Source organism: Holdemania massiliensis AP2, assembly GCF_000327285.1.
Lineage (GTDB): Bacteria > Bacillota_I > Bacilli_A > Erysipelotrichales > Erysipelotrichaceae > Holdemania > Holdemania massiliensis.
Window position 1 is genome coordinate 504,077 of sequence record NZ_HE998567.1, and the last position, 56,746, is coordinate 560,822.

58 protein-coding genes, 2 tRNA genes, 1 pseudogene and 2 other annotated features are annotated in these 56,746 nt (G+C 50.5%); of the genes and pseudogenes, 53 read left to right on the forward strand and 8 right to left on the reverse strand.

Translation table 11 applies throughout. The features are described 5' to 3' along the window. The first annotated feature begins 157 nt into the window (after positions 1 to 157). The 8 genes from BN162_RS18255 to BN162_RS02430 all read left to right on the forward strand — a co-directional run bounded on the left by BN162_RS18255 (position 158) and on the right by BN162_RS02430 (position 7,631). Positions 158 to 691 carry a BclA C-terminal domain-containing protein gene (locus BN162_RS18255; protein WP_280109966.1) on the forward strand — a complete coding sequence of 178 codons (534 nt, stop codon included), beginning with the start codon at positions 158 to 160 and terminating at the stop codon, positions 689 to 691. A 503-nt stretch (positions 692 to 1,194) separates the two neighbouring features. Next, positions 1,195 to 1,977, forward strand: a complete 783-nt coding sequence (locus tag BN162_RS19120; RefSeq protein ID WP_222704900.1) for a collagen-like protein — start codon at positions 1,195 to 1,197, stop codon at positions 1,975 to 1,977. Continuing rightward, complete coding sequence (locus BN162_RS02405; protein ID WP_020223466.1) at positions 1,974 to 3,053, forward strand: tetratricopeptide repeat-containing glycosyltransferase family 2 protein; 1,080 nt, start codon at positions 1,974 to 1,976, stop codon at positions 3,051 to 3,053. The genes BN162_RS19120 and BN162_RS02405 overlap by 4 nt, the downstream gene beginning before the upstream one ends. Before the next feature lie 213 nt (positions 3,054 to 3,266). Next, complete coding sequence (locus BN162_RS02410) at positions 3,267 to 4,193, forward strand: helix-turn-helix transcriptional regulator (RefSeq protein ID WP_020223467.1); 927 nt, start codon at positions 3,267 to 3,269, stop codon at positions 4,191 to 4,193. Positions 4,194 to 4,336: 143 nt separating this feature from the next. Beyond that, positions 4,337 to 5,230, forward strand: coding sequence for an SPL family radical SAM protein (locus tag BN162_RS02415; protein WP_020223468.1), 894 nt, complete (start codon positions 4,337 to 4,339; stop codon positions 5,228 to 5,230). 117 nt (positions 5,231 to 5,347) lie between these two features. Next, the gene (locus BN162_RS02420) at positions 5,348 to 6,037 is read left to right on the forward strand and encodes a hypothetical protein (RefSeq protein WP_020223469.1); all 690 of its coding nucleotides are present in this window, start codon (positions 5,348 to 5,350) and stop codon (positions 6,035 to 6,037) included. Positions 6,038 to 6,044: 7 nt separating this feature from the next. Next, positions 6,045 to 6,695, forward strand: a complete 651-nt coding sequence (locus BN162_RS02425; protein ID WP_020223470.1) for a hypothetical protein — start codon at positions 6,045 to 6,047, stop codon at positions 6,693 to 6,695. Between the two features lie 69 nt (positions 6,696 to 6,764). Next, complete coding sequence (locus BN162_RS02430; RefSeq protein WP_020223471.1) at positions 6,765 to 7,631, forward strand: AraC family transcriptional regulator; 867 nt, start codon at positions 6,765 to 6,767, stop codon at positions 7,629 to 7,631. A gap of 63 nt (positions 7,632 to 7,694) precedes the next feature. On the opposite strand, the gene BN162_RS02435 is transcribed toward BN162_RS02430, so the two are convergent. Together BN162_RS02435 and gltX are read right to left on the reverse strand one after the other, a co-directional pair. Further along, the gene (locus BN162_RS02435; RefSeq protein ID WP_020223472.1) at positions 7,695 to 8,981 is read right to left on the reverse strand and encodes an adenylosuccinate synthase; all 1,287 of its coding nucleotides are present in this window, start codon (positions 8,979 to 8,981) and stop codon (positions 7,695 to 7,697) included. 64 nt (positions 8,982 to 9,045) lie between these two features. Next, a pseudogene (gene gltX, locus BN162_RS02440) lies at positions 9,046 to 10,507 on the reverse strand (glutamate--tRNA ligase). A 388-nt stretch (positions 10,508 to 10,895) separates the two neighbouring features. Between gltX and BN162_RS02445 the strand changes: the two are divergent. After that, positions 10,896 to 10,970: transfer RNA gene (locus BN162_RS02445), tRNA-Gln, on the forward strand. Positions 10,971 to 11,264: 294 nt separating this feature from the next. Here the strand turns inward: BN162_RS02445 and BN162_RS02450 are convergent. Beyond that, on the reverse strand, positions 11,265 to 11,642 hold the full coding sequence (locus BN162_RS02450; protein WP_040451363.1) for a YkvA family protein: 378 nt from the start codon (positions 11,640 to 11,642) through the stop codon (positions 11,265 to 11,267). A 148-nt stretch (positions 11,643 to 11,790) separates the two neighbouring features. After that, a tRNA-Gln gene (locus BN162_RS02455) sits at positions 11,791 to 11,865 on the reverse strand. Positions 11,866 to 12,006: 141 nt separating this feature from the next. Between BN162_RS02455 and BN162_RS02460 the strand changes: the two genes are divergently transcribed. The 8 genes from BN162_RS02460 to BN162_RS02490 all read left to right on the forward strand — a co-directional run bounded on the left by BN162_RS02460 (position 12,007) and on the right by BN162_RS02490 (position 18,199). Next, complete coding sequence (locus BN162_RS02460) at positions 12,007 to 13,083, forward strand: M42 family metallopeptidase (RefSeq protein ID WP_020223474.1); 1,077 nt, start codon at positions 12,007 to 12,009, stop codon at positions 13,081 to 13,083. After that, positions 13,083 to 14,063 carry a hypothetical protein gene (locus tag BN162_RS02465; protein ID WP_020223475.1) on the forward strand — a complete coding sequence of 327 codons (981 nt, stop codon included), beginning with the start codon at positions 13,083 to 13,085 and terminating at the stop codon, positions 14,061 to 14,063. The genes BN162_RS02460 and BN162_RS02465 overlap by 1 nt, the downstream gene beginning before the upstream one ends. A gap of 134 nt (positions 14,064 to 14,197) precedes the next feature. Next, a complete protein-coding gene (locus BN162_RS02470; RefSeq protein ID WP_020223476.1) occupies positions 14,198 to 15,838 on the forward strand; it encodes a B12-binding domain-containing radical SAM protein in 1,641 nt (546 codons plus the stop codon). Next, entirely contained in the window at positions 15,835 to 16,425 is a 591-nt protein-coding gene (locus BN162_RS02475) for an XTP/dITP diphosphatase (protein ID WP_020223477.1), read from the forward strand. The genes BN162_RS02470 and BN162_RS02475 overlap by 4 nt, the downstream gene beginning before the upstream one ends. Further along, positions 16,412 to 16,843, forward strand: coding sequence for a lipoprotein intramolecular transacylase Lit (locus BN162_RS19175; RefSeq protein ID WP_051032501.1), 432 nt, complete (start codon positions 16,412 to 16,414; stop codon positions 16,841 to 16,843). Before BN162_RS02475 ends, BN162_RS19175 begins: the two co-directional genes overlap by 14 nt. Further along, positions 16,834 to 17,109: a lipoprotein intramolecular transacylase Lit gene (locus tag BN162_RS19180; protein WP_051032502.1), complete on the forward strand. Its 276-nt coding sequence runs from the start codon at positions 16,834 to 16,836 to the stop codon at positions 17,107 to 17,109. Before BN162_RS19175 ends, BN162_RS19180 begins: the two co-directional genes overlap by 10 nt. Further along, positions 17,106 to 17,615, forward strand: coding sequence for a tRNA (cytidine(34)-2'-O)-methyltransferase (locus tag BN162_RS02485; protein WP_020223478.1), 510 nt, complete (start codon positions 17,106 to 17,108; stop codon positions 17,613 to 17,615). Before BN162_RS19180 ends, BN162_RS02485 begins: the two co-directional genes overlap by 4 nt. Further along, positions 17,600 to 18,199 carry a hypothetical protein gene (locus BN162_RS02490; protein WP_147612130.1) on the forward strand — a complete coding sequence of 200 codons (600 nt, stop codon included), beginning with the start codon at positions 17,600 to 17,602 and terminating at the stop codon, positions 18,197 to 18,199. The genes BN162_RS02485 and BN162_RS02490 overlap by 16 nt, the downstream gene beginning before the upstream one ends. Before the next feature lie 161 nt (positions 18,200 to 18,360). Here BN162_RS02490 and BN162_RS02495 read toward each other — a convergent pair whose 3' ends face one another. After that, positions 18,361 to 18,615, reverse strand: coding sequence for a DUF3892 domain-containing protein (locus tag BN162_RS02495; RefSeq protein WP_020223481.1), 255 nt, complete (start codon positions 18,613 to 18,615; stop codon positions 18,361 to 18,363). A gap of 61 nt (positions 18,616 to 18,676) precedes the next feature. On the opposite strand from BN162_RS02495, the gene BN162_RS02500 reads away from it, so the two are divergent. From BN162_RS02500 to BN162_RS02525, 7 genes are all read left to right on the forward strand, one after another. After that, positions 18,677 to 19,342: a hypothetical protein gene (locus tag BN162_RS02500; protein WP_020223482.1), complete on the forward strand. Its 666-nt coding sequence runs from the start codon at positions 18,677 to 18,679 to the stop codon at positions 19,340 to 19,342. Positions 19,343 to 19,381: 39 nt separating this feature from the next. Beyond that, entirely contained in the window at positions 19,382 to 19,543 is a 162-nt protein-coding gene (locus BN162_RS18530; RefSeq protein WP_020223483.1) for a hypothetical protein, read from the forward strand. Between the two features lie 51 nt (positions 19,544 to 19,594). Continuing rightward, positions 19,595 to 20,077, forward strand: a complete 483-nt coding sequence (locus tag BN162_RS02505; protein ID WP_020223484.1) for a RidA family protein — start codon at positions 19,595 to 19,597, stop codon at positions 20,075 to 20,077. A gap of 325 nt (positions 20,078 to 20,402) precedes the next feature. Beyond that, the gene (locus BN162_RS02510) at positions 20,403 to 20,831 is read left to right on the forward strand and encodes a competence protein ComK (RefSeq protein WP_020223485.1); all 429 of its coding nucleotides are present in this window, start codon (positions 20,403 to 20,405) and stop codon (positions 20,829 to 20,831) included. Positions 20,832 to 20,878: 47 nt separating this feature from the next. Further along, a complete protein-coding gene (locus BN162_RS02515; protein WP_020223486.1) occupies positions 20,879 to 22,648 on the forward strand; it encodes an asparagine synthetase B family protein in 1,770 nt (589 codons plus the stop codon). A 90-nt stretch (positions 22,649 to 22,738) separates the two neighbouring features. Then, the gene (locus tag BN162_RS02520) at positions 22,739 to 23,599 is read left to right on the forward strand and encodes a YitT family protein (protein WP_020223487.1); all 861 of its coding nucleotides are present in this window, start codon (positions 22,739 to 22,741) and stop codon (positions 23,597 to 23,599) included. A gap of 113 nt (positions 23,600 to 23,712) precedes the next feature. Next, positions 23,713 to 23,889, forward strand: a complete 177-nt coding sequence (locus BN162_RS02525) for a hypothetical protein (RefSeq protein ID WP_154239935.1) — start codon at positions 23,713 to 23,715, stop codon at positions 23,887 to 23,889. A gap of 10 nt (positions 23,890 to 23,899) precedes the next feature. Here BN162_RS02525 and trpS read toward each other — a convergent pair whose 3' ends face one another. Next, positions 23,900 to 24,910 (reverse strand): tryptophan--tRNA ligase, encoded by a 1,011-nt coding sequence (trpS, locus tag BN162_RS02530; protein ID WP_040451366.1) that lies wholly within the window; start codon positions 24,908 to 24,910, stop codon positions 23,900 to 23,902. Positions 24,911 to 24,946: 36 nt separating this feature from the next. Continuing rightward, positions 24,947 to 25,161, reverse strand: a binding site (T-box leader). 239 nt (positions 25,162 to 25,400) lie between these two features. On the opposite strand from trpS, the gene BN162_RS02535 reads away from it, so the two are divergent. From BN162_RS02535 to BN162_RS17640, 22 genes are all read left to right on the forward strand, one after another. Continuing rightward, complete coding sequence (locus BN162_RS02535; RefSeq protein ID WP_020223491.1) at positions 25,401 to 25,832, forward strand: Spx/MgsR family RNA polymerase-binding regulatory protein; 432 nt, start codon at positions 25,401 to 25,403, stop codon at positions 25,830 to 25,832. A 63-nt stretch (positions 25,833 to 25,895) separates the two neighbouring features. Further along, positions 25,896 to 27,038 carry a tRNA 2-thiouridine(34) synthase MnmA gene (gene mnmA / locus BN162_RS02540; protein ID WP_020223492.1) on the forward strand — a complete coding sequence of 381 codons (1,143 nt, stop codon included), beginning with the start codon at positions 25,896 to 25,898 and terminating at the stop codon, positions 27,036 to 27,038. Next, the gene (locus BN162_RS02545; protein WP_020223493.1) at positions 27,035 to 27,733 is read left to right on the forward strand and encodes a CPBP family intramembrane glutamic endopeptidase; all 699 of its coding nucleotides are present in this window, start codon (positions 27,035 to 27,037) and stop codon (positions 27,731 to 27,733) included. Before mnmA ends, BN162_RS02545 begins: the two co-directional genes overlap by 4 nt. A gap of 16 nt (positions 27,734 to 27,749) precedes the next feature. Continuing rightward, on the forward strand, positions 27,750 to 29,939 hold the full coding sequence (gene recD2 / locus BN162_RS02550; protein ID WP_020223494.1) for an SF1B family DNA helicase RecD2: 2,190 nt from the start codon (positions 27,750 to 27,752) through the stop codon (positions 29,937 to 29,939). 51 nt (positions 29,940 to 29,990) lie between these two features. After that, entirely contained in the window at positions 29,991 to 30,146 is a 156-nt protein-coding gene (locus BN162_RS18535) for a hypothetical protein (protein WP_020223495.1), read from the forward strand. 26 nt (positions 30,147 to 30,172) lie between these two features. Then, a complete protein-coding gene (locus BN162_RS17630) occupies positions 30,173 to 31,240 on the forward strand; it encodes an AI-2E family transporter (RefSeq protein WP_020223496.1) in 1,068 nt (355 codons plus the stop codon). Then, positions 31,215 to 31,416 (forward strand) — a binding site (T-box leader). It overlaps the preceding gene by 26 nt. Positions 31,417 to 31,476: 60 nt before the next feature. Continuing rightward, positions 31,477 to 34,098: an alanine--tRNA ligase gene (gene alaS, locus BN162_RS02560; RefSeq protein ID WP_020223497.1), complete on the forward strand. Its 2,622-nt coding sequence runs from the start codon at positions 31,477 to 31,479 to the stop codon at positions 34,096 to 34,098. Between the two features lie 56 nt (positions 34,099 to 34,154). Next, complete coding sequence (locus BN162_RS02565) at positions 34,155 to 34,412, forward strand: IreB family regulatory phosphoprotein (RefSeq protein ID WP_006060683.1); 258 nt, start codon at positions 34,155 to 34,157, stop codon at positions 34,410 to 34,412. Continuing rightward, positions 34,412 to 34,831 (forward strand): Holliday junction resolvase RuvX, encoded by a 420-nt coding sequence (gene ruvX, locus BN162_RS02570; protein ID WP_020223498.1) that lies wholly within the window; start codon positions 34,412 to 34,414, stop codon positions 34,829 to 34,831. Before BN162_RS02565 ends, ruvX begins: the two co-directional genes overlap by 1 nt. A 51-nt stretch (positions 34,832 to 34,882) precedes the next feature. Continuing rightward, entirely contained in the window at positions 34,883 to 35,149 is a 267-nt protein-coding gene (locus tag BN162_RS02575; protein WP_020223499.1) for a DUF1292 domain-containing protein, read from the forward strand. Further along, the gene (mltG, locus tag BN162_RS02580; protein ID WP_020223500.1) at positions 35,130 to 36,212 is read left to right on the forward strand and encodes an endolytic transglycosylase MltG; all 1,083 of its coding nucleotides are present in this window, start codon (positions 35,130 to 35,132) and stop codon (positions 36,210 to 36,212) included. The genes BN162_RS02575 and mltG overlap by 20 nt, the downstream gene beginning before the upstream one ends. Positions 36,213 to 36,242: 30 nt before the next feature. Then, positions 36,243 to 36,872 carry a uridine kinase gene (udk, locus tag BN162_RS02585; protein ID WP_020223501.1) on the forward strand — a complete coding sequence of 210 codons (630 nt, stop codon included), beginning with the start codon at positions 36,243 to 36,245 and terminating at the stop codon, positions 36,870 to 36,872. Positions 36,873 to 36,899: 27 nt separating this feature from the next. Further along, a complete protein-coding gene (greA, locus tag BN162_RS02590; RefSeq protein WP_020223502.1) occupies positions 36,900 to 37,370 on the forward strand; it encodes a transcription elongation factor GreA in 471 nt (156 codons plus the stop codon). Positions 37,371 to 37,420: 50 nt separating this feature from the next. Next, positions 37,421 to 37,894, forward strand: a complete 474-nt coding sequence (locus tag BN162_RS02595) for a ComEA family DNA-binding protein (RefSeq protein WP_020223503.1) — start codon at positions 37,421 to 37,423, stop codon at positions 37,892 to 37,894. Continuing rightward, positions 37,861 to 39,834: a ComEC/Rec2 family competence protein gene (locus BN162_RS02600; protein ID WP_040451128.1), complete on the forward strand. Its 1,974-nt coding sequence runs from the start codon at positions 37,861 to 37,863 to the stop codon at positions 39,832 to 39,834. The genes BN162_RS02595 and BN162_RS02600 overlap by 34 nt, the downstream gene beginning before the upstream one ends. After that, on the forward strand, positions 39,831 to 40,790 hold the full coding sequence (holA, locus tag BN162_RS02605) for a DNA polymerase III subunit delta (RefSeq protein ID WP_020223505.1): 960 nt from the start codon (positions 39,831 to 39,833) through the stop codon (positions 40,788 to 40,790). The genes BN162_RS02600 and holA overlap by 4 nt, the downstream gene beginning before the upstream one ends. 84 nt (positions 40,791 to 40,874) lie before the next feature. Continuing rightward, positions 40,875 to 42,179, forward strand: a complete 1,305-nt coding sequence (locus BN162_RS02610) for an L-serine ammonia-lyase, iron-sulfur-dependent, subunit alpha (protein WP_020223506.1) — start codon at positions 40,875 to 40,877, stop codon at positions 42,177 to 42,179. Continuing rightward, positions 42,176 to 42,679: a DNA-deoxyinosine glycosylase gene (locus BN162_RS02615; RefSeq protein WP_020223507.1), complete on the forward strand. Its 504-nt coding sequence runs from the start codon at positions 42,176 to 42,178 to the stop codon at positions 42,677 to 42,679. The genes BN162_RS02610 and BN162_RS02615 overlap by 4 nt, the downstream gene beginning before the upstream one ends. Before the next feature lie 37 nt (positions 42,680 to 42,716). Then, positions 42,717 to 42,923, forward strand: coding sequence for a hypothetical protein (locus tag BN162_RS18720; protein ID WP_020223508.1), 207 nt, complete (start codon positions 42,717 to 42,719; stop codon positions 42,921 to 42,923). Then, a complete protein-coding gene (locus BN162_RS02625) occupies positions 42,920 to 45,223 on the forward strand; it encodes a peptidase U32 family protein (RefSeq protein ID WP_020223509.1) in 2,304 nt (767 codons plus the stop codon). The genes BN162_RS18720 and BN162_RS02625 overlap by 4 nt, the downstream gene beginning before the upstream one ends. A 164-nt stretch (positions 45,224 to 45,387) precedes the next feature. Next, positions 45,388 to 46,215, forward strand: coding sequence for an amidase family protein (locus BN162_RS17635; protein WP_051032503.1), 828 nt, complete (start codon positions 45,388 to 45,390; stop codon positions 46,213 to 46,215). After that, positions 46,190 to 46,804: an amidase gene (locus BN162_RS17640; protein ID WP_051032504.1), complete on the forward strand. Its 615-nt coding sequence runs from the start codon at positions 46,190 to 46,192 to the stop codon at positions 46,802 to 46,804. The genes BN162_RS17635 and BN162_RS17640 overlap by 26 nt, the downstream gene beginning before the upstream one ends. A gap of 76 nt (positions 46,805 to 46,880) precedes the next feature. Here BN162_RS17640 and BN162_RS02635 read toward each other — a convergent pair whose 3' ends face one another. Further along, the gene (locus BN162_RS02635; protein WP_020223510.1) at positions 46,881 to 47,558 is read right to left on the reverse strand and encodes an LrgB family protein; all 678 of its coding nucleotides are present in this window, start codon (positions 47,556 to 47,558) and stop codon (positions 46,881 to 46,883) included. Then, positions 47,555 to 47,917, reverse strand: a complete 363-nt coding sequence (locus tag BN162_RS02640; protein ID WP_020223511.1) for a CidA/LrgA family protein — start codon at positions 47,915 to 47,917, stop codon at positions 47,555 to 47,557. Before BN162_RS02640 ends, BN162_RS02635 begins: the two co-directional genes overlap by 4 nt. 233 nt (positions 47,918 to 48,150) lie before the next feature. On the opposite strand from BN162_RS02640, the gene BN162_RS02645 reads away from it, so the two are divergent. The 7 genes from BN162_RS02645 to BN162_RS02675 all read left to right on the forward strand — a co-directional run bounded on the left by BN162_RS02645 (position 48,151) and on the right by BN162_RS02675 (position 56,592). Further along, positions 48,151 to 51,090 carry a chromosome segregation protein SMC gene (locus tag BN162_RS02645; RefSeq protein ID WP_020223512.1) on the forward strand — a complete coding sequence of 980 codons (2,940 nt, stop codon included), beginning with the start codon at positions 48,151 to 48,153 and terminating at the stop codon, positions 51,088 to 51,090. Beyond that, the gene (ftsY, locus tag BN162_RS02650) at positions 51,087 to 52,058 is read left to right on the forward strand and encodes a signal recognition particle-docking protein FtsY (RefSeq protein WP_020223513.1); all 972 of its coding nucleotides are present in this window, start codon (positions 51,087 to 51,089) and stop codon (positions 52,056 to 52,058) included. The genes BN162_RS02645 and ftsY overlap by 4 nt, the downstream gene beginning before the upstream one ends. Continuing rightward, a complete protein-coding gene (locus BN162_RS02655) occupies positions 52,048 to 52,374 on the forward strand; it encodes a putative DNA-binding protein (RefSeq protein ID WP_020223514.1) in 327 nt (108 codons plus the stop codon). Before ftsY ends, BN162_RS02655 begins: the two co-directional genes overlap by 11 nt. Positions 52,375 to 52,386: 12 nt before the next feature. Further along, entirely contained in the window at positions 52,387 to 53,583 is a 1,197-nt protein-coding gene (locus BN162_RS02660) for an acetate/propionate family kinase (protein ID WP_020223515.1), read from the forward strand. Between the two features lie 2 nt (positions 53,584 to 53,585). Then, the gene (locus BN162_RS02665) at positions 53,586 to 54,539 is read left to right on the forward strand and encodes a DHH family phosphoesterase (RefSeq protein ID WP_020223516.1); all 954 of its coding nucleotides are present in this window, start codon (positions 53,586 to 53,588) and stop codon (positions 54,537 to 54,539) included. After that, positions 54,536 to 56,212: a hypothetical protein gene (locus tag BN162_RS02670; protein ID WP_020223517.1), complete on the forward strand. Its 1,677-nt coding sequence runs from the start codon at positions 54,536 to 54,538 to the stop codon at positions 56,210 to 56,212. The genes BN162_RS02665 and BN162_RS02670 overlap by 4 nt, the downstream gene beginning before the upstream one ends. Before the next feature lie 95 nt (positions 56,213 to 56,307). Continuing rightward, the gene (locus BN162_RS02675) at positions 56,308 to 56,592 is read left to right on the forward strand and encodes an HU family DNA-binding protein (RefSeq protein ID WP_020223518.1); all 285 of its coding nucleotides are present in this window, start codon (positions 56,308 to 56,310) and stop codon (positions 56,590 to 56,592) included. The last annotated feature ends 154 nt before the right edge of the window (positions 56,593 to 56,746 follow it).

Below are 56,746 nucleotides of genomic sequence, written 5' to 3' on the forward strand. Positions count from 1 at the left end.
CGGTATAGCCGGTGCAACGGGAGTGATCGGCCCAACCGGTCCGACAGGTCCTGCTGGAGCTACTGGGGCTACAGGTGCTACGGGACCTACAGGTCCCACAGGTCCAATAGGTCCAACCGGAGAAACTGGAGAAACGGGTCCGCGCGGCATTCAGGGGTTGGAAGGGCCAACGGGGCCTACAGGAGCCACAGGTTTAGAGGGTCCAACCGGCCCAACCGGTCCGACGGGTCCGACAGGCGGAGCAGGAGGCGGTTTGATAAGCTACGGCGGCCGCTACAACACGATGGCGCAAACGCTGGATTTAGCGGTCAACTCGCCGCGTATGCTGCCGTTGCCGGATCTGATGCCGGCAGAGAATGTTACGTTTAACTTACCGGATAGTCTGACCATTGAAGAGCCTGGTATTTACGAGATTAACTATATGTTTAACGCTTCCTCCTCCTTGGGAGCGGCGGTTACCCTGTCTGTCAGAAATAATGGAGTGATAATTCCAAGCACTGAGGAAACGCATATTCTGGCAATTGGCGTTGAGTCTATTTATTCGGGAAGTGTATTGGAAACTTTGTCAGCAGGGGATGTGTTAACAGTTGAAGTCGAATCATCCCTAGAACTGACTTTGACGCTGAGTAGCGGAGTCACTGCAACGCTGAGTGTTAAAAAACTAGATACGATACCGACAGTTTCATCCTGAAAAAGCAAGCTTTCTGCTCTAAGCCGGCAGCCAGATGAAACCCAGGACAAGGTAATCAATTTAATTTCAGGTGTATTTTAACGGCCGGTTTGTTCAGCTTGAACATCCGGCTGTTTTTGCGTGCTGAAGCGATTAATTGAAGTCTTCTGGGCCTGTATCTGTCAATGATCGCTTATCGCGGCATAATCTGGGATGATCGAAAGCGGGTGACTCGATGAAGAATCAGGATTATGCTTTATCCTTGGATTGGTCTGAATCGGAAGCTGAGAATGAAAAGACTTGCTGCAGATGTCCGGGCCCTACAGGCCCACGGGGGCCTCGAGGATGTCCCGGACCTGCCGGTCCGCGGGGACCACGCGGCTGCAAAGGGCCTCAGGGGATACAAGGTCAAACTGGAGCTACCGGTCCAGCAGGCCCAGCGGGCATTCCGGGTGCAATGGGTGTCACAGGTCCAACAGGTGCAACCGGAGAAATGGGGCCTCGCGGCATGCAGGGCTTAACCGGTGCAATGGGGCCGACCGGACAGCAAGGTCCAACAGGATCGCAAGGACCTCAAGGTATCCCAGGGCCAACGGGACCGACTGGCCCAACGGGTGCTGCGGGGGAACCAGGCCCCCAAGGATTACAGGGACTGCAGGGGAATTCCTGGTCCCACTGGAGCAATCGGCCCAATCGGTCCGACTGGCATTCAGGGAATTCCTGGTCCCACAGGTCCAACAGGTGCAACCGGAGAAATGGGGCCTCGCGGCATGCAGGGCTTAACCGGTGCAATAGGGCCGACCGGACAGCAAGGTCCAACAGGAGCACAGGGAATTGCCGGAGTGACTGGACCCACCGGCCCAAGAGGACCGGAAGGGATCGTACCTGAAGATATTTTTGCTTCTTTTATTAACTTTGCTGCAGTATTTCAAGATGCGCAATTAATTCCTATGGGAATTCAGACAGCGGATTCTACTGGAAATATCGTACTGAATAATTCGACAAGGATTGAACTGAAGCCGGGTTTTTACTGGATTGACTATGAGGTATCCTGTTTAGTCAAAGGCGCTAATTTTATTCAGGTTACGCCCTTTTACAACGGGGCTGCTCATCTTGAATACGGAATTTATTATATGACGTCTTCTGAATCCCGATCCAGTGCTTTTGGCGCGGTGTCGATGATTCTTGAAGTTCCTTCCGATACGATGTTTTCTCTTACGTTTAATTCAAGCGGTGAAGTCACAGAATGTACGCTGACTTTGACGATCCTGAAACTGCGCAGAACTTTAACCGGAGAGCAGCGATGATCACGATCAGTTTGTGCATGATTGTTAAAAATGAAGAGGATGTTTTGGATCGCTGCTTAAGCAGCGTTGAAAAAGCCGTTGAGGAAATCGTGATTGTGGATACAGGATCTGTTGACAGGACTCGGGTGATTGCTGCTCGACATCATGCCAGGCTTGTCGATTTTCCATGGACGGACGATTTTGCGGCAGCCCGGAATTTCTCATTTGATCAAGCAACTCAGGATTTTATTCTCTGGTTAGATGCCGATGATGTTGTGCCCCCGGATCAGCTGGAAAAACTGCTTGCTTTAAAGCATACGCTGAACGACCAGTGTGATATGGTGATTATGCAGTATCGCACGGGCTTTGACAGGGCGGGGCGTCCGACATTCTGCTTTCCGCGGGAACGACTGATTCGCCGGGCTGCGCATCTGCGCTGGCAGGGGGCTGTGCATGAAACAATTCCGTTTTCCTCACGACGAATAATCAGTGATATCGCAATTGAGCACCATAAGCTTCACTGTGCAGATCCGCAGCGAAATCTGCGGATTCTGGAGAAATTGAAAAGCAAGGGTTCCCTAGATTGTCGGCAGCGGTATTATTACGCCCGGGAATTGGCCGATCACCAATCCTATGAAGCTGCATTGAAGGAATATGAAATCTTTCTAAATGATCCGGCAGGATGGAAAGAAAACAAAATTGACGCCTGTCTGGGCATGGCGCGATGCTGGCAGGCGTTGAAGGACAGGGAAAAAGTATTTTCCAGTTTGATTCATGCTTTTCGTTATGCTCCTGCGCGAGGAGAAATCTGCTGTGAACTGGGGTATTATTTCTATGTCGAAAAGAATTGGGAGTGCGCAGTTTTCTGGTATCGTTTAGCTACAACATTACCAATTCCATTGAACCAGGGGGGATTTGTCAACCTGGATTGTTATGGGTATATCCCCTGGATCGGGCTGTGCTGCTGCTATGATCAGATGCAGCAGTGGGATCAGGCTTGGCAGGCCAACGAGAAGGCCGGAAGTTTAAAGCCGCAGGATCCTTCTTATCTGCATAATCGGGCTTATCTGAAAAGTAAACTGGATTTGAAAAACTGAATACGGAGTGTTTGACAAGGAACGAGAACTGACTAAGAAAGCAAAATATCAAAAAAAACGGAAAGGATGGATTGCCGAAGATGCTTCCTCTTTTCCAAGAATTTTCAGATCTCAGTATGAACAATGTCCCAGCGGCATTGTTTTCTTTGCTCAAACAGGAAGTTCTGGTATAATCAGAAAGAAGAAAGAGCTTAGAAACGTGAGGATTGCACGATGCAGATGAATCGATGCTTTGAAATTGTTTATTTGCTTTTGGAGCGGAAAAAACTGACAGCGCAGGAACTGGCAGACCGTTTTGAAGTTTCGGTGCGGACAATTTATCGCGATATTGATTTTCTGTCGCAAGCAGGCATTCCCATTTATGCCCGCCGGGGAAAAGACGGGGGAATCGAACTGTGGGATACCTTCGTCTTGAATAAGACCGTTTTTTCAAAAGCGGAGAAACAGGAACTGACAGCGTTATTGGAAGGCCTGCGTTCTACCGGCGTCCCGGAAGAAACCCAGGTGCTGCAGAAAGTATCGGCTTTGTTGGGTGAATCGCAGCAGTCTTGGATAGAAGCGGATTTTTCGCTGTGGTCCAAGACAGCGGATCAGCCGGATTTGTTCAGTCTTCTCCGTCATGCGATCTTAAACCATAAGAAAATTCAGTTTCATTATTACGGACTCAATCGGGAAGCGACACACCGTGTTGTTGAGCCGCTGCGCCTGGTGTTTAAAGCTCAGGCCTGGTATGTCTACGGCTGGTGCACATGGCGGAAGGAAGAACGGTTTTTTAAGATTGTGCGGATGCGTGTGGTCGAAGAGCTGGATGAGAGCTTTGAGCCGCGAAGTCTGCCGGAAACGATTATCACGCCGCTGGCGGAAAGGGATGAGCGTGTGACCCTTACTTTGAAAGTTCAGCCTCAGGGGATAGCCCGGCTTATGGACGATTTTCAGCAAATTGAACTGAACTCCGGACCCGAGATGACGACGGTGCAGTTTTCCTGTCCTGCGGGTGACTGGCTGTTAAGCTATTTGTTGTCGATGGCGGATTGTACGGAGGTTTTAGCACCGGAAAAACTGCGTGAAGAAATGCGCAGATGCATCAATGCGCTGGCGCGGCAGTACAACGAGGAAGTCTATGATCATAAAAAGCCTTAAACTTGACATCCCGTTGTCAGGTAAGAAATGATATATTTTAATCAGATCCCAAAATAATAGAGTTCTGAGGATTTTATCTAGGTTTGGGTGTCCTCATGTTTGGGACTCCTCTAAGAATGCAAGTGAGAGCAGGGGTGAAGTGAATGAAGAGTGTGCCTGAGATCAGCGCCAAGACGCTGTTAGCCCCGATGAAAAACGGCCAGTGGTGGTTCGGCGGCGATTACAATATGAATTTATACCGCGGCTGCTGTCACGGCTGTATCTATTGTGATTCCCGCAGCGAATGTTACGGTAATGACCAATTTGATACGGTTATGGTAAAAAAAGACGCGCTGATCCTGCTGGAAAAAGAACTGAGAGGCAAGCGCCGTACGGGTGTAGTGATGAATGGGGCGATGACCGATCCCTATAATCCTTTTGAGAAACAACTGGAGGTGACGCGCGGAGCTCTGGCATTATTGGACCGTTATGGCTTCGGCGTTGGGTTTGCGACCAAAGGCGTTTTAGCGGTCCGGGATCTTGATTTATTAACGCAAATTCATCAGCATTCACCGGTGCTGTGTAAGTTTACGATCACTGCTGCCGAGGATGAATTGGCAAAGCAAATCGAACCCCACGCCCCATCCAGTTCACAGCGCTTTGAAGCGATGGCCAAACTGTCCCAGGCCGGTTTGTTTACCGGGGTTCTGCTGATGCCGGTGCTGCCGTTCATCACGGATAATCGAAAAAATATTCATCAGATTTTGCTTCAGGCCAAGGCGGCCGGCGCGCAGTTTGTTTACTGCAGCTATGGAATGACGCTGCGTGATCGCCAGCGGGATTATTATTACCAATGCTTGGACGTGCAGTATCCGGGGCTAAAAGAAAAGTATATGCGCCGTTATGGCAGCCGTTACAGTTGCGCTTGCCGCAATCCATATGAGCTGAAAGCCATGATTGAAACCGAATGCCGTCAGTTGGGGATGCTGACCCAGATGAAAGCAATTATCGAAGCCTATCGTTTCAGCCGGGCTCCGCAGCAGATTTCCCTTTTTTAAAACAGGATACTTCAAGCATCATTCTTACAAAAAGAAAACATCGACGAAGCAGGATTAGTATTTTTGCTTCGTTTCTTTTATAATAGAATTAGAAGATCAACAAAGGAGGGGAGGAAGATGAAACGCAGCGCTGTTCTGCTAGCCGGATTGGGAATGGTCCTGACCTTCAGTCTGCTTCATCCGCAGCCATTGACGACTGAGAATCCGATCAACCTGACGCCACAGCAGAAGCAGTATATTGAAGATCATCAGCTTGTTTATTTAACCAGTGATTCAAATCGCACAGCGGATCATTTTGTGCTGGCCCGGCTGTATAAGGATGCGGAGAATCAATATGTGATCTTTCTGAATTATGTTCAGAATGATGCTGAGTCTGCAGTCAGCCGGCGCCTGTATCTTGCGGAAGGCCGCACAACCAAGGATCTGGACTATCCGCTTTCAATGATAAACGCTGAGCTGGTTGCGCAGCATCATTATTATCAAAGCGGAAATGGTGTTGGGGAATATCCTTTGACGGAAACTTCACAGGCTTATATGAATAACAGTCTTGTGGATGAAACCAGTCTTTGGCGAGATTGTCAGTGGGTGAGAATTCCGTTAAGCCAAAGGTTAGGCAAAACGACGGTATTTGGCAGCTATATTCTCAAAACCAATTATCCGCTCAGCGAGGCTTTCCATCTTAATTTATCTTTCATTATGGAAAAACCGCAGACGAAGCTGAAACTGGGAATTGTGACGCTGATGCCGCGAAATTGGGAAAATTATAACTATCGGCTTTGGCTGGATATTTGGAAGGAAAGGGAGTGATGCAAGGATGCAGACAGCCATTCAACTGTTTCAGAGTGCCTGGGGAATACAGCTGATCTTGCTAATCGTATGGATTGGCGTGATCGCAGTCTATCGGCAAAAGACTTTGCCGCAGAGGTTTAAAATGTTGTCTCAGCTGTTAGTCGCAGTCACCGTTGCGATGATTCTCATCCAGCTCATCGCGATTTGCGGCATTGGATGGACCATGGTTCAGTATGATTTGAGCCAATCCAATTTGTTTGTCGTGAATGCGGCGGCAGTCTTGATCTGGGGTTTAACGGAGCTGGCTTTTGTCATCGGATTTGTGCTCTGTTACCGCAAAGTTATAAAGCGTTTGATGGAGTCGCAATCCAATGTTCAGGTTGTTCGTGACTGCCATCGGGGAAATTGTTTTCTCATCAGCTGTTCTCTGCTGGAAATCAGCATGCCGCTGATCCTGGCGGTGATTCAAAACTGGATTCCAAGAAAGGAATATGAAACGCTGATGTACGCTTCAATCAATTTCAGTTTCGAATTCCCGTCGCTGACGCTACTGGGGTGGGGATTTTTACTGATCGCAGGTCTGGTGCTGGAAAACTATCTTGAACTTCAGTTAAAAAAGGAAACCCAGAAGGAAGCGGAAATGTCAAAGCATCAAAGTAAGGAACGGACTATATAAAAAAGCGCAAGAATGGTGCCGTAAATGACAGCGGGATTAGATAAAATGATGTCAGGAGGGATTAAGAAAATGAATAAAAACCTGACACAAATCCGCTTAGCTGTAGATAAAATTGAAGCTCATCTGTTTGATGAGAATTTAGATTTGGATGCGATCACGGCCGCTCTTGGCTATTCAAAATATCATTGGCATCGGATGTTTACAGCGATGACCGGAATTTCAGTTCATCGTTATATTCAGCGTAGGCGAATCAGCGAAGCGGCGCGCCGGTTGATTGGAACGACGGATCCAATCCTGACGATTGCTTTAGACTGTGGCTATCAGACACAACGATCGTTTGCCCGGCAGTTTAAAGCTTTTTATCATTGCAGTCCACGGACTTATCGGCAGCGAAAAGTGTTTTTGCCATTGCAGGAAATCGTAGAGCTGAACGAGCAACAGCCGGAAGCGCTGCGGAATTTTGAAATCAATCTTATAGAGCGGCCGACGCTGCAGCTGATCGGGTATCGGACTCAGATTCGCCGCGATTTCAGCAAAATCGGCCAATGCTGGCAGCGGCTGCACCGTAACAAGCTGCGGATTGCAAATCGTAAGGATCCCGACTTTCTCGTCGGTGTCAACGATTATTCAGATTTTCAGCTCCGCTCTCATCGGCCTTCCTTCACGTATTGGGCTGCCGCGGAAGTAAGCGCTGAAACCGCCATCGTGATAGGCATGGAAAAGTTAGTGCTGCCGGCCAGCCGTTATGTTGTCTTTGAATACCGCGGACGATGTGAAGCGAGCATGCAACCGGTCATGGAATTAATTTATGGAAGCTGGCTTGCTTCGTCTGATTGTCAGCTGAATGATCAGGCTCGATATGACTTTGTTCAATATGGGGAGCAGGTCGACAGCCAGGGGCTGAGTACAATTCGGGTGTGGGTGCCAATACTTTAAGAAAATGAAAAAATGGAAAAACAAAAAAAAGCCCGATTTTTGACAATCGAGCTTTTTGCTTGCTTATTTTGTTAAATCATGAAGGATGATGTTGTTCTCACGATCAGGTCCTACCGAAACCAGGGAGATCCGGGTGCCGGTGATTTCTTCGATCAGTGCAAGGTATTTCCGGCAGTTTTCCGGCAGTTCTTCAAACTTGCGGATGCCGGTGATATCTTCCTCCCAGCCTTCCATCATGCGGTAGACCGGTTTGGCTTTCGCATACTCTTCTAAGGAAGCTGGAATCGAAGTGGTTACCTTGCCGTTGAGCTCATAGCCAATGCAGACCGGCAGCGTTTTGAATTGCGAGAGAACATCAATCTTAGTGACGACCAAATCAGTCAGACCGTTGATTCGGGCAGCCTGTTTAACAACGCAGAGATCAAGCCAGCCGCAGCGGCGCGGACGGCCGGTTGTCGCACCGTACTCATTACCGGCTTTGCGCAGTTCTTCGCCTGTTTCATCCAGCAACTCTGTGATAAACGGACCTTCGCCGACACGGGTAGAGTAGGCTTTAACCACGCCGATGACATGGTCCAGTTTAAACGGACTGACACCTGCACCTTCGCAGACACCCGCCGCAGTCGGACTGGACGAAGTGACATACGGATAGGTTCCGTAGTTGATATCCAGCATGTTAGCCTGAGCGCCTTCAAACAGAACATTCTGATTCTGATCCAGAGCGTCATTGACCGTCGTTACAGCATCGATAATGCGCGGAAGCAGACGTTCGCGGATTTCCTTGAATTGTTCAGCAAGGGCTTCATAATCAAACGGCTGTTCACCATATAACTTGACAATCTGTTCGTTTTTGATCGAAAGGGTCGTTGCCAGCTTGGATTTGAAGTTATCGAAATCAACAAGATCGCAGGCACGCAGACCGATACGAGTGTATTTGTCGGCGTAGCAAGGACCGATTCCGCGTTTGGTTGTACCGATTTTATTGCCGGCCAGCCGCGTTTCCTGCAGTTCATCCAGTTTAACATGATACGGCATGATCAGATGCGCACGGCCGCTGATTTTAACATGTTCGGTATTTACGCCGCGGGACTCCAGTTCATCGATTTCTTTCAGCAGTACAAACGGATCAACGACGACTCCCGGGCCGATGATGCACAGTGCATCCTGATGCAGAACGCCCGAGGGCAGTAAATGCAGAACCGTTTTTTCGCCTTCGACGACAACGGTGTGTCCGGCATTGTTGCCGCCCTGGAAGCGGACGACCATGTCCATTTGTTCTCCCAAAACGTCAACGATTTTTCCTTTTCCTTCATCACCCCATTGGGATCCGACGACGACATATCCAGCCATAATTGTATTCCAACCTTTCTTTAATATGGATTTGGTTTTGAAGCGGCAGGGGGAACAGGACGAATTACGCCTGTTCGCTTAATTTGGCGATGCCGATATCCATTCGGCGCAGGGCTTCAGCCTGTCCCAGAATATGAGCGATTTCAATCGCGCCGCCCGGGGTAAACTGCTTGCCGCTGAGAGCTGTACGGACCGGCCACAGCATCTGACCATTCTTGATGCCCAATTCCTGAATCAGATTCATCAATGAATCATGAATGGCTTCCTCGCTCCACTGCGGAAGATTCTGCAGCAGTGTGCGGGCCTGCTTTAAGGAAGACAGGGCAATTTCTGAATTGGTTTTCATCTTCTTGTGCGTATACATAGCGATGTCATATTCCGGCAGAACATCAAAGAAATCCACCATTTCATCAATTTCATTGAGCGTTGATACGCGCGGCTGCAGGATCTTGCTGATCTCAAGCAGATCGAAATCGCCTTTGACCGCATTATGCAGATGCGGCAGCGCCAGCTGATGGAACTGTTCCAATGCCATACTGCGGATATACATGCCGTTCATCCATGTCAGTTTTTCGATATCGAAGATCGCCGGCGACTTGCTGATGCGCTCCACAGAGAAGGCTTTTTTTCAGTTCGTCCAGCGAGTAGATTTCCTGCTCGGTTTCCGGTGACCAGCCTAACAAGGCAATGTAGTTGAGAATTGCCGCTGGAAGATAACCCTTAGCGACCAGATCCTGGAATGAAGCATCACCGTTACGCTTGCTTAACTTATGATGCTCATCTTTCATGACCGGCGGCAGATGGATGTACTTTGGAATGTTCCAGCCAAACGTCTGATAAACAAGATTGTATTTCGGCGTTGAGGAAAGATATTCGTTGCCGCGGACAACATGGGTGATGTTCATCATATGATCATCGATAATGTTGGCAAAATTGTAGGTCGGGAATCCATCCGATTTCAGCAGAATGCTTTCATCCAGGATGCTGTTTTCAACTTCAATATGGCCGTAAACTTCATCCTCAAACGATGTGGTTCCGGTCAGCGGGATGTTCTGCCGCACGACGTACTTCTCACCGTTGGCAATCCGCTGCCGGGCTTCTTCCAGCGTCATGTTGTGGCAGGGATCGTTGTACTTGAAGGATACGCCTTTCGCTTCTGCTTCTTCCTTCTGATGGTGGATGTCATCTTCACTGCAGAAGCAGTAATGCGCACCGCCCAGTTCGATCAGCTTTTCCGCATATTCTTTATAAATGCCGGAAGCCATGCGTTCCGACTGAACATAGGAGCCATAATCACCGCCGATGTCCGGTCCTTCATCATGCTCCAGGCCACATTCCTTTAATGTGGAGTAGATCAGATCTACAGCGCCTTCAACCAAACGTTCCTGGTCCGTATCTTCAATCCGCAGGATGAAGGTTCCGTCATCCTTTTTTGCGACCAGGTATTCGTAAAGGGCTGTGCGAAGATTTCCGATGTGCATGTAGCCTGTAGGGCTGGGTGCAAATCTAGTTCTAACTTTTTCCATTTTCACGCTTCCTTTTCTAAAACCTTTCTTATTGTACCTTAACTTAACCTTAAGTGCAATTTGATCTTTCCAGAAAACGGCGCTTTTTCACCTGGTTTTTTAGAGAAAGTTCAGCGCCTGGAAAAAGTAGCCTGAATTCAGCTTAATCTGAGCTGTATTCAGATTAAGCAAAGGCAAATTAACATCCTTTTTTAATGACCCCTAATGAAGAAGAAGGGAAGCTTCAAAGAGCCTTTATCTGTTTCTGGTGCGCAGTTTGTTTCATTCATGACGGCAGACAAAACTCTGAACCAGGAAGTTCGGTTTTTACGGCCCGGCGCAGCAGAATTTTTAAAATTTCTGATTGACATTTTAATAAAAAAGCGTAAAATATAAGAGCAAGCCAAATTGGGATGTAGCCAAGCGGTAAGGCTGTGGACTCTGAATCCACCATGCAAAGGTTCGAATCCTTTCATCCCAGCCATAAAATAAAACCCTCATCTGCGGATGAGTTTTTTTATGCTTTTATAATCAATATTGGCAGCTGGGATGAAAGCCATCCGGATTTAAGCGGGGATAAAATCAAGCAAATACACGACATCGCTTGGCGTAAAAGAACATAGTGAAATAATCAAGCTGTTTTTAACATACTTCGCATTTTGAAAAGCTGCGTGCAGTCATTCAAAGGAAATACTGATGAATCAGGAAGTGTTCTATATCATACTTTTTCCGGAAGTGATTCAATGCTCGACAGTGAGAATTGTGCCGGTTGGAGTCGTTAATGGAAAAACACTTTCAAAAGCAAAAGCAGAACGATTAGCCAAAACAGAGCGATTGGAACTGCATAACGCCGCTGCTTCGGAGGCAGTGCCTGCGCTTGTGCCTGACATTCCTGCCAAACTTCTGCGGGAATTAATTTGATCGCGGCTGTGATCATCAGCGGAAGCAGAAGCAGATCATCCAAAGCACCCAGAATCGGGATGAAATCAGGAATCAGATCAATCGGGGACAGGGCGTAGCCGACTGTCAGGAAGCATAAAAAACGAGCCAGATTCGGCGTCCGCGGATCTTTGAAAGCGCTGTATAATGCGGGCAGGGCTGCCTTGCAGGTTTTGATTTTTGCCCTGAATTGGTTTTTGATATCATTTTTTGGCATCGGGAAGTCCTTATTTGCTTTCTGCATACGAATATGGGTCATCAAGCATTCCTTTGTTTTTTCATTATAAGGAAAAGCGGGGCTGTGGGTCAATCCTTTCATCCGCAAAGACAAAAAAACCATCCGGCTGGATGGTTTCACTTTTCTATGGCTGGGATGAAAGGATTCGAACCTTTGCATGGTGGATTCAGAGTCCACAGCCTTACCGCTTGGCTACATCCCAATGACTTGGTGCTTTTATATTCTACCCTTTTTTCATAGAATGTCAACCCTGTAATTTTTTCTTTTGTCGGTAAAAGTTGGAATTGACGTTGACAAAAAATTCGCTTCCTGATTACAATGAAAGATGAAGTGAGGGGATTTTATGAATTCAGAACAACGGCTGACGATGATTCAAAGGCTCAGTGACGCCTATGGTGTATCTGGTTTTGAGGATCAGGCCATTGCGGAAGCCCGGCGATGGATTGACTCAGAGCGCTATGTTATCGCTGAGGATCACATGCGAAATTTAATCATCAAGCCGAAAGCTTTCGGCGGGGAAGTGAAAGTATTGCTGGACGCTCACAGCGATGAGCTGGGATTTATGGTTCAGGCGATTAAACCAAACGGTACGCTGACATTTCTGCCGTTAGGCGGCTGGGCTGCAAACAACGTTTCTGCACATAAAGTAAAAGTCAGAAACCGTCAGGGTGAGTATATCAGCGGCATTGTCGCCGCCAAACCTGTACATTTTATGACGGAAAGGGAACGTCATGCGGCTTCGGACATCAGCACGATGGTGATTGATGTCGGCTCGCGTTCCTTCGAAGAGACCCGCGATATTTTTCAAATTGATATCGGCGCTCCGGTGGTGCCGGATGTGGCCTGCGAAATTCAGCATGAGCGGGGACTTGTGGTCGGCAAAGCGCTGGATTGTCGGATCGGCGTTGCGGCGATGTTAGAAACGCTGGACCAGATTGATCCGGCCGGACACCGCAATGCGGTCTGCGCCTGTCTGTCCAGTCAGGAGGAAGTCGGCGACCGCGGAATACAAACGGCACTCCATCAGCTGGAAGCTGATGTTGCGATTGTTTTTGAGGGCTGTCCGGCTGACGATACCTTTACCGAGGATTGGCTGTGTCAGACTGCGATGGGAAAAGGACCGATGCTGCGGCATATGGATCGGTCGATCATTGCCAATCCGCGGTGGATGCGGCAGGTGCTGGACCTGGCACATCAACGTCAGATTCCAGTTCAGGAATCGGTGCGCAGCGGCGGCGGAAATAACGGTGCAATGATTCAGCTGAGCCAGCGTGGAATTCCAACGGTTGTCCTGGGCATTCCAGTTCGTTATATTCATTCCCATCACGGCATCGCTTCGCTGGCGGATGTAGAAGCGGCAGTGGCCTTGGCCAAAGCGGTGATCGATACCGTTACGGCTGCCGATGTGGCTGGGCTGTAATGGAATCCCCATGGAGAACGCTGGGACCGATTGACGCGGTCTTTAAGCGAAACCGCTGGCGGATGATCTTGGGCATTATCCTATTGGCAGGGTCGTTGTCCTCGCCATGGTTGCTTAACCGCATGTTCAAGCCGGCAGCGCCGATGCCTTTAACTGAGGTAAGGCTGCTCAACGAACGGGCAAAATATGAAATTCAGCTGTGTACTGAAGAATTTGCCAGCGGCAGCGACGGCTACAAAACCAATCATTATTATTTAGCTTCCGACGGACTGTCATGGCGAATTGTCATGCTGAGTGAGGAAACAGCGAAGCGTTGTCAGCCGATCATTGATTACAGCTATGGCGAAACACAGATCGCACCGCTGCCGATTGTGGTTGAAGGTCTGAGCGCGGCCATTCCTGAACAGCTGCAGGAATATGCGCTGGAAGTCGTGCAGCTGCTGATCGATGAAAATGTTGACATGACCTCGCTGCCGCAGGAAATCGGCGCGATGATGCTGGTGGAAGGGGCACGACATGCCTTTCCGCTGGCCAATGTCATGGTTCTGGTCGGGATTGGCATTGCCGGTCTGATTTTGATCCTCAGTGCCCGCGCAAACATAAAAAACGCCCGCATGCAGTTAATCGATGCCGAGGAAGGCGGGCTGTACGGACAGCTGGCTGAGGATTTTACGCAGGCGGCTTACTATCCTTCTTTTAAGCTGATTGTTCATCACGGTATCCTGCTGGAAACGGGAAAAACGCTGCGGATCGTGCCGTTGTCGTCGATTCTGCGGCTGCGCTGCCGCCGGCGCTTTGAGAGCTTCCAGATGCCGATGATGCTGCTGCAGGTTCAGCGAACGGAGGAACCCCAGACCTGGACGACGCTGCTCTCCGCCAGAAACAACAGCCGCAGCGTGGATGAAATGAACCGTCTGATCGATCAGCTTCTCAACGAAGTGCCTACAGCCGTGTGGATTGATGAAGAAACTGACGCTTAAATCCGATCTTTTCCCTTCAGTTCTGCAATGGACCGGGAGAAGATCTTTTATTATGCCTAAGGGAAGCCTTGTCTCTAAGCCGGCGGGATGGTCAAGCTGAAAGATTTCTGCTAGAATAGCAAAGGTGATAAAATATGAAAGTTGTGCTTACCACGCTCAACGCCAAATATATTCATAAAAATCTGGCGCTGCGCTGGCTGTATGTCAGCCGAATTCCCGAAGCGGACGTTGAACTGATGGAATTTGTGATTAAAGATGATCTGGAACAGATCAGTGATCAAATTGCGCTGCGGAAGCCGGAGGTGATCGGGATATCGGTGTATATCTGGAATGCCCGTCAGACCCGCGCGTGGATCGCCATCCTGAAGCGCAAGCTGCCGCAGGTTCGGATTTTGATCGGCGGGCCGGAAGTTTCCTATGAGTGCGCCGCCTGGCTGGATACGGGAATTGAAGCTGTGCTGCGGGGAGAAGGGGAAAAGACATTCTGGCAGGCTGTACGCGGGGATCAGGATATCGACGGCTATGTCAGCCATGATTACATCAGTCCGATGGCGTATGCCCGGGTTGACCTGAACTGGCTGGAAACGCTGGAGAGTCCGTATTGGCTGGCAATGGACGCCGATTCCATGGCGCATCGCTATCTGTATCTGGAAACATCCCGCGGCTGTCCGTATCATTGTGCTTATTGTCTGTCCTCAGCCGACAATCAAGTGCGGATGTTTTCCGAAGATTACGTATTGCGGCAGTTGGCGCCGTTAGCCAAGCATGCCGTCAAACAGGTTAAATTTCTCGATCGAACCTACAACGTCATGCCCCAGCGGGCACTGCGGATTGCGCGCTTTATCGAAACCCTGCCGCCGACAATTAATTTTCAGTTTGAAGTCGTCGCCGATACGATCAGTGAAGCGATGCTGGATTTCTTTGAGCGGGAAGCTCTGCCGTCCCGATATCGCTTTGAAATCGGCGTTCAGTCACTGAATGTCAAAACCCTGGAAGCCGTTTGTCGCAGACAGAATAACCCGCGGCTGATCGAAGTTACCCGCCGATTATTGAACCACGGCTACCTCTGTCATCTGGATCTGATCGCCGGGCTGCCCTATGAAGATTTGGCCAGCTTTGAGCGTTCTTACAACGGATTGTTTGCGATTGCCCCCAGTGAACTGCAGGTGGGCATTCTGAAACTGCTGAAAGGGACGTCGATGATGAATCTTGCGGAAGGATGGCAGATGAAATTTGAATTCCAGCCGCCTTATTCGGTGTGTGAAACCGCCTGGCTGAGTCCGGCTGATCTTGAGGTTGTAAAATGCGTGGATCTGGCAACTGAAAAGCTGCTCAACAGCGGACGCTGCCGAAAGTGTTTGCAGGAGGTGTTTCAAGATCATCCGGATTTAAGTCCTTTTGCGTTGATGGCGCGGGCCGGCGCTTTTCTGCAGCGGCTGCCGCATCCCTATCAGCTGAAAGATCTGTATGAACAGCTGATTGCGGCCTTGCTTGGGGATTTAGAGGCGCAGGAAGCCCAGGCTCGGGTGAATACCGATTATCTGATGCAGTCCGCACAGCGTCAAAAACCGCTGGCGATCACGCATGTGAATGCTCAGCAGCGGAAAGAAATCCGCAGAATTTTAGTTCAGCAGATGGATTTTGATGAACAGCAGGTTTATAATTATACCCAAATTGACTTTGGCTGGCATGCCGGTCAAAGACAGATCCAGATTGTTCTGGCCGACGGGGAGCTGCGGCGGATCTGGATGAATGAGGAGGTTTTAGAGAAATGAACAGAATTATTATCGCGTCGGGGAATCAGCATAAAATCGAGGAATTTCGGACTTTATTTACCCCGCTTGGGATTCAGGTGATCTCCATGCAGGAATGCGGCCAGTTTGAGGAGCCGCAGGAAACGGGGACGACCTTTGCGGCGAATGCCGTGATCAAGGCGGAAGCGTTATGCGCTCAGTTGGGCTGTGCGGTCATTTCCGATGATTCGGGATTGGAAATCGATGCGCTGAACAAAGAACCGGGTGTGTATTCCGCGCGGTATTTAGGCCATGATACTAGCTATGAGATTAAAAATCAAAATCTCATTGAGCGCGTTGCCGATCAGGCCGACCGGACCTGCCGCTTTGTCTGCGCGATTGCCTTAGCCCGTCCAGACAAGCCGACAGAGGTGTTTGAAGGGACCGTTGAGGGCACTGTTGCGTTTGCGCCTAGTGGGGATAAGGGGTTTGGCTACGATCCGATCTTTTTCTATCCGCCGCTGGGCAAAACGTTGGCTGAGGCCAGTGAAGAGGAAAAAAACGAAGTCAGCCACCGCGGCAAGGCGATGCGGCTGTTAATGGAGTATTTACATCATGAAGAAAACTAATTCCAGGCTGATCCAGATCGGGCAGGTTGTCTGGTCGGTTGCCCTGATCGCGTTGCTGATTCTGACTTCTGTTGATCTCAACTGTTTCAGCCGGCCGTTTTATGCGCAGCAGTACCGTGAGCTGAATACCGCCGAAACGATCGGCATGAGCCAGGAAGATCTGGATCTGACAACCAACGTGCTGCTGGATTATATCCAGGGCAAGCGTGATCATCTCGAAGTGCAGGCCGTGGTTGGCGGCGAAGTACAGGAAGTCTTCAATCAGCGGGAAAAGGATCACATGGTCGATGTCCAGGCGCTGTATCTCAATGCGATGACGGTGCGCAATCTGGCCTTGGTTATCGTCATTGCGGGCGTGGTTGTGCTGGCGGTCAAAAAAATAAAGCGCTGCGCAAGCCGACTGCGAAGATGTTTTTGAAAACTTCCGCGGTGCTGATGGGGCTGGCCGGCGCGCTGGCGTTCTATGCCTTTTTGGATTTTAATGAATTTTGGACGATGTTCCATCATATTTTTTTCCGCAATAATTTATGGCTGCTGGATCCCAATACGGATATTTTAATTATGATGGTTCCGGAAACCTTCTTCTTTCATCTGGTATTTCGGATTCTGGGCGGTTTTGCCTTAGGCTATCTGCTTTGTTTGGGATTAGCTTGGTATCAAAGCAAAGGAGGGGTTAAAGCATGATTCATGTTGTTTTATACGAACCGGAAATTCCGCAGAATACCGGCAATATCATGCGGACCTGCGTTGCAGCGGGCTGTCGGCTGCATTTGATTGAACCGCTGGGATTTTCACTGGACGAACAGAAAATCCGCCGGTCCGGCATGGATTATCGGGATAAGCTGGAGATGAGCGTATATCCAAACTGGGATGCTTTCTGCGAAGCGAATCCGCAAGGGGAGTTTTACTTTTTAACCCGGTATGGAAAACAGCCGCCGGCCGATTTTGACTATACTCAGGCGCAGACAGATATTTATCTGGTGTTTGGCAGGGAGAGCACGGGAATTCCCAAAGCGATTCTGCGTCCTCATCTCGACCGCTGTGCGCGGCTGCCGATGGTTGCCGATGCGCGCAGTCTGAACTTAAGCAACTGCGTCGCGATCTGCGTTTATGAGGTGCTGCGGCAGCTGGATTATCCCGGCTTAAGCAAGACTGAACAAATTAAGGGAGAGGATTGGCTGTTGGTATGATCACGCTGTTCAACCGTCTGCTGCAAACCGAAAAACGGCGGATCTGTGTCCTGTTCTGTATCGGCTGCGGGTGTGCCGCGGTGTTCAGCTTTGCCAATGCGCGCTTGGGATATTTATTAGTGCAGCTGCGCAGCGTTGAAGACATCATGGCGCTGACCACGCACGTCTGGGTCGAGCAGACCTGGCTGGGACGAATGATCTTAAATCTTTTGGCAACGCCGCTGAACGCTTCCGACTGGCTGAGCAGCGCCTTGCGGGCGCTGGCGGGGCCGCAGATTGGCTTTCTCATCGTTACGCTGATGTTTTCAGCGCAGCGCGGTAAGGATAAAAATATTCGGCGGAAACGCCGGGGTCTGCTGCTGTTGGTTTTCTGCGAGCTTTTGACGCTGGGCTTAGGCGGAATCTTTGTGGCGCAGAGCTATGCTTCGCTGACGACGCTGAAAGCGATTCAGAAATTTGCCTATGCCGGAATTGCGGTCGGCACATTGTCGACGCTGCAGCTGATGCTGGCGTTGATTCAGATTCCGCTGGCCTTGTACAATGATTTTCTAGCGCCGGAAAACAAGATGAAGCAGCTGGACTGAAAAGGTATAAAATGGATGAAAGAAACCGGTATTCTCTGACTGCCAAAAAAGAGAACCGGTTTCGGACATGTCAGAAAAACGAAAAAAGCAGGGATTTTGCCCTGCTTTTTCGGTACCGGAAGTGGTTGTCCGGCAACCCTGATTGAGTTAAGGAGGAAAACTTAGAACTCTTTCAGGTTAGAGAATTTCGTGTTCGGATCGCCATCGTTCTTAGAACGGATGTGCTGCTTTCCGTCACGGCCTGTAAACAGCATAGCGCCTTCGATCTTGCCCTGTTCGATAGCTTCGATAGCCATCTCATAGTCATAGACCTTGCCTGTGTTGGATTTGAATTCACACAGGTTTCCTTCGTTGTTCTTACGAACAGCGACGAAACGTTCTTTGCCGGATTCAGTTTTCTCGTTTTTTCTTGCCATATTTATCGCCTCCTGACATTATTCTGAACCCGGTCGTCATAAATATACTTGAGGTGATATTGTGAAATTTTGGAAATTCCAAGCTGCCGATCTTTCGACTGTTCTGATTGACGGTAAACCGCAGGCGCAAAGCGGAGCCCGGATCTTAAGCCCCAGACAGGGCATCGCCGGAGATCAGCTTGCCGGCATCCATGAGGGCGAGGGCGTTTTCGAGTATCCGATGGATGCAGAGGGCAATGACGGACCTTCGCTGCTGGCGGCGGTTCTGGCTCAGGCTGCCTGGCAGAAACGAACGTATGCTGAAACGCGGGGGACAATCCGAATACAGGATCGCTGGATCACGTGGTTTATAGAGAAAAACGGAATCGCCCTGTGCCTGCCCCGGCCGCAGGCTGTCTCTGATCTGATCGGCTATTACGGCGATCATGAATGCCGGGGAAAGGGGATTCTGCCCTGGGATCCGCCGGCCCATGCGGTGCATCGCTGGCGCGTTCTCGACGAACACACTTTTTATCTGGATTCCGCCGTACCCATTCAGGGACGGATCTGCAGCAGTCCTGAAGGTGTGGTATGCGTGTACGCCTGCCTGCAGAAAGAAGGACTAGTTCAGGGAACCGCTTTGGCAATCTGTGAAGGCGGACGGTTCTGGATCCGCCCGCAAGGAAAGGCTTTGATCTTAACTACACCGGTTTTTTTCATCGCTGAGGGCGCTCTATTTGAAAATTAGCTGAAAGTCCAGTATAATAGGCAGCAGAGGTGATAGAAAATGATCGAAAACATCAATGACTTTTTATCTGTTGCCTTTCTCGCCCTTCTTTTGATCATAGCAGTGTTCCAGATCGTCAAGCATTTCAGTTCGCGGCATGCGCGGCATATTATGGATTTGGAACGGGACTACTATATCCAGGATTTTGAAGAAGACGAATAGGAATCCGATCATAAAATCAGACTCAAAACGGCAAACGTACAGGAGGTAAACATGCTGATTCAGGAAATTACATCTGCCAATGCCCCGAAAGCCATTGGCCCTTACACACCCGCAGTCAAGCTGGGGGACTTTGTTTATATGTCCGGTCAGATTCCGGTAGATCCCGCAACCGGTGAAATTGTCGAGGGCGGAATTCAGGAACAGACCCATCAGGTTTTAAAGAACATTGAAGCGCTGTTAGCGGAAATGGATCTGGAAATGCGCCATATCGTCAAGACAACCGTTTTCATGACAGATTTAGGTGAATTCAATGCCATGAACGAAATTTATGCAACGTATTTCGATCGCCCGTATCCGGCACGTTCCACGGTTCAGGTCGGGGCTCTGCCAAAAGGGGCTAAAGTTGAAATCGAATGTTTGATCATCGATACGCTGGTTTATGAGCGGCAGATGCAGGGCGGCTGCGGCGGTTGCGGCGGCGGATGTTCTTCTGAAGAAGGCGGCTGCTGCGGCGGAGATTGCTGCGGCGAATAGTTCGGATTTTTCGATTCAGTGTAACGGTTTAAACTTGGAAACGGTTATTTTCGGTGTAAAATTACTGTTTTTACTCTCGCTCAGCGAGAGTTTTTTTATGCTTTTTTAACAGGTAAGAATAACAGAAAAGAATTGATATTGAAATTCAAGTTCTGAAATTGCTTGGTTCTGTTCGTTGTAAACATTTAATAAACAATAATATCGAGATCCGATTCTAAGATTTTTAAAAATATTTGCGAAGATCGAGAAAAAAACAGGTTTTTTAAAATTTTCTGCAATATTTATAGTGACGAATCATTCACCAATTGCGCTAAAAGGGGAACTTATGAAAGATTTATTACTACTTTATTATGATTCAAAAAAGCACTGTACGATTGCGATTGACAGCGACGGAACCATTTACACACTGCCCGACAAACCAATTAAGTGGCTGCGCCGCTGGTGCGTTGAAGCCGGCAGCAGTCTGGAAGGACGGCTAGAAGGTTATCGTAAAAAAATGGGGATCATTCAGAAGCCCGCTCTGTATGTTGGCGGATATCCGCCTTGGATTTTCATTCCGACGGTTTCCATGGATCGGGATGACTGTGTTTATGTGCGGGCGGACCGAATCCGCAAGATCGGCAATGATCATGGATTGGCTGTCGTTTATTTTGATACGGGTGTTGTGTATCGGCTGTTAGTCTGTGCCCGGAGTCTGCGTCAGCAGCGCAGCCGCAGTCTGCAGTATTTAAAAACATTGATTTGTCTGCGATGAATCAGATGTTTGCTTTCGTCATAGAATGAAACGATGAGGAGGAAATTATGACGAAGATCAATCTGATATTCAATGAAAATCGAAATATTCAAAAAGAACAGTCCCGCTTAGAACGAATGGGACTGAAAGACGAGCTGACAATCGTCAGTGACGAACATCTTCTGGCATCCGCCAGACCGGAACAGATGTATTATGACAGTCAGCGCAAATGCGGCTGTTTCTGGTCAGGAGTTCTGGACAATGAAGAAGAGCTGCGCCGAATATGGGAACAATACCGGCCGCAGAGTACAGGAAGCAGCGCGAAGATGCTGGCGCAGCTGTATGAAATTCTGAATGAAAAGCTGTTTGAAAAACTGGATGGAGGATTTGTCATCATCTTCATTCAGGGACATCAGCTGCATATCGTACGGGATCCGATGGGAGTTAAAACGTTGTATTATACCCGAAAACCGGATGGAGAGTGGCTGTTTTCGGATCAGATTAAAGGCTTGTTTGCGGAGGGCAGCCGGACGCCGGTGATCAATCGCAGCTCCTTGCTGGAATTGTTTGCATTAGGCCCATCGCATACGGAAGGACAGACTTTCTATAAAAATGTCGCGGAGCTGCCGATCGGACATGCGCTGTTAATCCGCGACCGCAAGGAAAGTCTGCATGAATACTTTGAGCTGAACGTTCATCGGCACAATGAGGATCTGGCAACCACAGCGGCGCATATCCGCCAGATGGTCCAGGATTCTCTGAACCGCCAGTGTGAAGCTTCGCAGGTGCACGCGGCCTTTCTTTCCGGCGGATTGGACAGCAGTATTCTATGTGCCCTGGCTGCTCAACGGGGACCGCTGAACACCTTTTCCCTCGATTATGAAGGCAACGAGCAGTATTTTAAAGGCTACGCGTATCAGACGACCCGCGATAACGACTATATTGACGCCATGGTTCAGCGGTATCAGTTTCATCACCAACCGCTGCTGATCACTCAGCGGGAGTGTGAAGAACTGCTGGAAACTGCGATGGTCGGCCGGGATGGACCGGGGATGGCGGATGTGGATTCGAGTCTGCTTTGGATGTACCGCAAGGTCAAAGAACAGACGGATTCGGTTCTGACAGGCGAATGTTCGGATGAACTGTTCGGCGGCTATCCTTGGTTTTACCGCAGTGATCTTGTCGATCTGAAATCATTCCCATGGCTGCAGTCACTGCCCCAGCGCGTGAAGCTGCTGCGGGCGCCGATCAACGAGCTGGATTATGAAGGCGCGATGCGGGCGGCCTATTGGGCGACGGTGCAGCGCGCACCAAAGGATCCGTTTGACAGCGAGCAGGATCAGCGGGCGAAGACGATGACGTATCTCACCGTTCATTGGTTTATGCAGACTTTGATTCAGCGCCAGGAAGCGATGGCCGAGCTGACCGGACTGACGGTGCGGGCGCCGTTCTGCGATGCGAAATTGTATCAGTATTTGTATAACGTACCGTGGTCAATGAAATTCTTAAAAGGGGAGGAAAAGGGTCTGCTGCGCATGGCGTTTGAGGATAAGCTGCCGGCTCAGGTTGCACACCGCAAGAAAAATCCATATCCGAAGACGTATCATCCGGAGTATACCCGGCGGGTAAAACAACGCCTTCAGAGCCTGCTCAATGATCCGGAATGCCGGATGTGCGAGCTGCTTGATCCCGCTGCTCTGCAGCAGTTAATTGATACCGACGGCGGCAGTTTTGCCAAGCCTTGGTTTGGACAGCTGATGATGGGACCGCAGCTTCTGGCCTATTTCATTCAGCTGGAACTGTGGTTAAGACGGTATCAGATCCGCATCGAATTCTAGAATTTCAATTCTCTGTCTGTTTGATTGTTTTTTGGCTTGAAAGACAAAATAAAGATGATAAAATGAGGAATGGAAAAAAGAGGAGAAGTTATGTCAAACCAAGCCAAAAAAGACTGCAGGACATTGATTGCGGTCATTATTTCCGCTTTTGTTTATGCGATCGCGATGAAAGCCTTTGTCGAAACCGGCAATCTGTTTCCGGGCGGCTTCGCCGGCCTGTCCCGGCTGTTCAGCATGTCGCTGAGCAAATTCGGCAACATTGAAATTCCGTTCAGCGTCTTCTATTTCCTGCTGAACATTCCGCCGACGCTGTTAGTTTACAAATACGTCGGTCATCGTTTTACGATCTTTTCTGTATTGCAGTATTCGCTGACCAGCTTGTTCACCGAACTGCTTCCGACCTTTCCGATCACCAGCGACATGCTTTTAATCGCGGTTTTCGGCGGAATCGTCGGCGGCCTGGCGATTTCGATCGCGCTGCGCTCCGATGCCAGCTCCGGGGGGACGGATTTTATCGCCATCTATGCCTCGACCAAGTACAACGCTCCAACCTGGTCCTATGTCATGTATTTCAATGCAGCGATGTTAATCGTGGCCGGGGTTTTGTTCGGTTGGGAACAGGCTTTGTATTCGATTATCTATCAGTTCTGCAGCACTCAGGTGGTGCAGGGAATGCATTTGCGCTACAAGCTGAATTCGCTGTTTATCATCACGGAGAAGCCGGAGGAGGTCTGCGACGCGGTGTTCCATTATTGCCGCCATGGGATTACAAAGCTGTGGGGAGAAGGCGGGTTCTCGCATACCCCGCGGTGCCTGTTGTTTATGACGGTCAACGCCTATCAGGTTCATGGTCTGATCGAAGCGATTCGCAAGGTGGATCCGAAGGTGTTTATCAATGTTTCCAAAACCGATAAGATCATCGGAAATTATTATCAGAAGCCGCTGGATTAGCCAGGGGTGAGACGTCCTCCAGTCGGGACGTCTTTTTTTGCGGATCAGACGGAAAACGACAGATTTTTTGCTTTTCAGCAGGTATGCTGGGGGCAAAGAAAGAGGCGAAGTTTGTGGAATATCGAGTGAACGATGCGAAGCTGCAGAAGATGCTGGACCTGGCGGACAATCTGATTCAGCCCAAGACCCGGCAGGAAAGCCGGCTGCAGCGCTACTGGCAAAGTGTGGCATGGAAACACGCCGATAAAAAAATCCTGGAATCCAAATCATCCCAGGATTCGGACAGCTGAGGCTGTCCGTTTATCGTTTGCGGAACTCGATGCCGATCTTCCGCTGCACTTTTTCCAGCTTGCGGCTGGCCAGCCGCTGGGCTTTAACCGCTCCTTCCGCTAAGGTTTTTTCAATCAGGTCCGATTGGATAATCGCTTGATAGCGCGCCTGAATCGTTTCCAGTTCACCGCAGACGACATCGGCCACAGCCCCTTTGAACTCACCATAACCCTTGCCGGCAAAGCGGTCAACAATCGCATCGATCGGCTCGCCCGACAAAGAGGACATGATCGTTAACAGGTTGGCAATGCCCGGCTGGTTCTGAGGGTCAAAGCGAACGCAGGCTTCGTTGTCCGTCACGGCAGACATAATCTTTTTGCGGGCTGATTTCAGATCTTCCAGCAAGTAGATGCAGCCCTTGTCGCCTTTGTCCGACTTGGACATTTTCTTCGTCGGATCGCTTAATGACATAATCCGCGCGCCGACCTTTGGCACCACTGGCTCCGGAATCCGGAAGGTCTGTCCATAACGGTTGTTGAAACGATTGGCAATATCGCGGGTCAGCTCGACGTGCTGCTTCTGATCCTCACCGACCGGAACGTAATCCGCATCATAAATCAGAATATCCGCCGCCATCAGGCAGGGATAAGTATACAGGCCGACAGTCAGATTCGTTTCGCCCTTCGCCACCTTGTCCTTATACTGCGTCATCCGGTTCAGCTCACCCTGGTAGCTGTTGCAGTTCATGATGAAGCCCAGCTGAGCATGTTCCTTTACATCCGACTGCAAGAAAATCGTTGCCTGATGGGGGTCCAGTCCGCAGGCCAGATACAGCGCCACTGCGTCTTTGAGATTCTTTTTCAGTTCCTGAGGATCCTGATAGACAGTAATGCAGTGCAGGTTGGCGATGAATACGAGCATTTCATATTCATCCTGATACTTGACGAAGTTGCGCAGGGCGCCGATATAGTTGCCCAGGGTCAGCTGTCCGCTCGGCTTGATGCCGCTGAGCATGACTTTTCTTTTTTCTGTGTTTTCCATGTTTTTCTCCTTTTCTGATAAAAAAAGCGCCCCGACAACCGGGACGCCTGACACGTGGTACCACCCAGCTTGTTTTTCCGTTGTTCTGAAAAACCGCTCATGCAGGATAACGGCCTGTTCCGTTGGAAAACTGATGCTTTCCAAAGCTCGGAAAACCCATTTCACTTAATTTCTGCGGATGAGTTGCACCAACCCTCATCTCTCTGGATGTCAACGAAATTACGCTACTGCTTTTTCTTCACTGCTTTCCTTCATTTAAGCACAAACGGAAGCAACATGCAAGTCTGCTTTTGGATAACCTGGATGAAAGTCGCAGAAGCGGAAAGCGGCGGGAAGATTGAAAAAAAACGACGATTTGCAAGAGAATCCGCGGACGCCGGATTGAATTTCCGGCAGTTTCATTGTATGATAAAAGCTCAAAAGGAACCATGATCGGATTGCGTTTAGGTTTTAGTCTGGTTGTGTTCAAATAGAAATGGCGGTGCAATTTATGATCGTAGTGTATACTTCACCTGGCTGTGCTTCCTGCCGTAAGGTCAAACAATGGCTGAAAGAGCGGAATCTGCCGTATCTTGAAAAAAATATTTTTACAACCCTGCTCAATGAAACGGAGATCCGGCATTTGTTGATGCGCAGTGAAAATGGATCGGAGGATATTATTTCCAAACGGTCCAAGATCATCCAGCAGAATGCGATTGATTTGGATGAGATGACCCTCAGCGAGCTGGTTCATTTTATTCAGGAAAATCCATCGGTTCTGAAACGGCCGATCATTCTGAATGAGCGCAACTTCCAGGTCGGCTATGATGAGGAAGAGATCGACGCCTTCGTTCCCCAGCAGCTGCGGTCGCTGGCACAGCTGTCCTGCAACGCCAGCTGTCCGAATTACGCCGGCTGCGGCAAGATCCGGGAAGAAGCCTGACAAGCATCTGCGGATGCTTGTTTTTTTCCTCAATCCAAAAGAAAGCATAAGGGAGGATCCACAATGAAAATATTGGTCGGTTTATCAGGCGGCGTCGATTCCGCCGTTGCAGCCTATCTTTTAAAACAACAGGGTTTGGACGTATCCTGTGCGTTTATGCGCAATTGGGATTCCATGGCCAACAACGACTTTTTAGGCAATCCCAATGCCGACGCCGATGTCTGCCCCCAGGAAAAGGACTGGATGGATGCCAAAAGTGTCGCTGACAGTCTGGGGTTAGAGCTTTTGCGCGTCGATTTTGTCAAGGAGTATTGGGATCATGTGTTTTCCAACTTCCTGCAGGAATATCAGAAGGGAAGAACGCCGAATCCGGATATTCTGTGCAACAAATACATTAAATTCTCCAGCTTTCTGGATTTTGCCAAAAGCCGGGGCTTTGATACGCTGGCAACGGGGCACTACGCGCGGGTTCAGCATGAAGAAGATTTCAGCGGGCTGTACAAAGCCAAGGATCTGAATAAGGATCAAAGCTATTTCTTATGTCAGGTGGCTTCGGAAGCTTTGGCGCATACGTGTTTTCCGTTGGGTGAGATCGAAAAGCCGGAGGTGCGGCGGATTGCGAAGGACTTGAAGCTGTCGATTGCTGAGAAAAAGGATTCGACCGGGATTTGTTTTATCGGCGAGCGCAACTTCCGGGAATTTCTGAAGAATTATCTGCCGGCCAAGTCCGGAACGATTGTCGATGTCAAGAGCCGGCGCGTTTTAGGCGAGCATGAGGGCGTGCTGTACTACACGATCGGCCAGCGCAAAGGTTTGGGCATCGGCGGCGAGGGCGGTCCATGGTTTGTCGTCGGCAAGGATGTCGTCCGCAATGAACTGTTGGTGGCCAGCGGCGAAAGCAACGATTGGCTGCTCAGCGATACATGTCTGGTCAGCGGCGTCAACTGGCTGGGCAAAGCCAAGCCGCAGGGAACATTGACCTGCTGCGCGAAATTCCGCTATCGCCAGAAAGACAATCCGGTAACGCTGGAGTTTTTGGATGAAACAACGGTGAAGCTGACCTATCCCCAGCAGGTGGCTTCGGTGACGCCGGGGCAGCAGGCGGTTTTCTATCTTGAAGATCAATGTCTGGGCGGCGGCGTGATCGAGGAAGTCTGGCACAAGGGCCAATCGCTGACGGATCGAGTCCGCAGCTTTGAGCAATGAAGCCTTTTACTCTCTCTCGTCGGCGCGTGCTGCTGATTCTGGCAAACTATTTTGCGGGTTATCTGTTTGTTTATCCGATGCTGATCGGCCTGCTTTATTCCCTGCTTGAGCCGCTGGGGGTTAAAAATCTGCAGGCGATTTTGGAAAACGCGGTATATCTGTGGGTGTTCGCCATCACGGTGACGGCAGCCTGGCCGTTGTTAAAAGAGCATCTCCAGCGGTTTCGGCGCAACCGCCGAACGATCATCAAATCTTCCCTGACGCGCTATGTCCAGATGTGGCTTGTCATGTACGGGCTGAATCTGGCGATCATTCTGATCACCGGCTTATCAAGCAGTCAGAATCAGGATACCGTGGTTCAGCAGCTGACCCAATCCCCGCTGCAGATTATGTTGGTGACTTGTGTGTTTGCGCCGATTGTGGAGGAAACGGTGTTTCGCGGAGCGGTTTTTACGACGCTGCGCAGCCGTACCTGCTTTCGCAATGCGGCGCTGATCAGCGGATTTCTGTTTGGGCTGTTACACGTTTTCACTTCGCTTTTAAGCGGAAATTTCAGCGACTGCATCTTTATCCTTGTCTATGGAACGATGGGTTATCTGTTGTGTGCGGCAGAAGAAGAAAATCAGACGCTGCTCAGTCCGCTGTTCATGCATGGACTGAACAATTTGATCAGCGTTGTGCTGATTCTGCTGTAGGAAAGGAATGAGGGAAATGAGTGAAGAACGCGACGTCATCCGCGGCAAGCTGAAACAGGTTGTTTTCCGCAACGATGACAATGGCTACACGGTCGCCCGGTTTATCGTCGATGATCTGCAGCAGCGGCAGGTGACGATTACCGGATATCTGCCGGTGTTCAACGACGATGTGCTGATGGAGCTCAGCGGGCTGTATATCGATCATCCCCGCTACGGCATGCAATTTCAGGTTGAAATGTTTCACCGCGTTATGCCGGATGATGAAGATTCCCTGATTCGGTTTTTATCGGGACCGCTGTTTGAGGGAATCGGCCGGAAATATGCTGAAACCTTGGTTGAAGCTCTGGGCAAGGACGCCATCCGTTTAATCAAGAACGATCCGGCTGTTTTAGACCGGGTGCCGAAGATGACGGCCAAGCGCCGGACGGCAATTCTGGAAGGCTTAAAGGAAAACGACGACGATCTGGAAAATCTGATCCAGTTTTTTGTCGCGCATGGTTTGGGAATGCGCCATGTCATGAAGCTGGAACGGATCTACGGTAAAGACGCCGTCGAAAAAATCCAGCAGAATCCATATCGGATGGTGGATGAGGTGGATGGAATTGGTTTTGCGACGGCCGATAAGGTGGCGATGTCGCTGGGGTTTGAGCTGGAAGATCCGCGGCGGTTGGAAGCGGCGATGGTTGCTTTAATCGATCAGATGAATATGCAGAGCGGCGATACGTATGTCAGCCGCGAGAGTCTGGCCCGGCAGATGCAGCGGCAATGCGCCGGATTAGTCTATCATTTTGACGATCTGCTGGAATCACTGCTGCTGCAGCGGCGCTTAGTTGAAGAAGAAGGGCGCATCTATCATGTCGATCAATATGATGCAGAGGTCCAGATCGCACAGTTTCTGACCGTGTTCCCCTTTGAGGAGCTGGAGCCGGTCAATCCCATAGAGCTGCAGCAGGAGCTGGATGCGCTGCAGGAAAAGCTGGCGATCACGTATGATCAGGCCCAGCTGGAAGCCATTCATACGTTCTTTGAGCAGGATGCCATGATTTTAACCGGCGGCCCGGGAACGGGAAAAACGACGGTCGTCCGCGCTTTGACCGCCTTGTTTAAAAAGCTGTATCCATATCAGCGGATTGCCTGCTGCGCTCCGACCGGACGGGCGGCCAAGCGGCTGGCGGAACTGACGGAAACCGATACGTTTACGATCCACAGCCTGCTGGGCTGGGATCTGGAATCCAACACCTTTACCAAAACTGAACAAGATCCGCTCATCGTCGACCTGCTGATCATCGACGAGTTTTCGATGGTGGACAGCTGGCTGTTTGCAGCCTTATGCAAAGCCTCGGTGCATGTCAAAAAGCTGTGCATCATCGGCGATGAGGATCAGCTGCCCTCGGTCCGCTGCGGCTGCGTGCTGAAGGATCTGATCACTTCCGAGCTGTTTCCGCTAGTGCGTCTGGAGCGGATTTTCCGCCAGAGCGAGGGCAGCGATGTCATCACGTTGGCGCATCAGATCCGGCAGGGACAAACCGAAGCGCTGGATTGTCAGGGCGATGTGGCGTTTTTCCCAGTAGGACTGTATGAAATTAAAGATCAGGTTATCCGGGTTGTTCAATCAGCGCTGGATAAAGGTTATGAGCTGCAGGATATTCAGGTGCTGGCCAGCAAGTACAACGGCCCTGCCGGCATCGACCGCCTCAACGCCGCTTTGCAGCAATGCCTCAATCCGCCGGAAAAAGGCAAACGCGAATGGAAAGCCGGCTACCGCACCTTCCGTGAAGGCGATAAGATCCTGCAGCTGAAAAATCAGCCGGACGACGATGTGTACAACGGCGATATCGGCATGCTTGTTGAGATCATTTACGCCAATGAGGATGAAGCCGGCAAGAATCGGTTAATCGTCGACTTTGAGGGGATCCTTGTGGAATATACCTCAGATAATCTGCTGAATATTTCCCATGCCTACTGCATCTCCGTCCATAAGTCCCAGGGCAGCGAATATCCGATCGTCATCATGCCGATTGTCCGCGACTATGGAATCATGCTGCAGCGGCGCTTGATTTATACCGGCGTGACGCGGGCTAAAAAGTCACTGGTGCTTTTGGGTGAAAAAGAAGCGTTCATCCGCGGCATTGCCAGTCAGGAACACCATTTACGTTCGACGACACTGACCCAGCGGATCGCAGCGATGCTCAATCCGCAATTTTAGGAATAGACAGGCAAGCAGGCGGGCATACTATCGCTAGAAGGAGTGGATAGTATGAAAAAATGGTTATGCGGTTTCGTATTGGGCATGGCAGCCGGCGCCGTAGTGGCATTTACCAATGAAGATGAACTCGACGACGCGTATTACAAGGCATGCAAATGCAAAAAGAAGCTGATCCGCAAGATGCATCAGATGGATCTTGAACACTAACCCCGCAGCGACGGGGTTTCTTGTTGATGAAAGACTTGTTTCAGCGTGTGAACTGGAAACGCTGGCTGCAGTGTCTGGGCTGTCTTTTGATCACGATGATCCTGCTTCGGATGCTGGGCTGGGACAGCGTGCTGATGGCGGTTCTGCACGCGCTGTCGCCGCTGGTGTTTTCGTGTCTGATCGTCTTTTTGTTTGAGCCGTTTGTCGAGAAGCTGCCGTTTCCCCGGGGGATCAGCTGTTCGCTGGTCTATTTTGGATTTGTCGGTTTGTTAGTGCTGGGCATCGGCATGATGGTGCCGTTAGTGATGGAGCAGGGTTCGCAGCTGTTGAATGAAGCCGGACGGCTGCGCTCGCAGCTGGCGGCCGCGGAATTCTTCAACTGGGCCGGGCAGTTGGACTGGCATGGGGTATTCGCAGCCGGTTATGAAGCGGCGATGAGTGCAACCCGCAGCGCCGTCGATCGGCTGTCGTTTTTCGGCGTCGGCTTTTTAGGCGCCTATTTCATCGCTTTGGACATGGAGGCCTTTGCCCGGATCCTGAAAAAACGGCTGCCGTCTTATCAGCACTGGCTGCTTTTTTACAAGACCAGCTCCCGCGTTGTCTATCACTATCTGCGCGGCTTGGCGCTGGATCTGTTGTTTCTGATGATCAGCGTTGCGGTGCTGCTGTTGATCTTTAAGGTTCCCAACGCCGTATTCTACGCGCTCATGCTGGCGCTGCTGAATCTGATTCCCTATCTGGGCGCAACGGTCGGCCAGATCATCATTCTGCTCTCGCAGTATTTTGCGACGGGTCAGATACCGTGGATTCTGGGGATTTTGTTATGGTTGATCCAGCAGATCGAAGCGAACTGGGTTCAGCCGCTGATCTTTAAAAAAGTCATGAATCTGAGGCCGATCTATACGCTGATCGCGCTGTTGGCAGGGGGCTGTTTTTTCGGCATGATCGGGATTATTCTGGCGCCGATCCTAGCGGCGATCGTGCAGCTGGCTTACCGCAGTTATCTTTTCGCAAAATGTACGGAAACAGTTGGCACTTGGGAAAGTGTGTGGTATAATTTCGATAGTTTTGAAAACGATGACGAAGAAGAGTAAATCAGAGCGCTCCATTGCAGAGAGAAAACGGCGGTGCAAGTTTTCATGGAAACTGATTGAAGCCGCTTCTGAGTTTGCCCAAAGCAACGTGTGCTCTGCGTTAAAGAGAAATGAGGGCATTTCTTTGAACAAAGAAATGAATCAGGATGGTACCGCGTGAGTTAAGCGTTCCTGGAGTTTCAGGGCGCTTTTTATTTTGGCAAACGTGTCAAACAAGCAGAAAGGAAGAAACAAACATGAAAGAGTTAACAGGCAATCAGGTACGCCAGATGTTTCTGGACTACTTCCAATCCAAAGGCCATATGATCGAACCGGGAGCTTCACTAATCCCGCATAATGATCCGACGTTGTTGTGGATCAATGCCGGCGTCGCCGCGCTGAAGAAATATTTTGACGGCAGCGAGAAGCCGGCCTGCAACCGGATCGCCAACGCCCAGAAGTCAATTCGCACCAACGATATTGAAAACGTCGGCAAAACTGCCCGGCATCATACTTTTTTTGAGATGCTCGGCAACTTTTCCATCGGCGATTACTTTAAGGAAGAGGCCATTCCGTTTGCGTGGGAATTTTTAACTTCCCCGGACTGGATCGGTTTTGACAAAGAGAAACTGTACGTGACTGTCTATCCGGATGATGAGGACGCTTACCGGATCTGGACCCAGATCTGCGGGGTAAAGCCGAGTCATATCTTAAAAACCGAGGATAACTTCTGGGAGATCGGTGAAGGGCCGGGCGGACCGGACAGCGAAATCTTCTATGACCGGGGTGAAAAATATGATCCGGAAGGCTTAGGCGAAAAGCTGTTCTTTGAAGAAATGGAAAATGACCGCTACATCGAAGTCTGGAACGTCGTGTTCAGTCAGTTTGACTGCCGCCCAGGCACTGACCGCAAGCAGTACAAAGAACTGCCGCATAAAAATATTGATACCGGAATGGGGTTGGAACGCTTGGTTTCCATCATTCAGGAAGGGGAAACCAACTTTGATACCGATCTGTTTCTGCCGATCATCCGCGCGGCGGAAAAGCTTGCCCAACATCCGTATGAAGGCGAATATAAAATGGCTTACCGCGTCATCGCCGACCATATCCGCACGGTAACTTTCGCATTGAGCGATGGGGCGATGTTCTCCAACGAAGGCCGCGGGTATGTCCTGCGCCGGGTTCTGCGCCGGGCGGTGCGCTATGGCATCAAGCTGGGCATCAGCGGAGCCTTTATGTATAAGCTGGTCGATGTCGTGGCTGCCAACATGCAGGATTTCTATCCGTACCTGTTGGAAAAAACCGAATTTGTCGCCAAGCTGGTCAAGAATGAAGAAGAAGCGTTCCATTCGACGCTGGCCAACGGCGAGAAGCTTCTCAACGAGGAATTAGCCAAAGCCGAGGTTAGCAAAACCCTGAGCGGCGAAGTCGTCTTCAAGCTGTATGATACCTATGGCTTCCCGTTAGAGCTGACGAAGGAAATTGCCGGCGAGCGCGGTTATACAATTGATGAGGAAGGCTTTGAGGCACAGATGGCAAAGCAGCGGGAACGGGCCAGAGCCGCTCGTGAGGATGCACAGTCGATGGCCAGCCAGTCGGCGGATCTGATGGATTTCACAGCACCGTTTGAATTTACCGGTTACACAACGATGCGCGATACCGGAACCATCACCGGATTGTTTAAAAACGGGGTGCGCGTTTCAACGCTGGAAGAGGAAGGGGAAGTGATCCTGGATCGTTCCTGCTTCTATGCTGAAAGCGGCGGACAGGTTGCCGACGGCGGTGTGATGCGCTGTGCGGAAGCGGAGTGTGTCGTCTTAGACGTCAAGAAAGCGCCGCATAAACAGTTCATGCATCATGTTCAGGTGAAAGACGGCGTGCTGAAAGAAGGCATGACGCTGCAGCTGCAGGTGGATGCAGAACGCCGGCTGCGCACGATGGCCAATCATTCCTGCGTCCATCTGATGCAGAGCGCTTTGAAGAAAGTCGTCGGCGAACACATCGCTCAGGCGGGCTCTTACGTCTGTGAAGATTATGCCCGGTTTGACTTCACGCATTTTGAAAAAGTCAGCGACAAGCAGCTGAAAGAAGTCGAAGCATTGGTCAATGAATTCGTGATGGCGAAATATCCGGTTTGCACTGAGGTGATGGCGGTTGAGGAAGCTAAGCATTCCGGTGCGATCGCTCTGTTTGATGAGAAATACGGCGATGAGGTCCGCGTCGTTTCGATGGGCAGCGTGTCCAAGGAGCTGTGCGCCGGCACGCATGTCCATAACACTCAGGACATCGGCGTGTTTAAGATTATCAGTGAGGAAAGCATCGGCTCCGGAATCCGCCGGATCACGGCCAAAACCGGTTACGCAGCTTATCAGGAATTCGTCAGCGAGCAGGACGTGTTAAAAACCATCGCTGCGCAGCTGAAGATGAACAGCTTAAACGGCGTCAGTGAGAAGGTCGCTGGCGTATTGGAAGAAAATAGCGCGCTGAAAAAAGAAATCGGACAGCTGAATCAGAAAATGATGGTGCTGAAGGCTGACGATCTGGTCAGTCATGCCGAAGAAGTCAACGGTCTGAAACTCATTCTGGAAAAGGTTTCCGGACTCGATGGCCAGGCCATGAAGAACCTAGCGGAGACGCTTCGCAATAAGTGTGAAAAATCTTTCATCTTCTTGGCGAACCCGGGTGAGGGCAAGGTAACCTATGTCTGCGCCTGCAGCAAGGAAGCGATCGCTAAGGGCATAAAAGCCGGTGATTTCGTTAAATTGGCGGCCCAGATGAGTCAGGGCAACGGCGGCGGCCGACCGGATATGGCACAGTCGGGCGGCAAAGATGCTTCAAAAGTGGATGAAGTCTTCGCGCTGATTCGCTCAAAACTTTGAAAATCCCTTTCCAATTTCCGCAGTTTACGCTAAAATAAATTCAAGGAGGGATATCCATGTCAAAACAAATTACCGAAACGATGTCTTTTAAATCAGAGGAGATCCGCAGAGACAACATCAAGCAGGTGCTCCGGCTGACCAAAGAAGCGCTCGAAGAACGAGGCTACAATGCCGTTAACCAGCTGGCAGGGTATCTGATTTCCAACGATCCCGCCTATATTTCCTCACATCACAACGCCCGCAGCATTATTCAGTCAGTGGAGCGCTATGAGATTATTGAGGAACTGGTTCGTTCCTATCTGGAAGAAAAGTAATGGAACGGATTATGGGCTTGGATCTGGGCAGCCGGACCCTGGGGATCGCCGTTTCCGATCCTTTGGGCATGATTGCCCGAACCGTGGAAACGTTCCGGTTTGACCCGGATGATTATGACGCCGCCTGCAGCCGGGCTGTGCAGCTCGCGAAGGAATTGGGCGCCGTAAAATTTGTACTGGGCTTACCGAAGCATATGAACGGCGACGTCGGCATTCGGGGACAGATTTCGCTGGATTTTAAGGCGAAATTGGAAGCCGGGAGCGGACTGCCGGTGATTCTGCAGGATGAACGGCTGACGACCGCGGCAGCGGAGCGGATTTTAATTTCGGCGGATGTTTCCCGCAAAAAGCGCAAAGCGGTGATCGATCAGATGGCGGCAGTACAGATTCTGCAAAGTTATTTAGATCAGAAACGCTAAGAGTGCAGCAATGCACTCTTTCATTTGAATCGCAAAAAGGAGGAAAAAGCGATGTTGGAGTCAAATAAAATTTTAATTACGGAAGAAGACGGTACGGAAACCGAAATGGAGATTCTGTTCACCTTTGACGATGACGCACGCGGCAAGAGCTACGTGCTGTTTACCGATCCGAAGGATGAAGAGGGCGAAGTTTTTGCCTGCAGCTATAATGAAGAAGGCGAAATGGAGCCGGTTGAGGATCCGGATGAGTGGAGCATGATTGAAGAAGTCTTCGGGGCTTTTGTCGAGGAATTAGACGATGCCGAAGTCGAAGAATAAGCGCCGCAGAAAAAATACCGGCCTGATCACGGCCGTGATCATTTTAGTTTTGGGTGCTGCTTTGGTTTTGGGCGGAATTCTTTTTTACAACGGCCAGCTCAAGCCGGCGTCATCCCAAAGTGAACAGATCACCTTTACGGTCAATCAGGGAGAATCGCTGAACCGGGTGATGGACAAGCTGGAAGCACAGGGGATTATCCGCAGCGGATGGGCAGCGAAAATCAGTGTTAAGATGGCGAAGCTGACCAACATTAAAGCGGGTACCTACATCCTGGATTCCAGTTGGGAGGTCAGGGAAATCTTTGAAGTGCTCAATGATTCCCATGGAGCCGTGGTCAACGATACGCGTTTAACGTTTATCGAAGGCGACTGGGCGAAGCATATTGCCGAAAAAATCGGAGAAACGACGCAGTGCAGCAAGGATGAAATGTTAGCATTGTGGAATGATGAAGCTTATGTCCGCTCGCTGATGAGTGATTATCCGTTTTTAACGGAAGAAATTTTCAACAGCAGCAGCCGGATCCTTTTGGAAGGCTATTTGTTCCCGGAAACCTACAACTTCTTTGTCGATGCCGATGCCGATCAGATCACGCGGAAGATTTTGGATCAGACGCTGAAGGTTTACAATGACTTCGCGGATCAGTTCGCGCAGTCAGAGCTGAGTATTCATCAGCTGTTTACGCTGGCTTCGATCGTGCAGTATGAAGCGGCCAAGCCAAGTGATATGCAGCTTGTCGCCGGCGTATTCTACAATCGTCTGCATGCCGGCATGAAGCTGCAGTCCAGCGTCACGGTGTGCTATGCGATTGACAAGGAAAAAGACGACGACTGGATGGCGTGCGAGGTGAATCCAGACTTTGATTCGCCTTACAATACCTATCGGGTTGAGGGTCTGCCGCCGGGGCCGATTCTGAATCCGGGACGGGATGCGATTGCGGCGGTGCTGCAGCCGCAGGCAAGCGATTATCTGTATTTTATGGCGGATGTCAAGGGGGATGGAACGGTCTATTATGCCAAAACCTATGCCGAGCATCAGGCCAATGTCCGCAAGTATCTGAAATAAGCAAGTAGTTTTCATGAGAGGTGAGTTGAAATGAAGCCGTTATTAATCGGGATCGCCGGCGGCAGCGCATCGGGAAAAACAACGATTGCCCAGTGCTTAAAGGAAGAATTTGAGCAGACGCGTTCGGTCGTGATCATCCGGGAGGATGATTATTACAAAGACCAGTCGGAGAAGACGATGGCGGAGCGGGTGAAGACCAATTACGATCATCCGTTTGCCTTTGATCATGCGCTGATGATTGAACAGATCGATGCGTTGTTAGCGGGACAGGCGATTGAAAAACCGGTTTATGACTTCGTTCAGCATACCCGCAGTACGCTTACGGAAGTCGTTGAGCCGTGTGACGTTGTAGTACTGGAAGGCCTGTTTGTTCTGGAGGAGCCGGAGCTGCGCAAACGACTGAACATTAAGGTTTATGTCGATACCGACGCCGATATTCGTTTTATCCGCCGGCTGATGCGCGATGTTGAAGAGCGCGGCCGGACGTTGCAGTCGGTGGTCAATCAGTATACGGAAACGGTGCGGGTGATGCATGAGCAGTTCATTGAACCCTCTAAACGGTATGCCGATGTGATCATCCCTGAGGGCGGAAGCAACGTCGTTGCGATTGATCTGCTGAAGACAAAAATCAGTAGCATCATCAGTCCAAATATGCTATAATAGTCAAGCTAAGGAGTGAGAGTACCAATGGCAGATGAGAAAATTTATGTAACTCAAGAAGGTCTTGAAGAATTAAAAAAGGAACAGGAAAACCTGATCCATGTTGTTCGTCAGGAAGTCATTGAAGATCTGAAAGCTGCCCGTGCGCAGGGTGACTTGTCAGAAAATGCTGATTATGATGCAGCGCGGGATCGCCAGGCCCAGGTCGAAGCGCGGATCCGCGAGCTTGAAATCATGCTCAACAACATCGAGATTATCGATGATAAGCAGGGTTCTGTCCGGGTGGCCAAGATTGGTTCAACCGTCAAGATTGAAGAGCTGGATACGCATCAGATCGACGAATTTACGATCGTAGGATCGGTTGAAGCGGATCCGCTCAATGGAAAGCTTTCCAATGTGACGCCGTTAGCGGAAGCCATTCTGGAACACAAGGTGGGTCAGACGGTGGAAGTTCTGGTCGATGAACCTTATCAGGTAAAGATTTTAGAAATTCGGTAAAAAAAGCAGGAATTTTGACAATTTGCGCAATAGAATAAGCGGGTGATCTTATGAAAAAAGGGTTCCTGCTTATTTTTTGTTTTGTTTTTCTGCTTCTGCCGGTGATTCCGCAGCGGGTTGTCGATCTAAAGACGATGCGCGGACAGCCGATTACCGTGACGATTGAAGGCGCTGTGCTTCAGCCGCAGACGCTGACTTGTGCTCCCTACACACAGCTGGACGAGGTGCTTGCCCAGGTGGAGCTGGCTGAGGATGCGGATCTCACGCCGTTTTCCATGACGATGACGCTCAAGGACAACGATGTGATTCGGATTCCGCAGCTTCAGTCCACACCGCGGATATCCATTAACACCGCCACGCTGGAGCAGCTCATGCAGCTGCCGGGAATTGGTCAGGCAACGGCTCAGAAAATTATTGACTATCGGGCGGAGCACGGTCTGTTTCAGCAGCTGGAAGATCTGATGCAGGTTCCGGGCATCAAGCAGAAGAAATGGGATGCGCTGAAGGATTTCATCTGCCTATGAACCATCCGGAAGCGTTGCGCTGGCTTTTGTGCGCGGTGATCAGTCTGTGTCTGCCGGAAGCTTTTTGGGGTGTTGGATTGCTTTTCAGTGCGGTATTTGTCTTAATTGGAACACCGCGATCCCGGCGTTTATTCATGACGCTTCGGATTTTGGCCATCCTTGCAATTTTAAGTATTCAGCTGCAGCCCGCACCGTTCGTTTCCGGTTCTCGCTTTTCAGGAACAGTTGTCTCCGTTTCCGCCGGCAGCTTTGTGCTGCAGAGTGAACAGGGACGCTTTCAGGTGATCAGCAAAGCCTTGCCCGATTTGGATGATCAGGTCCAGGTCGAGGGAATCAGTCAGGCATTTGATGAAAACGATTCCTTTTATGGCTTTGATGCAAAGGCCTGGTCACTTCGGGAAAGGTTAAACGGCCGGATTTATGCGGATACACTTGAAATTGGACGTCAAGGGAAAACGCCGCGGGCTTTTCTGCAGCGGCGGATCGCAGCGATTTCAGATCCGCTTCAGCGGGCGCTGGCCAATAAATTTATTCTGGGCGTTAACGAACGGGAAACCGGCCTGGCGATTCTGCTTCGCTGCGGATTCCAATACAGCGTGATCCTGAGCGGCTTCGCCATGATCTGCGGATGGTTTTGGAAACCGCGCACCGTTCGCTGGATGCGCTTAGGTACGGCGCTGGGCATTGCGGTCATCCTGCACTTTCCGTATCCCTTGATCCGCTTATCCCTGAATGAAGGCTTTCGGTTTCTTTCTAGCGTTGATCGAATTGAAAAGTTTGAAATGAAATGGACGCTGTTGTTGCTTCTGGCGCCGCGCCGCGTAGCCACGGCAGCCTTTCTGCTTCCGTTTGCCTTTGCACTGTGTGCGTTGTTTCCCTTTCGCCAATCCCCGCGAATATCGCGGTTCAATCTCAGCTGGTGTCTGCAGAGCGGACTGTTTCACTCCGTCAGTCCTGTGATGGTATTGGGAATGCAGCCGCTGCGTTGGGGATTGGGGTTGTGTACACTGGGTTGTTTGGGCGGGCTGATCTGGCCGCCAGGATTCACCTTCAGTACAGTGCTGGCGGGTTTTCTGGATCGTCTGGTTCAGCTTGGCGGCGTGCTTCCGGGAAAGCTTTCATGGATCGTTGTTGTATTGGCGAGCCTAACCGGCTTGTTGATCAAACGCCATCGCGCAATTGTTTTCAGTGTTCTGTTAATCCTGTGGACGGTTTTCGGCTGGTGGCATCCCTGGGCCAGTCTGACGCTGATCGACGTCGGCCAGGGCGACAGTCTTCTGCTGCGGCTGCCGTATAATCAAGGCAACATACTGATTGATACCGGCAAACCTGCGGCTTGGGATCAGGTCGAGGCAATGCTGGAAGGAGAGGGCATCCGCAGGCTGGATGCTTTGATTCTGACGCATCAGGATGAAGATCACAGTGGAAACAAGGAAGTTTTGATCGAACGCTATCATCCTTCGAGCGTTGTTGAAGAGCTGAATGAACCGCTGACAATAGGTGGCCTGACGCTATTCAATCTAAATGCCGATCCTGATTCTGACGAAAGCAACGAAAACAGTCTTGTGCTGCTTTTGCGAATGAATGATCTGACGATGCTTTTATCCGGTGATGCGCCGGTAGAGGTTGAACAGAAGATCCTGAATCAAATCCCCGGCCTGCGCGCGGATGTGATCAAGCTGGGACATCATGGAAGCCAAACTTCCAGCTGTCTGCGCTGGCTGAAAACACTTCAGCCCAAGCTTGCGTTAAATTCGAGCGGCCGCGGAAATAGCTACGGACATCCGCATCCCGATGTTGTCCGAAGGCTGCAAGATTGCCGGATCCCACTTCTGGATACACAGCAGGAAGGCGATATTCGCATTGTCATGACACCGATTTGTAATTTCCTTTTTACCGCGCGCCGGGGATTTGCTATAATAGGGGAGGTGATTCGATGAACTATTTATTGTACGGGTCGGAAACGTATCGGCTGAAGAAAAAACTGGAAGAACTGCTGAAAGCAAACGATCCGGAAAACACAGGCATGAACACGGTGGTCTACGATGCAGGCAGCGCCGATTTTCAGCTTCGTGCGGTTCTGGAGGACGCCTGGACCATTCCGTTTTTTGCGGAAAAGAAAACGGTGGTGGTCCGCAATCCGGTATTTTTAACGCCGTCAGGATCCTTGAATGATAAGGACGGCAAAGCTCTGGAGGAATATCTCAATCAGGCTTGCCCGAGCACGGATCTGATCTTCTGCGGTGAATTTGACAGCCTGGATCAGCGCAAGAAGCTCGTTAAGCTGGTTTTGAAGACCTGCCGGGTATTCACGATGAAGCGGATGGATGAACGGGAGTTTCGTTCTTATGTCAACCAGCAGCTGTCCGCCCATCAGCTGATTCTGTCGCGGGATGCGATGGAGGAATTGATGCAGCGGCTGCCGTTGGATATGGAAAGTTTTCATCAGGAGCTGATCAAGCTGACGCTGTATGGAACCAAGATCAGCCGCGATGATATCGTGCATCTGGTCAGCCGGCCGCTGGATGAGGATGTGTTCCATCTGGTCAACGCGGTCATCACCCATAACCTGAAACAAGCCATGCATTTGTGGAAGGATCTGGATTCCTTAAATAAAGATCCGATCTATCTGGTCGCCTTGCTGGCCTCACAGTTTCGTTTAATGGCGCAGGTGCGGATGCTCAGCGATCGAAGGATGAGTGAATCGATGATCGCTCAGCAGCTGAAGGTTCATCCATTTCGGGTTAAGAAAGCCCATGAAGCGGTGGCCCGACTGAATTCTGAGCGGCTTTTGGAAATTTTAAATGATCTGGCAGAGCTGGATCAACGCTTTAAAAGCGGTACGCTGGATCGGAAGCTGGGCTTTGAGATGTTTTTAATCAAAGCTGCACGGTAGAGAAGCAGCCGCAGAAAATAGAAATCCAATGGGAATGGACAGCGAAACAAAGAAGAACGCTGATAGAATAAAGGGAGTGTTATGATGGATTCATTAAAGGAACTGTATAAAATCGGTCCGGGTCCCAGCAGTTCGCATACGCTGGGACCGCAGCGGGCCTGCCAGCTGTATAAAGCGGAATACGGCGAAAAACTGCATCATGTGGAAGTTGAACTGTATGGCTCGTTATCTTTGACCGGCAAGGGTCATCTGACCGACTACATTATCCGCAAAACTTTTGAACCGGCAAAAACGACGATTTTCTTTTTAAAGGACTGGAAGGAAAGCTTTCCCAACGGTTTTTATATCCGCGGCTATAACGAAGCCCATCAGCTGCTGGCAAAATGGACCGTTTTCTCCGTCGGCGGCGGATCCATAAAAATTCTGGAAAAGCATCTGGAAACCGGCGAGAATGTCTATCCTGAAAATTCCATGCAGAGCATCCGTGAGATTTGTGAACGGGAAAAGATCGGCTTTGCCGAATATGCTCTGCGGGCCGAGGAAGGCTTGGAAAGCTATCTCGATACGATTTTGACGGCCATGCTTGCTTCGGTGAAGCAGGGTCTGCAGGCCAGCGGAATTTTGCCGGGACGGTTAAAAATGGAACGGGCAGCGAAAGCGATGCTGCTGCAGGCCGGAACGATTGAAGAGGAAGCAGAGCGGTCAAAGATGCGCTTAGCGGCCTATGCCTATGCGGCCAGCGAACAGAATGCTTCAGCCGGAACAGTGGTCACGGCTCCGACGCTGGGTTCCTGCGGCGTCATGGCGGCGCTGATGTACTATTATTATAACGATCGGCAGTTCACCCGCGGCAAGCTGGTCAAAGCTCTGGCGGTGGCGGGATTGTTCGGTGATCTGATTAAAACCAACGCAACGATCTCCGGTGCGGTCGGCGGCTGTCAGGCAGAAATCGGTGCGGCCTGTGCGATGGCGGCTGCCGCGGCCGCCTATTTAAACGGCATGAACTGCGCTCAGATTGAATATGCCGCGGAGATCGGTATGGAACACCATCTGGGACTGACGTGTGATCCGGTTGGCGGCTATGTCATCATTCCTTGTATTGAACGCAATGCGGTAGCGGTGCTGCGTGCGCTGGACGCGATGTCCTTAGCGCGGACGATGAGCCGGGTGAAAAAGAACCGCGTCAGCTTCGATGTTGTCGTGAAGACGATGAATTATACCGGCAAGCATCTGCCGATTGAGTTGAAGGAAACTTCCCTAGGCGGTCTGGCCAAAGAGGTTCAGATTGTCCCGGAGGAGCATCCTTCATGTCTGGACGGTCATTTGATCGTCGAAGAAGCCGTCATGGAAAACGATGTGCTGGCTTCCCCGATCCGCTTTGATCTATGAGTAAACCGACGGCAAAAACAGAGAAGATTGTTCATCCTTTCACGCCGATCTATGATGCGCACAGCCGAGTGCTGATTCTTGGCTCCATGCCTTCGGTGTCCTCACGGCAGCAGGCGTTTTATTACGCTCACCCGCGCAACCGGTTCTGGCCGACCATGGCCGCGCTGGACGGCGCTTTGCTGGAAACCGTTGAGCAGCGTACAGCGTTTTTGCATCGGCGCCATTTTGCGCTGTGGGATGTGATTGCCAGCTGTACGATTGCCGGCAGCAGCGATGCCAGTATCCGCGACGTCCAAGTCAATGATTTTCAGCCGCTGTTAGCCGCGACGGAAATTAAAACGATTGTCACGACCGGCAAGACAGCCGGCCGGCTGTATCAGAAATATGCTCAGGCTGAAACGGGAATGGAGGCGCTGATCCTGCCTTCGACTTCACCCGCCAACGCCGCGATGTCGCTGGATCAGCTGATCACAGCCTATCAGGTTTTGTTTGAACTTTAAAACAGGCTTTCCGCAGGGAGGCCAGGGAGGTGTTTGTATGGGAATTTTACTATGGCCGTTTAAACTGGTGTTCTGGCTGACAGGATTGGTGCTGTCCTTATGCGGCAAGCTGATCACAATCATCCTGGGATTGGTTGTCTGTGCCCTTGGCTTGATTTTGTGCATGACGCTGATCGGTCTGTGGGTAGGAATTCCACTGGCTATTTTAGGCCTGTCGTTGATCATAAAAGGAGTTCTGGGATGAAACGCCCGGAACTTTTAGCTCCAGCCGGCAGCATGGAGGCGCTGCTCGCCGCGGTCAACAACGGTGCGGACGCGGTTTATCTGGGATCGACGCGCTTTGGCGCCCGGGCGTATGCCGGCAATTTTGATGCCCAGCAGCTGCAGCAGGCCTTGCGTTATTGTCACCAGCATGAGGTCAAGGTCTATGTTACGGTCAATACGCTGATCATGGAAAACGAACTGGATGAGGCGAAAGCGCTGATTGATTTCCTTTATCACAGTGATGTTGATGCCCTGATCCTGCAGGATCTCGGACTGGTTTCCTGGATTCGCCGTGCTTATCCGGATTTTGAGCTGCATGCCTCAACTCAGATGCATATTCATAACCGCGAGGGTGTGCGTTGGGTTAAGGAATTAGGGATGCAGCGAGCTGTTTTGGCGCGGGAAACCCCGCTTGAGCTGGTGCAGGAATGCGCTGAAGAAGGACTGGATCTGGAGATTTTCGTCTATGGGGCGCTGTGCGTCTGTTACAGCGGCGAATGTCTGATGTCCAGCATTCAGGGCGGCCGCAGCGGCAACCGCGGACAATGCGCGCAGCCCTGCCGGATGCCGTATCAGTTAGTTGAATTGGAAAGTGGACGGGAAATCAAAGCTCCGGGTGAATACTTATTAAGTCCGATGGATCTCAATACGCTGCAGCATGTGGAACAGCTGATGCAAAGCGGCGCGACCAGCTTCAAAATTGAGGGACGGATGAAACGTCCGGAATATGTCGGCGCTGTTGTTCGGGCGTATCGGGAAAAGATTGACGCTATTCTAAACGGACAGCCTAAAAGAAGCGATGAAGCTGAACAGATCCGGCTGAAAAAACTATTCAACCGCGGTTTTACAGAGGGATATCTCTTTCACCAACAGGGCAGTGCCGTAATGAATCCGCTGCGTCCCAATCACGTCGGCGTTCAAATCGGAACTGTGCTGAGTCAGCGCGGCGGCCGGGTTCAGGTGCGGCTGAGCGCACCGCTGCATCAGGGCGATGGTCTGCGCATCCTGCGGGAAAATGGCGAAGATATCGGATTTACGGCCAATTATATTTATAAAAATGATTTGTTGTGCGCACAGGGGCAGAGCGGCGATATCCTGGAACTGCCGGTTGCAGAGAAAGTAAAGCCTGGCGCGGCTTTGCTTCAGACCACAGACAGCGAACTGATGAAGGTCATTCAGGCTCAGTCTGCCCAGCCGGCTTATCGCATTCCGGTATGCTTTACCGTTTGCGGCAAGGCGGGGGAACCGATGGTTTTGACGGTCAGCGACGCGCAGGGCTATCGTGCCGAAGCCTTAACACAACAAAGGCTTCAGCCGGCGCAGAAGGCGCCGTTAGACAAACAGCGGTTAGTGAATCAGCTGGGAAAGCTCAACGATACGCCGTTTGTCCTGAAGGAAGTCACCAATCTTCTGGAAGGCGCATTGTTTCTGCCTGTCCAGCAAATTAATGAAGCCCGCCGGCAGGCTTTAGCCGCGTTAATTCAGCTGCGCGAAGTCCGCTATCCACATCGTGGGCCGAATCAGCGTCAGCCAATTCAATCCATGGTCATCGAGGCGAAATCGGTCTTGCCTAAGCTGATTGTCCAGATCGAAACACGGGAACAGGCCGAAGCGCTGCTTGATCTGCCCGTTCAGCTTGTCAGCAGCTGGCCGGCGCTGATTCAGGCGTATCCGCAGATCATGCCGTCCTCATTGCGGGTTCAGGAAAAACCAACCGTGTTGGAGGGTGAGTGGCTGCAGGCTGAGGAGATCGGTACACTGAGCCGGGCAACATCGAAACTGATCTGTACGAGTGGATTCAATGTAACCAACAGCGAAGCGCTGGCGCTGCTTTTAAGCCAACAAGCGGTTCAAGGTGTTGAATTTTCATTGGAACTGACTGCGGCTCAGCAGACAGAAATTCGCGCAGCGTTTGAAAAGCAGTTCCACAGATCCGCACCCACCGTCCAGTTTGTCTACGGATATCGGGATTTAATGGTATCCAAAGCCTGTCCGGTCAATCGCATTCTCAGCGATGGAAATCAACGGAACTGCCAGCTTTGTCATCAAAAAGCTTACGCGCTGAAAAATAAAAAAGGCGAACGGCTTCCGGTTTTCGGGGATGCCGCCTGTTTCAGCCACACGCTTGAAAAGACACCGTTTCAGCTGAGAGCGGATGAGCTGGACGCTCATTCTTCATGGAAGATCCGTCTGACGTTGGAAGATGCCCGAACCAGCCGGGAAATCGTGACACGTTATCTGGCTTTCCGCGCCGAGCGTCAACCGACGGAAATCGGGTAACAAGCGTGAATAAAAAAATAAAGTACCTAAATTAATCGCCGCGAAACAACCGCTGCGGTTTTTTTGTTTCCTCTGGCTGAACAACCTTTTTTGAGGATCAGCTGAATGCAGCTGTATTCCTGGAAACAAGTATGCTAAACTAAAAAAAGAACAGGGGGAATTTTATGTTTGAATATTCGATTCAGGAATTGGCAGACGGCATGCGTTTGGGACGCTGGACCAGTCGGAGTCTGATCGAAGAAGCGCTGCGGCGGGTTGCCCAGCGCGATCAGTCAGGCCCATGCTTAAATTCGATCGCCGAGATCAATCCGGAAGCACTGTGGATCGCTGATGGACTGGATCGGGAGCTGAAGGAAAAAGGTCCGCGCAGCCTGCTGCATGGCTTGCCGGTAGTGGTCAAAGATAATATCTGTACCGCCGGCATGATGCATACAACCGCCGGTTCCGCGGCACTGGCGGATTTCTATGCTCCGCAGGACGCAGAAGTCGTTCAACGCTTAAAAGCGGCTGGTGCTGTGATCCTCGGCAAGGCGTGTTTATCCGAATTTGCCTATTGGGTGGCCCGCTCCCGCAAAATGCCTTCGGGGTTCAGTTCCCGCAGCGGTCAGGTGGTCAATCCCTATGATCCTGAACTGGATCCTTCCGGAAGCAGTTCCGGTTCTGCCGTTGCCGTGGCGGCTGAACTCGTTCCGTTTTCAATCGGAACAGAAACCAACGGCTCGCTGGTTTCACCGGCCCGCAATAACGCGGTGGCTACGATCAAGCCGACGGTCGGCTTAATTTCCCGCAGCGGGATCATTCCGATTTCCGTCATGCAGGATACCGCCGGGCCGATGGGCAAGTCGATCGCCGATTGTGCCGTGGTGCTGGATGCCTTATGGGGCAGAGATCCGCAGGATCCGGCAACGCAGGGCCTGTCCGGAGCATTTTCACTTTGCCCAGGCGTTAAACCGTGGTGTTCAGGGATTGAGAATCGGCGTTTTAACCTTTGAAGATGCTGAGCAGGATGACAGTGAAAACGCGGTGTTAAGTCAGGCGGAGACATTCTTAAAACAACAGGGAGCCGTATTGGTGCCGGTTTCCTTGCCAAGCGGCCGGTTAAACAATCTGCCGGTATTAGAACATGAGTTTAAAAGCGGAATCAATGCCTGGTTAGGCTCGGTAAGGGGACATACCACAATTCAAAGCCTGGATGATATTTTGGCGTATAATCATCAGCATGCCCGCACCTGCCTGCGTTATGGTCAGGATCTGTTGGAAAGCAGCAATCGTCATTCCGGCACCTTGCGGGAAGCGGATTATCTGAACCAGCGCCTGGCATTGATCCGTCAGACACGAACCGAGGGGATTGACAGGCTGTTAGAGGAGCATCAGCTGGATTGTTTAATGACGGTGAAAATCACCGGCTATGCTCCAATTGCCGGTTATCCCTGCGCAGCGATCTGTGCCCAAAGTCCAAGTCTGGGAACACCGTTATCCTTGTTGTTTTTGGGGACAGCCTGGAGTGAAGAAACGCTGATCGCCGTGGCGCAGACGGTCGAAAGCCGCATGGCGGCCCGTATCGCTCCGCGCTTCAAATAGAAAAAAAGCATACTGGGAAAGGGGCTTTCAGGCCTTACTTACAAAATTCCCGTATGCTTTTATATTTTAGAAAGTATCACAGAAACAGCGACAGAATGACAGTAAATATTCCCGTAATCCCAATCGCCAGGCCTGCCAGGCCGCCTTCCTGCTCGCCGATCTCAATCGCCTTGGACGTTCCCATTGCATGTGAAGCCGTGCCCATTGTAATGCCTAGGGCAACGCTGTTTTTGATCTTCAGCTTGTGAAACAGCAGGGGGATGACGATCGAGCCGAGTATACCGGTGATGATGACCGCAGTGACGGTCACCGCCGGCAAGCCGCCGTTCACCTCACACACGCTGACTGCGATTGGCGTAGTGACCGACTTGGGCAGCAAGGAGCGGGTGATCAGATCGTTTAACCCGAGAATCCGGCATAAAAAGGTAACCGAGAGAATCGAGGTCAGCGCTCCCAGAAAAGTTCCGATCAGAATCGCCGTCAAATTCTGCTTTAGAATTTTGCGCTGGTTCACCATCGGAATGGCCAGCACGCACGTCGCCGGCGTCAGCATCATCGCAATCGCGCTGGTGCTTTCTTTAAACTGGGCATAGGGAATCTTCAGCAGCGATAAAATCCCAATCAGGCTGACAATCGAAACCAAAAGCGGATTCAGCCAGGCCTGGCGGGTTCTGCGCTGCAGCCGGCAGGCCAGAAGATAGACGATCAAGCACAATCCGATAAAGAAAAACGGTCCCTGAAATAAATCCTTCATCGCGGAATCCTCCGTTTCTGAAAACGGGTGATCAGACAGATGCTGCCGCCAGTGACCAACGCTGTGATTAATGTGCTGAGGACAATGACCAGAAGGATCGGAAGCAGATCGTTTTGAATGGCCGCAAAGCTGTCAAGAATCGACACCCCCGCCGGAATGAAGAAAAAAGCCATATTCGCTAACAGAAATCCGGCCACGCCGCGGATATCCTCAACCCGCAAAATCGAGAAGGACAGGCAGGAGACTAACAGCAGCATCGCTACAATGCTGCCGGGAAAAGCAAACGGAAGCAGGGCGCTGATCACTTCGCCCAACCAGCACAGCAGAAAGACAATCGCGATTTGTTTTAAAATTTTCATAAGAGAAAGAACCTCGCTTTAAAAATATCTTTACCAGTATACCGAAAATAAAACCGTGTTGCAACCGCAGATTCAGCATGGAAGCGCATTCTTTGAGCATTTTTTATCAAACTGAACACAGGGATGGGTAAATGCTTAAAAAACCGGCGAAACCGTTTCTTTTCGGCCGCGTTTCCTTTAAATTTAAACGCTGGTTTGTTATAATACATAGATGGAGTGAGAAGGAGGATGCCATGTTTCTAAAACGAATAGAAATGCAGGGCTTTAAATCGTTCGCGGATAAAGTTGTGATCCAATTTGATCATGACGTAACCGGGATCGTAGGTCCAAACGGATGCGGCAAAAGCAATATCACCGACGCTATCCGCTGGGTCTTAGGCGAACAGTCGGTAAAGTCTTTGCGCGGCAATGCGATGACCGATGTCATCTTTGCCGGCAGCGCTGACCGCCGCATGGTCAACATGGCTGAGGTTACCCTTGTCTTTGACAACAGCCGCCGGGATCTCAACAGCGAGCTGGATGAAATAGAAGTCACACGCCGGCTTTACCGCAACAACGGTGAAGCCCAGTATTTGATCAACCGCAACCCCGTCCGGCTAAAGGACGTTGTGGATCTGATTCTGGACAGCGGCTTGGGAAAAGATTCTCTGTCGATGATTTCTCAGGGCAACATCAGTTCATTCGCCGAAGCCAAGCCGATCGAACGGCGGGCAATTTTCGAGGATGCCGCCGGCGTCAGCAAATACAAGAAACGCAAGCTGGAATCCCTGTCCAAGCTGGAGCGGACCAAGGAAAATCTGGACCGCACGCAGGACATCTTAAGCGAACTGGAGCGGCAGGTATCGCCGTTAAAACGGCAGGCCCGCAAAGCCGAAATCTATCGTGAAAAGAAAGCCCGGCTGCAGGAAATCGAGATCGCCGTTCTGGTTGAGGAAATCACCCATCTTAACCAGCAGATTGATGAAGCGGTGAAAACGCTGTTCGATATTGAAAACGCGACGACGATGCAGCAGACGACAATTCAGGTGCATGAAACGGCCAATCTGGAAGCGAAGAAAGATTCCAATGCGCTGGAGATGGAAATCAATAAGCTGCAGGAAGAACTGATGCGGGTGATCAATGAAATTCAGACCTTGGAAACCCGCAAGATTGAGCTGGATGAAAAGCGCAAATATGCGATTGAAGTCGGCACGCGTGAGGAAAAAGCGAAGCAGATGCAGTCGTTGTTGGAAGAAGCGCGCTTTGAGTACGAGGATCGTCAGCAGCGTTTGGATCAGCTGCAGCGCGATGTTGCGCTGCTTTCCCAGCAGCTTTCTCAAACAGCGATGGAACTGGCGGAAAATTCACAGAAAAACGATGAGGCGGCCGGGATTCTTCGACGCTTACAGAACCGCAAAGAGGTATTGGAAAACCTAGCTCGTCAGCCGTTCAATTCCCAAGCCGGCGTGAAGGCAGTTATGGATTCCCAAGCGTTTCTGCCGGGGGTCTTAGGCGTTGTCGCTAAGGTGCTGGAGCCGGAAAAGGGTTATGAGGAAGCCATCTCCGTCGCTTTGGGCGGCGCCATGTACAACATTGTAACAACCGATGAAGCCAGTGCCCGCCAGGCGATCAGCTTCTTAAAAAAGAATCAGAGCGGCCGGGCGACATTCCTGCCGATCCGCGTGCTGAAGCCGCGCTGGATCGCCCAGGATCACCGCATTATCGCGCAGAACACTGAGGGCTTTCTCGGTGTGGCCAGTGACTTTATTCATTGCGCTCCGCAGTTTGAGCTGGTCAGTCAGTCGCTGCTGCAGAATGTCTTAGTCTGTGACACGCTGGAACATGGCAACATCTTGGCTGATCTGCTGAAGTTCAGTTATAAAATCGTAACTTTGGAGGGGGATGTGATTCACCGCGGCGGATCCATGACCGGCGGCAAAGCCCGCAACGGCTCATCCTTAATGACCGTCCAGCGGGAACTGGAAGAAATCACCGGTACGATTCAATCCCAGCAGGCGAAGTGTCAGCTGGCGCAGAAGGCCTTGGAGCAATCCAGCCGCAAGCGCTCGGAGCTGGAACGTTCGCTGACGGAAAAACGCATTGCCAGCGCGCAGCTGGAACCGGTCGTCGATGCCAAGCGTGCCAAATATGAACGCTTGAAAAACGATTATGAGCTCTTGGCGCCGGAAGCGGTTGAAGGCGATCAGGAAACGTTTGCGGATTCGCTGATCACCTCATTGAATCAAGCTTATTCACGCCGTGATGAGATCACAACGTCATTGTCCCAGAAGCGGCAGCAGCGGATGAAGCTGACTGCGGATATCGAAAGGCGTGAGCAGCAGATCCGCCAGATCCGCCGCGAATTGGAAACCGCAACGGCCAGTTCTCACGCGATACAGCTGGACAAGGCTAAAATTGAAACCCGTCTGGAAAACAATCTGGCGCGTTTGACGAGCGAATATCAGCTGACTTACGAATACGCGCGGACCAAGGTTGAGGAAAGCCATATTGAAAACGCCCGTGAGGAAGTGCTGCAGCTGCGCTCGGAAATCGAAGCGCTCGGCAACATCAACATGAATGCGCCGGAGGAATACACCGAGGTCAACGAGCGCTATGAATTCATGCGCAAGCAGGTGGACGATCTGATGGCCAGCCGGGATAAAATTCTTTCCGCGATTGATGAGATGGACGAGGTCATGGTCAGGCAGTTTAAGGGAATGTTCGATAAGATTAATGAGGAGCTCGGCGATACCTTCCGCGCCCTGTTTGGCGGCGGCAAGGCCAGGCTGATCCTGGAAGATCCGACCGATCTGTTGAATACCGGCATTGACATCGACGTTCAGCCGCCGGGCAAGTCGGTACAGAATATCCGCCTGTTCTCCGGTGGTGAGAAGAGCTTGATCGCGATCAGCGTACTGTTTGCGATTCTGAAGGCCCGGCCGGTTCCGTTATGTATCTTTGACGAAGTTGAGGCCGCGCTGGATCAGGGCAACGTGGAGCGCTTTGCCCGCTACATCAAAAATTTCAGCGAACGGACGCAGTTTATCGTCGTTACTCACCGGCCGGGAACGATGGGCCAGTGCGACGTGCTGTATGGCGTTACGATGCAGAAGCAGGGTGTTTCCCAGATGCTGAAAGTGGAACTGACCGATGCAATTGAAATGGCCGATACCAAGGAGGTGCAGCCGGCATGAGTTTCTTTGATACATTAAAAGAGAAGTTCTCTAAGAAAAAAGATGGCGACCGCTATCTGAGCGGCTTTAATAAGACCAGCGATACGATGGGGAAAAAGCTCAATAAGATGGCGTTTGGCTTCAACGGCGTGACCGAAGACTTTCTGGAAGAATTAATGATCGTGCTCTTGGAAAGCGACGTTGGAATTCAGACCGCAGAGAAAATCTGCGATCAGCTGAAAACAACGGTCGATCAATACCGCTATGTTACGTTCAAAGACGTGATGGCCTTTCTGATGGAGATTATGCAGAACATCTATCTGGAAAGCCCGGACGCTTCTATCATCATGAATGAAAACGGGCCGACCGTCATCTTGATGGTCGGTGTCAACGGCAGCGGCAAGACCACAACCTGTGCCAAGCTGACCAAGCTTTATCAAAGCCAGGGCAAAAAAGTCGGCGTCGTCGCTGCGGATACGTTCCGCGCCGGTGCGATTGAACAGCTGGCGCGCTGGGCGGACAAACTGGGTGTTCCGTGCATCAAAGGCCGTGAAAACGGCGATCCCAGCAGTGTGCTGGTCGATGGCTGCCGCTATGCCAAAGAACACGGTTTGGACATCCTGCTGTGCGATACTGCCGGACGGCTGCAGAACAAGGTCAACCTGATGAACGAACTGGCAAAGATGCGCAAGGTCATCGGCCGGGAAATTGAAGGAGCACCGCATGATGTCTGGCTGGTTCTCGATTCCACAACCGGACAAAACGGTCTGTCTCAGGCCAAGATTTTTCAGGAAGTCACCGATGTCACCGGCATCATCCTGACCAAAATGGATGGCACGGCCAAAGGCGGAATCGTCCTGGCGATCAAGGATGTGCTGCATATTCCAGTTTATTATCTGGGCTTAGGTGAAAAAGAAGATGACCTTAAGCCGTTTGATTTGGATCTGTATCTCTACAGCATCTCGGAAGGAATCCGGGATGTCGGATAAAGAATTAGCTCAAACCGAGCGCATGAATCTTCTGATTGATTTCTATGGAACGCTGCTGACCGAAAAACAGCGCCAGATTCTGGGATACTATTTTGAAGAAGATTATTCGCTCTCGGAAATCGCCGAGCTGCAGCAAACCAGCCGCAGCGCCGTGTACGATCTTCTGAAACGCTGTGAAAAGATTTTGGAAGATTATGAATCGAAACTTCACCTGCTGCGTCACTATCAGGTTCGCATTGCGCAATATGAAAAGTTAAAAGCGCTGCACATTGCCGAAGTTGACGCACTGGTTGAGGTCTGTATGCAGACAGAATAAATGGAGGTACATATGAGTAAAGTTATTTCAGTCAACGCAGGCAGTTCATCCCTTAAGTTCCAGCTGTTCAACATGCCCGAAGAAGAGGTTCTGACTTCCGGCGTCGCGGAACGAATTGGTTTGGACGAAGGCATTTTCACGATCAAGGTCAACGGGGAAAAACACACGCAGAACCTGCCGATCAAGGATCACAAGGTTGCGGTTGAGCTGCTTTTGGAAGCCCTGGTCAAATATCACATCGTTGAAAGTCTGGATGAAATTTCCGCAGCCGGCCACCGGATCGTTCAGGGCGGCGCCTACTTCGATCAGTCCGTTAAAGTAGACGGAGATGTTGTGGCGAAGGTCGAAGAACTCGCACCGTTGGCTCCGCTGCACAATCCGGCTCATCTGATTTGTTACCGCGCTTTCTGTGAGGCGCTGCCGAAGATCGGTCATGTCTTTGTCTTTGATACGGCCTTCCATCAGACGATGACACCGGAATCCTATATTTTCCCGGTTCCTTATGAATGGTATACGGAAGACAAGGTTCGCCGCTACGGCGCCCATGGCACCAGCCACCAGTATGTATCCCAGCGCACAGCTGAACTGATGGGCAAGGATATTGCGGATACCCGCATCATCACCTGCCATCTGGGCAACGGTGCTTCGATCACGGCGGTCAAGGGCGGCAAATGCGTCAATACGTCGATGGGCTTCACACCGTTAGGCGGGATTATGATGGGCGGCCGCTGCGGTGATATTGATCCGTCCATTATCTGTCATATCATGGATAAGAAGGGCATCTCGCCGAAAGAAATGGATACGATTTTAAACAAGAAATCCGGCATGCTGGGCGTCAGCGGCATTTCCAGTGATGCCCGTGACATTGAAGATGCTGTGAATCAGGGCAATGAACGCGCAATCCTGACTCAGGCGGTTTATGTCAACCGCGTCATCAATGTTGTCGGCGGCTACGTCATGCAGATGGGCGGTGTGGATGCGATTGCTTTCACAGCAGGCTTAGGTGAAAACGACACGCACCTGCGTCATCAGATCCTGAAAAAAATGGAGGAATGCTTAGGTCTGTCGATCAATTATGAACTCAATGACAAGACCCGCGGCAAGGAAGTCTGCATCTCCAATCCAGAAAGCAAGGTTCAGGTCTATGTTGTTCCGACCAACGAAGAACTCGTGATCGCCCGCGATACCGTTCGTCTGTTGGGGTTATAAGCATGTTTGAAGGACTGTTATCTTTGATTGAACAGTCTGAGGTCATTACTCTTTACCGTCATATCAATCCGGACTGCGATGCTTTAGGAAGCCAATGGGGGCTTGCCACTTGGTTAAAGCATCGCTTTCCTTTAAAACGGGTTTATGTGCTGGGACAGCAGAAAATGACCAACGGCTTGTTTGAGGTCAGCGATGTCGTGGATGATGAAACGGTGCGGAATTCGTTGGCGATTGTACTGGATACGGCTAACGTTCGCCGGATTGACGATGAACGCTGGCAAAGTGCCGGACAGATTGTGCATCTCGACCATCATCCGCAGATCGAGCATTTTGCGCAGCACGAATATGTGATTGACAGCTATGCGGCAACCTGTGAGATTCTTGCGGAATTCTTCTTCAGTGTCGATCAGGAACCGCTGGAAGTGGATGTCGCGGAATATTTGTACCGCGGCTTATTGACCGATACATTAAGTTTTAAGACCAGCAATACCACAGAGCATACGCTGGCAATGGCCTCTTATTTAGCTCAAAGCGGCCTGGATATCCCCAAGATCAACCGCGATCTGTTCGATGTCAGCCTGCATGAATATGAATTCGCCAGTGCGATCCGCGCCAAAGCAGAGATTCTCGATGAACATCTGATGATCTCGATTGTGGATCAGGCTTTTCTGGAACAATGGGGCATGAATGCTTCCCAAGCGAAAGATCAGGTCTATCAGTTTGGGGGGATCAAAGAAATCGAGATCTGGGCAATTTTTGCGGCGGATCATGATGATCAGGGAAATACCTGGTGGGCAGGTTCGCTGCGTTCCAAGACGCTTCAAATCAATGATATTGCGATGCAGTACCGCGGCGGCGGTCATAAAAATGCAGCCGGCTGCAAGTGCCTGGACAAAGCCAGTCTGAATGCCCTGATTGATCAGCTGCGCCAGCGGATTAAGGAGATGGCAGAATGACTCAATTTCATTTTAATTTTGATCCCAATTCGTTCCAGCAATTCAAGACTTCCCGCAAACCCAAGATGAAGCCGGGAAAAGCGCATGTGACGGCTTTGATCATCACGTTGGTGCTGGCGCTGGTCATTGATTATGTAACGCTTCCAGCCTGGAACCTGCACAGTCCGTCGACGGTCATGCTTGTGATTTTCCTGCTTGTCATCTATGGCATCAGTGATTTCATCCTGGCCGGCAAGTGGGGACTGCTGCAAAAACTCTGTGCTTTCGCCGCGGGATTTTTATTTGTAGCGATGTTGATTTTAATGTTTTTGGGCAGCGAACTGCTGAACGCAGAAAAATATCGCGATCAGATTGCAATTAAAGACGTTTCTGACTTCAGCTCGCAGTTTCAGGCGATCTCGATGGAACGGATCCCGGTCGTTGATCAGCAGACAGCCGCGCTGTTAGGCGATAAGCAGATCGGCAAGCAGGCAGGACTCGGTTCGCAGTATCAGATTGATCAGACCTACACGCTGATCAGCTCTGATCAGCATCTGTACCGTGTTTCACCGTTGGAGTACCGCGACTTCATCAAGTGGTTTCAAAATAACGGCACCGGTATTCCGGGGTTCATTCAGGTCAACGTTACCGATCCCAACGATGTGGATATGGTGATGCTGGAAAAAGGCATTAAGTATTCTCCATCGGCCTGGTTTAATCAGAATCTGTTCCGGCACATTCGGTTCCGTTACCGCACCGAGCTGTTGTCCGATTATTCCTTTGAATTAGATGATGACGGGTATCCGTACTGGGTGGTTTCCGTTGTCGCTCCGGAAATTGGTTATTATGGCGGACTGAGCGCTCAGGGTGTGATTATCGTTGATCCGATAACCGGAGAGATGAATAAATACAATATGGATGAAATTCCAGCTTGGGTCGACCGCGTTCAGCCGGCAGAACTGGCTTGGAATCAGATCGATAACTGGGGCTATTACGTCCATGGTTTCTTCAACACCCTGTTTGGACAAAAAGACATGATTCAGACGACAGACGGCTACAATTTTGTCAATATTGAGGGGCAGACCTATGTCTTTTCAGGGCTGACATCCGTGGCTGCCGATCATTCAATTAATGGTTTCGCCTTGATTAATCTGCGTACCAAAGAAGCCAGCTACATTAAAGTCGGCGGTGCAGATGAAGTGTCCGCTATGGCTTCGGCTGAGGGTCAGGTCCAGCATCTCAATTATCGGGCAACCTTTCCGATTTTATTGAATGTTGCCAATGAACCGACTTATTTCATTTCATTAAAAGATTCCGAAGGCCTGGTTAAGATGTATTCCTTTGTGGATGTCAATGATTATTCGATTGTTGGAATCGGGGAAACGATGCAGACTGCCCATGATGATTATCTGCGAAAGCTGAAAAATGCGAACAAGCAGATCAGCGCTGACGTGGCTGAAAATAAAACTGTGACAGGCATCGTGATGACGATGGCTTCAGCGGTGCAGGAAGGGACTACCCATTATTACATCACGCTGGAAAATGATCCTCATCTGTATGTTCTTTCCCTGGACATCAGTGCAGAACTGCCGCTGACCCAGCCGGGGCAAAGGGTGTCCATTGAATATCTTGATACCGTAGGCAGCACTGTAGCCGGAAGTCATTTCGACAATTTGGAAATGAATTATGAATGAAAAAAAGCGCCTGAAATAAAGCAAAATTTAAGATTAGTTTCTGTTGATTACTGAAACGAAAGATGGTATCATATACGAGTACCGGAGGTAATAGTATGAGTGAATTGTTAAACAAGAAAGCATTAGTTGATATTGTTGCGAATCAGATGGGAATGACAAAGAAAGCGGCAGGCGAAACTGTCGATCTGATCTTTGATGAAATTACTTCGACTCTGAAAGACGACGGAAAAGTAGATATCAGCGGCTTCGGCAAGTTCGAGGTTAAGACAAGAGCTGAGAGAACAGGCATCAATCCTGCAACAAAGGAAAAGATCACAGTGCCTGCAACAAAGGTTCCTGGATTCAAAGCTGCTAAAGCTTTAAAAGACGCTGTAAAATAAGAAGCCCAAGGCTTCTTTTTTTTCTATTAGGAAATTGCATCAAAACGGGCAGTGAATTCAAATGAGTTAATAACTCAAACGAATCTTATAGAAAAGAAAAATGACCTAAAAGGCCGCATTGAAAAGAGAAATGAGAGAGGGGTGGAAGGATAGA

Coding starts and splice junctions, on each gene's coding strand:
- BN162_RS02655 (WP_020223514.1), top strand. CDS start 52,048: ATGTCGGATAAAGAATTAGCTCAAACCGAGCGCATGAATCTTCTGATT.
- BN162_RS02535 (WP_020223491.1), top strand. CDS start 25,401: ATGATCGTAGTGTATACTTCACCTGGCTGTGCTTCCTGCCGTAAGGTC.
- BN162_RS02635 (WP_020223510.1), bottom strand. CDS start 47,558: ATGAAGGATTTATTTCAGGGACCGTTTTTCTTTATCGGATTGTGCTTG.
- BN162_RS02505 (WP_020223484.1), top strand. CDS start 19,595: ATGCTGATTCAGGAAATTACATCTGCCAATGCCCCGAAAGCCATTGGC.
- trpS (WP_040451366.1), bottom strand. CDS start 24,910: ATGGAAAACACAGAAAAAAGAAAAGTCATGCTCAGCGGCATCAAGCCG.
- recD2 (WP_020223494.1), top strand. CDS start 27,750: ATGAGTGAAGAACGCGACGTCATCCGCGGCAAGCTGAAACAGGTTGTT.
- BN162_RS02670 (WP_020223517.1), top strand. CDS start 54,536: ATGACTCAATTTCATTTTAATTTTGATCCCAATTCGTTCCAGCAATTC.
- BN162_RS02430 (WP_020223471.1), top strand. CDS start 6,765: ATGAATAAAAACCTGACACAAATCCGCTTAGCTGTAGATAAAATTGAA.
- greA (WP_020223502.1), top strand. CDS start 36,900: ATGGCAGATGAGAAAATTTATGTAACTCAAGAAGGTCTTGAAGAATTA.
- BN162_RS02575 (WP_020223499.1), top strand. CDS start 34,883: ATGTTGGAGTCAAATAAAATTTTAATTACGGAAGAAGACGGTACGGAA.
- BN162_RS02435 (WP_020223472.1), bottom strand. CDS start 8,981: ATGGCTGGATATGTCGTCGTCGGATCCCAATGGGGTGATGAAGGAAAA.
- BN162_RS02475 (WP_020223477.1), top strand. CDS start 15,835: ATGAACAGAATTATTATCGCGTCGGGGAATCAGCATAAAATCGAGGAA.
- BN162_RS02470 (WP_020223476.1), top strand. CDS start 14,198: ATGAAAGTTGTGCTTACCACGCTCAACGCCAAATATATTCATAAAAAT.
- BN162_RS02675 (WP_020223518.1), top strand. CDS start 56,308: ATGAGTGAATTGTTAAACAAGAAAGCATTAGTTGATATTGTTGCGAAT.
- udk (WP_020223501.1), top strand. CDS start 36,243: ATGAAGCCGTTATTAATCGGGATCGCCGGCGGCAGCGCATCGGGAAAA.
- mnmA (WP_020223492.1), top strand. CDS start 25,896: ATGAAAATATTGGTCGGTTTATCAGGCGGCGTCGATTCCGCCGTTGCA.
- alaS (WP_020223497.1), top strand. CDS start 31,477: ATGAAAGAGTTAACAGGCAATCAGGTACGCCAGATGTTTCTGGACTAC.
- BN162_RS19175 (WP_051032501.1), top strand. CDS start 16,412: ATGAAGAAAACTAATTCCAGGCTGATCCAGATCGGGCAGGTTGTCTGG.
- BN162_RS02460 (WP_020223474.1), top strand. CDS start 12,007: ATGAATTCAGAACAACGGCTGACGATGATTCAAAGGCTCAGTGACGCC.
- BN162_RS02595 (WP_020223503.1), top strand. CDS start 37,421: ATGAAAAAAGGGTTCCTGCTTATTTTTTGTTTTGTTTTTCTGCTTCTG.
- BN162_RS02495 (WP_020223481.1), bottom strand. CDS start 18,615: ATGGCAAGAAAAAACGAGAAAACTGAATCCGGCAAAGAACGTTTCGTC.
- BN162_RS02625 (WP_020223509.1), top strand. CDS start 42,920: ATGAAACGCCCGGAACTTTTAGCTCCAGCCGGCAGCATGGAGGCGCTG.
- ftsY (WP_020223513.1), top strand. CDS start 51,087: ATGAGTTTCTTTGATACATTAAAAGAGAAGTTCTCTAAGAAAAAAGAT.
- BN162_RS18535 (WP_020223495.1), top strand. CDS start 29,991: ATGAAAAAATGGTTATGCGGTTTCGTATTGGGCATGGCAGCCGGCGCC.
- mltG (WP_020223500.1), top strand. CDS start 35,130: ATGCCGAAGTCGAAGAATAAGCGCCGCAGAAAAAATACCGGCCTGATC.
- BN162_RS02450 (WP_040451363.1), bottom strand. CDS start 11,642: ATGCCAAAAAATGATATCAAAAACCAATTCAGGGCAAAAATCAAAACC.
- BN162_RS02665 (WP_020223516.1), top strand. CDS start 53,586: ATGTTTGAAGGACTGTTATCTTTGATTGAACAGTCTGAGGTCATTACT.
- BN162_RS02425 (WP_020223470.1), top strand. CDS start 6,045: ATGCAGACAGCCATTCAACTGTTTCAGAGTGCCTGGGGAATACAGCTG.
- BN162_RS02515 (WP_020223486.1), top strand. CDS start 20,879: ATGACGAAGATCAATCTGATATTCAATGAAAATCGAAATATTCAAAAA.
- BN162_RS02485 (WP_020223478.1), top strand. CDS start 17,106: ATGATTCATGTTGTTTTATACGAACCGGAAATTCCGCAGAATACCGGC.
- BN162_RS02510 (WP_020223485.1), top strand. CDS start 20,403: ATGAAAGATTTATTACTACTTTATTATGATTCAAAAAAGCACTGTACG.
- BN162_RS02410 (WP_020223467.1), top strand. CDS start 3,267: ATGCAGATGAATCGATGCTTTGAAATTGTTTATTTGCTTTTGGAGCGG.
- BN162_RS02660 (WP_020223515.1), top strand. CDS start 52,387: ATGAGTAAAGTTATTTCAGTCAACGCAGGCAGTTCATCCCTTAAGTTC.
- BN162_RS02520 (WP_020223487.1), top strand. CDS start 22,739: ATGTCAAACCAAGCCAAAAAAGACTGCAGGACATTGATTGCGGTCATT.
- BN162_RS17635 (WP_051032503.1), top strand. CDS start 45,388: ATGTTTGAATATTCGATTCAGGAATTGGCAGACGGCATGCGTTTGGGA.
- BN162_RS02610 (WP_020223506.1), top strand. CDS start 40,875: ATGGATTCATTAAAGGAACTGTATAAAATCGGTCCGGGTCCCAGCAGT.
- BN162_RS02545 (WP_020223493.1), top strand. CDS start 27,035: ATGAAGCCTTTTACTCTCTCTCGTCGGCGCGTGCTGCTGATTCTGGCA.
- BN162_RS02465 (WP_020223475.1), top strand. CDS start 13,083: ATGGAATCCCCATGGAGAACGCTGGGACCGATTGACGCGGTCTTTAAG.
- BN162_RS18720 (WP_020223508.1), top strand. CDS start 42,717: ATGGGAATTTTACTATGGCCGTTTAAACTGGTGTTCTGGCTGACAGGA.
- BN162_RS02645 (WP_020223512.1), top strand. CDS start 48,151: ATGTTTCTAAAACGAATAGAAATGCAGGGCTTTAAATCGTTCGCGGAT.
- BN162_RS18530 (WP_020223483.1), top strand. CDS start 19,382: ATGATCGAAAACATCAATGACTTTTTATCTGTTGCCTTTCTCGCCCTT.
- holA (WP_020223505.1), top strand. CDS start 39,831: ATGAACTATTTATTGTACGGGTCGGAAACGTATCGGCTGAAGAAAAAA.
- BN162_RS02565 (WP_006060683.1), top strand. CDS start 34,155: ATGTCAAAACAAATTACCGAAACGATGTCTTTTAAATCAGAGGAGATC.
- BN162_RS02415 (WP_020223468.1), top strand. CDS start 4,337: ATGAAGAGTGTGCCTGAGATCAGCGCCAAGACGCTGTTAGCCCCGATG.
- BN162_RS02405 (WP_020223466.1), top strand. CDS start 1,974: ATGATCACGATCAGTTTGTGCATGATTGTTAAAAATGAAGAGGATGTT.
- BN162_RS02640 (WP_020223511.1), bottom strand. CDS start 47,917: ATGAAAATTTTAAAACAAATCGCGATTGTCTTTCTGCTGTGCTGGTTG.
- BN162_RS02600 (WP_040451128.1), top strand. CDS start 37,861: ATGGGATGCGCTGAAGGATTTCATCTGCCTATGAACCATCCGGAAGCG.
- BN162_RS02615 (WP_020223507.1), top strand. CDS start 42,176: ATGAGTAAACCGACGGCAAAAACAGAGAAGATTGTTCATCCTTTCACG.
- BN162_RS02420 (WP_020223469.1), top strand. CDS start 5,348: ATGAAACGCAGCGCTGTTCTGCTAGCCGGATTGGGAATGGTCCTGACC.
- BN162_RS17630 (WP_020223496.1), top strand. CDS start 30,173: ATGAAAGACTTGTTTCAGCGTGTGAACTGGAAACGCTGGCTGCAGTGT.
- BN162_RS19180 (WP_051032502.1), top strand. CDS start 16,834: ATGTTTTTGAAAACTTCCGCGGTGCTGATGGGGCTGGCCGGCGCGCTG.
- ruvX (WP_020223498.1), top strand. CDS start 34,412: ATGGAACGGATTATGGGCTTGGATCTGGGCAGCCGGACCCTGGGGATC.